This is a genomic window from Saccharopolyspora montiporae (assembly GCF_015209505.1).
In the GTDB taxonomy this organism is placed as follows: domain Bacteria; phylum Actinomycetota; class Actinomycetes; order Mycobacteriales; family Pseudonocardiaceae; genus Saccharopolyspora; species Saccharopolyspora montiporae.
This window is the reverse complement of sequence record NZ_JADEYC010000005.1, coordinates 112,619-169,440: the sequence shown is the minus strand read 5'-3', so window position 1 is coordinate 169,440 and position 56,822 is coordinate 112,619. Positions and strand designations below refer to the sequence as shown.

The window sequence follows — 56,822 nt, the reverse complement described above, 5'->3', positions numbered from 1 at the left end:
CCCCGTCGGCGAAGGCCGCCACCCACGCCGGAGCGCGCTGCGCGCCGAAGACCTGCCCCAGTTCCGCGTGCCGGCGCGGGCGCGGGGTGGACAGCACGTCGTCGAGCTGCGCTTCGAACGGTCCCGTCCCGTCGACCGGGGTGAGGAAGTCCGGGAACGCACCGGCCGGCGGCACCAGCGTGCTCAGCAGCCGCAGGTCGGCACGCGCGTGCGGGGCGGAGCCGAGGCGTTGCCGCGCCGCGCGCAGCCAGTGCTGGTGGCGGTTCAGCGGTGACCCCGACTGCAGGACGTGCAGGCTCAGCACCAGTTCCCACATCGGGTGCGGGTCGCGGTGCAGCCGGGTCCGCGCGAGGTCCTGCCCGGTGAAGTGGATGCGAAGTACCAACGTTCCCCCAGTGGTGCTCCGACGACCGCAGCGCGGCCGGTCCGGGATCACTATGCCACGGGCTAATGGATGATCGAACCACTTACCCATGTTTCACTCGAACAGCGCATCGGCTGCGCGGTGTTTTCCGATCCGCGCAAACACCTGGTCACCCCAGGTGCGGGTCCGGAAGATCCGAGTGGTCGCTCCCCGAGGACGGAGCGTCGGACACCGGACGCGGATCCGCTTCCGCAACGGCACTGGGGGACTCACCGTGCGCAGCACCAGTCGGCAGGCATCGCGCGCTCACCCGCCTCGACGCGGGACGGCACCGCCCGTCCGCAGCGGCCGAGCCGCAGAGCGCACCGGCCTGCTCGGGCATACCGGTTCTCGCGCACGTCCCGAGCTCGATCACTGCCCGGCACGCACCGGGCGCAGCAGCACGGCCCGGTGCCGCACCGGGTCCGTTCACCAGAGAGGACACGTCATGCGCAAGTTCACCACCGGACTGGCCCTGGCCGCCGGAATCGCACTGTCCACAGTGGCTCCGGGAGTCGCGGCCAGCGAACCGGCCCCACCTCCTCCGCCACCGAACTGCTCCAAGACGGAGCCGGACAAGGACAACTCGAAGTACGCCAAGCTGTTCAGGACGAACCACGTCAACGTCCGCAGCGGCCCGAGCACCACCTGCAAGGCGCTCGGCCAGGGCGTCACGTCGCAGAAGGTCGACCTGCACTGCACCGCCGGCACCTGGACCTACCTGCGGTTGTCCACCGGAGTCGAGGGATGGGTGAACAACGGCTATCTGAAGGACACGTCCGACGTCCACTGCTGATCGGGATACCTTGCGGCACGCGGCACCACGCCGTGTCGCGACCACCGGAGGCGCGGGACGACGGCGTCCGGATCAGCAACACCCGAGCGAGCAACCGAACGACAGGAGAACGCTCATGCGCAGGATGACCACCGGACTGGCCCTGGCCACCGGGATCGCGGTGTCCACAGTGGCTCCCGGTATCGCGACTGCGGTTCAGGAGGAACCCGCGAGAGCACCGGACGTCCGCTGCGATACCCGGAAGATGCCGGACAGGGACCACTCGAAGTACGCCAAGCTGTTCAAGGAGAACTCCACCTTGATCCTCGACGGGCCGAACTGCACGCCGGTCGGCCAGGGCCAGAAGTCGCACCGGGTCGACCTGCACTGCTACACGACCCAGTGGACCTACCTGCGCAACGCCGAGACGAACGTCGAGGGCTGGGTGCGCAACGACATGCTCGACGAGCTCCCGCACGAGGACGCGACCTGCCCCATCTGATCGCGTCCGGTCGAACCCCGGGTGGCGTCCGGGCCCCGCGGATCGGCTCGCACCCGGACCGAACGTCGCCCACCCAGTCCCGATCAACGCTGCGGGAACGAGACCACGGGCAACGCACGCAAACCCAAGCACAACCGAGGAGAACACCATGCGCAGGATGACCGCCGGACTGGCCTTGGCCGCCGGAATCGCACTGTCCACATTGGCCCCCGGAATCGCAGCGGGTGAGCAGCGGGTGCCGACTGCCGCACCGGCCGCCGGGTGCGAGACCGGGAAGATGCCGGACAAGGACCAGTCGAAGTACGCCAAGCTGTTCAAGAACGACTTCACCAACATCCGCAGCGGCCCGAACTGCGATGCGGTCGGCCAGGGCCAGAAGTCGCACCGGGTCGACCTGCACTGCTACACGACCCAGTGGACCTACCTGCGCGACGTCGAGACGAACGTCGAGGGGTGGGTGCGCAACGACATGCTCAAGAAGACCCCGGACGCGGTCTGCCCCACCTGATCACGTCCGGTCGACGGTCCCGCGGTGACGCCCTGCCGCGGGGCCGTCCCCCGGGAATCACCGGGCGCGGCCGATGTCCTCGAACCACAGTTCCGGCCGGGCCGCGACGAACTCGTGCATGATCCGCGCGCACTCGGCGTCGTCCAGCACCTGCACCTGCACGCCGTGCTCGGTGAGCCAGTCGTGCCCGCCGTGGAACGTGCGGGCCTCGCCGATCACCACGCGGCCGATGCCGAACTGGCGCACCAGACCGCTGCAGTACCAGCACGGCGACAACGTGGTGACCATGGTCGTGTCCGCATAGGAGCGCTGCCTACCCGCGGCGCGGAACGCGGCGGTCTCGGCGTGCGCGGAGGGATCACCGTCCTGCACCCGGCGGTTGTGCCCGCGGCCGAGCACCTCACCTGCCGGGCCGAGCAGCGCGGCACCGATCGGGACCCCGCCTTCAGCCAGCCCGGCCCGGGCTTCGGCGAGCGCCACATCGAGCCCCTCGCGAGCTCCGCTCATCGCCACCCTCCGGGCCGGTCACGCGCGCAGCAGCGCGCAGAACATGGCGTCCGTGCCGTGCCGGTGCGGCCACAGCTGCACCGACGGCCCCTCGCCGAGGTCCGGGACGTCCGGGAACCACGGCCGGGCATCGATCTCCTCGGCACCGGTGCGGCGCACGGCGTCGGCCACCACGCCCTCGGTCTCGGCCAGGTGCGGCGAGCACACCACGTAGGCGACGATCCCGCCCGGCCTGGTGAGCCGGATCGCCGACAGCAGCAGTTCGCGCTGCAGCTTGCTCAGCTCGCCGATGTCCGAGGGCTTGCGCCGCCAGCGGGCCTCGGGCCTGCGCCGCAGCGCGCCCAATCCGGTGCACGGCGCGTCGACCAGCACCCGGTCGTAGCCGGGTTCCAGTCCGGGCTCGCGGCCGTCGGCCACGTGCACCGCGACCGGCAGGCCTTCGGTGGCCCGGCGCACCAGGTCGGCGCGGTGCGCGGTCTGCTCGACCGCGTCCAGCGCACCGCCGTCCAGCGAGGCCAGCGCCCCGAGCAGCGCGGCCTTGCCGCCCGGGCCGGCACACAGGTCCAGCCACCGTGCGTCCGAGCCGCCGACCTCGGGCCGGGTCGCGGCCAGCGCCACGAGCTGGCTGCCCTCGTCTTGCACGGTCGCGAACCCCTCGCGGACCGGCTCCAGGTCGCCGGGGTCGCCGGCCCCGGCTTCCAGGCGCACGCCGTAGGGCGAGTACGGGGCCGGGTCGCCGCCGGTGATCGCGGCCAGTTCGTCCGCGCTGATCTCCCCGGGCCGGGCGGTCAGGTGCACGGCGGGCCGAGCGTCGTCGGCGGCCAGCGCGTCCGCCAGCTCCTGTTCGCCGCCCAGCGAGTCGGCGAACGCCTGGGCGATCCAGCGCGGGTGGGCGTGCCGCAGCGCCAGGTTGCCGATCGGGTCGGTGGCCGCATCCGGCGCGAGCTCATCGAGCCAGCCCTGCTCGTCCTTCTCGGTCACCTTGCGCAGCACGGCGTTGGCGAAACCGGAGAGCTTCGTGCCGTTCTCGAACCGAACGATATCCACTGTGGACGCGACTGCCGCGTGTGCCGGAATCCGGGTGCGCAGCAGCTGGTACACGCCGACCCGCAGCGCGTCGACCATGGCCGGTTCCATCTCGGCCACCGGGCGGCTGCTGCAGGCCGCGATGACCTCGTCCAGCAGCCCCTGCGCGCGGCACGTGCCGTAGGTCAGCTCGGTGGCCAGCGCCGCATCGCGCCCGGTGATGGCGCGCTGCTTGAGCAGCGGAGGCAAAGCCAGGTTGGCGTAGGCGTCGCGCTCGCGGACCGCCCGCAACGTCTCCACCGCGGCCATGCGGACCGGATCGATGTCCACCGGGCGAGCCGGGTCCGGCTTGCGCTTCGGGGGACGGGACTTCGGCGGGCGCGACGGGCGCCTGCGGTCGTTCACGTGAGCTGTTCTCCTCGCTCGATGCGGGTGCCGCGGGCCCAGTCCGCAGCCGCCATCCGCTTCTTCCCTGCCGCCTGCACCGCACCCAGCTCCACCGGAGCGGTGGCGGTGCCCACCAGCACGCGGCGCCGTTCCACCACGATCTCACCCGGTTCCGGCCGGACCTCGGCGGCCTCGGCCACCCGCACCGGCCCGAGCTTGAATCGCTCGCCGTCGAGCAGCGCCCACGCCCCCGGGTCGGGCGTGACCGACCGGATCAGGCGGTCCACCGCCTGCGCGGGCCGGGTGAAGTCGACCTTGGCGTCCTCGACGGTGACCTTCGGCGCATAGCTGACCCCGTCCGCGGGCTGCTCGCGTGCCTGGATCTCCCCGGTCTCCAACGAGTCCAGGGTCGCCACCAGCAGCTGCGCTCCGGAGACCGCGAGCCGGTCGAGGAGCTCGCCCGCGGTATCGGCGGGCCGCACCCGCTCGGTCGCGACCCCGTACACCGGTCCCGCGTCCATCTCCGGGACCAGCCGGAACGCGCTGACCCCGGTGAACTCGTCGCCGTGCCGCACCGCGGCCTGCACCGGGGCGGCTCCGCGCCACGCGGGCAGCAGCGAGAAGTGCAGGTTGAGCCACCCGTGCGGCGGGATCGCCAGCGCTTCCTCGCGCAACAGGGCGCCGTAGGCCACCACCGGGCAGCAGTCCGGGGCGAGATCGCGCAACCGCTGCAGGAATTCCGGATCCGCGGCGCGGGCCGGGGTGAGCACCTCGATCCCGTGCCGGTCGGCGAGCTCCCCGACCGGGGAGCGCACGAGCTTGCGGCCGCGGCCGGCCGGCGCGTCCGGGCGGGTGACCACGGCCACGACCTCGTGCCGGTCCGCGTCCAGCAGCGCCTGCAGCGCGGGCACCGCCGGTTCCGGGGTGCCGGCGAACACCACGCGCATCAGCGGCCCCCGCCGAACAGCGGGTGCGGGTTCTGCTTGACCACCGGCTCGCTGCCGGCGAACCAGTCGGCGCCGCGGATCTCGCGCATCGCGGCCTTGCGGGTCTGCTCGTCGAGCCGGTCCAGGAACAGCACGCCGTCCAGGTGGTCGGTCTCGTGCTGGATGCAGCGCGCCAGCAGGTCGGTGCCCTCGACCTCGACCGGCTCACCGTGCATGTTCCAGCCGCGCGCCACCACGTGCGCAGACCGCAGGCAGTCCCAGGACATGCCGGGGATGGACAGACAGCCCTCCGGTCCGAACTGGTCCTCGCCGCCGACGGCCGTCCAGGTCGGGTTGATCAGGTGCCCCGCGAAGCCGTCGCAGTGGTAGGTGAACACCCGCAGGCCCACCCCCAGCTGCGGTGCCGCCAGCCCGGCGCCCTGCTCGGCCTCCATCGAGTCCCACAGGTCGCGGACCAGGTTGCGCAGCTCCTTGTCGAAGTCGACGACCTCATCGGCCCGGCTGCGCAGCACCGGGTCGCCGAAGAGCCGGATCGGCTGGACTGTCACATGCGCTCCCTGCGTTGCGTCGAGGTCGGCGGGCACGACCCGCCGAGTCTAGTCGCCGTCTCCGGATCTCCGCGCAATGCCTCGGTGCACGTCAGGGCGCGGGCAGCACCACCGCCGCCGCGCCGCCGCCGCGGCGCTCCGGTTCGGCCGCCGCGAGCCACCGCCCGTCCGGGAGCCGTTCCAGCGCGGTGGCCGCGCCGATCTCCCCGCCGTCGGTGAACCGGTGCCCGAGCGCTGCCAGCTCGCGCGCCGGCCCGCTGTCCCGGAAGGCCGGTTCGGCCTCGGTCTCCGCGGTGTTGCGCTGCGACGCCCGCGGCGCGGCGATCGCGTCGACCAGCGGCATCCCGCGGTCCACGCGCCCGGTGAGCACCTGCAGCACGGTGGTGATGATGGTGGCCCCGCCGGGACTGCCCGCGGCCAGCACCGGTTCACCGTCGCGCAGCAGGATCACCGGGCTCATCGAACTGCGCGGCCGCTTGCCGGGACCGGGCAGGTTCGGATCGCCCTCGCCGGTGGCTTCGAAGTCGAAGTCGGTCAGCTCGTTGTTGAGCAGGAAACCCCGGCCGGGCACGACGATGCCGTTGCCGCCGGTCTGCTCGATGGTCAGCGTGTAGGACACGACGTCGCCGCTGCGGTCGGCCACCGTCAGGTGCGTGGTGTTCGGCCCCTCGTCCCCGGCCGGGCGCTGCGCGGTCCCGCCCGGGCAGCCGCCGGGATCGTGCGGTTCGCCGGGCGCCACCGGGGCGGGCAGCACCGCGTCGTCGCGGATCAGGCACTCCCGGGACGCCGCGAACCGGTCGTCGAGCAGCTGCTGCGTCGGCACGTCGGTGGACTCGGGATCGCCCACGTACCGGTCGCGGTCGGCGAAGGCGAGCTTGCTCGCCTCCAGGAAGCGGTGCAGGTACTGCGCGTCGTCCTGCACGGCCGGATCGGTGCGCTCCAGCACGTTGAGCGCCTCGCCGACCGCGATGCCGCCCGAGCTGGTCGGCGGCATGCCGTACACGTCCAGCCCGCGGTATCCGCTGCGCGTCGGCTCGGGCTCGGTGACCTCGTAGCCGCGCACGTCCTGCTCGGCCATCCGGCCCGGGCGCACCTCCCGGTCGGCCGCGGGATCCACCGGGGGCCGGTTGACCGCCGCGGCGACGTCCCGGCCGATGTCGCCGCGGTAGAACTCCGCGACGTCGTCACCGAGCTGCCGGTAGGTCTCGGCCAGGTCCGGATTGCGCAGCACCTGCCCGACCTCGGGCAGCCGGCCGCCGGGCAGGAACAGCTCGCGGGTGGCCGGGAAGTCGCGGAAGCGCTCCTCGTTGTCGGCGGTCTGCTCGCGGAACGTCTCGTCGACGGCGAACCCGTTCTCGGCGAGTTTGGTCGCCGGCCGCAGCACTTCGTCGAGCCCGGCGCTGCCCCAGTTGTCCAGGGCGCGCTGCCAGGTCGCCGGCGTGCCGGGGACGCCGGTGCCCAGGCCGCTGGTGATCGCCTCGTCCTCCGGGATCGGTGCGCCGTCCTGGAGGAAGAGGTCCTCGTCCACCGATCCCGGCGCCCGCTCCCTCCCGTCCACTGTGGATACCTTGCCGCTGTCCGCGTCGTAGTGCACGAAGTACCCGCCACCGCCGACACCCGCCGAGTACGGTTCGGTCACGCCCAGTGCCGCGGCCACCGCGACCGCGGCATCGGTAGCGTTGCCCCCGCGGCGCAGCACCTCCACACCGGCCCGCGTCGCGTCCGGATCGACGCTGCTCACCGCGCCGCCATAACCGACCGCCTCGGCCTGCTCCGGGGGTGCGGCCGATCCCGCGCCGGGCGGAGCGGCCTGCGCGACGGGCGCGACCAGGGCGCAGCACGCGACGGCGCTCAGTGCGGTTCGGACTGGTCTCGCGGGCATCGCACCCTCCCCGGCTCGGCGGTGCCGGACACTCTGCCAGATCCGCACCCCGATGTCCCGGCGCCGAACCGGGTTCCCGGAGGCCGGCACCCGCTCAGCCCTGCGGCGTCAGCGCCTCCCCGGTGTAGCGGCAGTTCGCCGCCCACAGCAGGAAGGAATCCATGTCGTTGCTGGCCGCGGCATCGATCTGCGCGCGCACCTCCTCCGGCCCGTACTCCGCGCCGAGGCTGAAGTCCTGCAGCCACGGGATGATCTGCACATCCGTCCCGCGCACGATGTCGGCGAACACCGCCAACGACCGCTGCACGATGTCGAACGGCTGCGCGTCCGGGTTGTCGACGTCGAACTCCCCCGGCGCCCAATGCGACGGATAGACCATCGGCGCGATGTAGTCCACGAACTGCGACATCTGGCGGATGTCCTGGGCGATCTCGGTGGGCCGGTCGACGGCGATGCCGAACACCGAAGCACCCAGCAGCGCGCCCCGCGAACGGACCTCGGGCTGGGTCTCGCGCAGGAATCCGGCCACGCTGGCCTCCGGAGTCGTCTGCAGGCCGGGCAGCCGCATCTCGCCGATGTCGCCGTCCGGCCGGCGCACGTAGTCGTAGAGGATGTCGTCGAAGCCCAGCTCGACCGCTTCGGCCGCGATGTCGATGTTGTACTGGCGCACCACCGGGTCCGCGAAGTTGGTGAACGCGAAGCTGCCGTACCCGCCGGTCGACCACGGCTGCCCGTCGCTGGTCTGCACCACGCGCTCGGGATGACCCGCACGCCACGATGATTCGCCCAGGATGGGGTCCTTGAACGCCACCAACCGGCCCACGACCCGCACCCCCATGCTGTGCAACTGGTCGATGCTCTGCTTGGCGTCGTAGTAGTTCTTGACCGCGCCGATCCGGTTGGCCAGCGGAACCCGGGAATCGTAGGGCACTTCGCCGCTCTCGTCCTTGATGTCGAGCTCCACCGTGTCGATGCGGCCCTGCCGCGCCATCTCCAGCACCGGCTCGCGCAGCGTATCGCTGGTCCAGGCCAGGCCGGTCATGTGCACCGCGCGCATCCCGGGATGCCGCACGTGCACCGTCATCATCTGCTCGGCGCGGTTTCCCGCCGCGTCGACGGCGGTGACGCGCACTTCCCGGTCCGGATTCTGCACCACCGAGGAGAACGAGCCGTCCGGCGCCGTCGGCACCGCGTTCCCGGCGACCTCGACGCGTTCGGCCCCCTGCGCGGTTCCCTCCACCGTCACCGGTTCGCCCGGGCGTTGCGGACGCAGCGAATCCGCCACCCGGAGCACCGGCGGCTCGCCGTCCACAGTGAACCGGTGCTCGGTGCTGGACGTGCCGAGCCACGACGGGCTCCGCGGCACCTGGACGCTGAGCTCGTGCTCGCCATCGGACAATTCGCCCGGACGTAACCCGATCGCCCCGTCCTGCTCGCGGGTCGGCACCGGACGGCCATCCAGCAGCACGACCGCCGAGGCGGAATCCGCCGTGTGCACGCGGATCTGCTGCACCGCTTCCCGCGTCACCGGCCCGTCGCCGCCCGCCCCGCTGACCCGAACGTCCGCAGTGGACAGCGAGCGCAGCAGCACGAACCCGACCAGCAGCACCAGGACCGTCGCCGCGCCCACCAGCACCGACCGCGGCACGGCCCGCAGCACGGCGCGCAGCTTCGCCGAGACACCGCGGTCCGCAGATGCATCCGACATCCTTCGCCTCCCCGACGTGGGCGAATTCCCGCGGCTGCGAACGGCTTCGGCAACCCGGACGACGCGTCAACCCTCGCAGGACCGCCACCCCCGGATCAACAGGTGATCGTTTCAGTGCGCCGCCGACACCTCGGTCCGGGTGAAACCCGATCACGCCCACCGCTTGGCGGAACCGCCCGAGCGCGCAGATCTCTACGGTGTGCCGGTATGTTCGCGCTCACGAACCGCCCCGGTGCCGTGCTCGCCGCGGCGGCCGCGCTCGGTCTGCTGGTGTCGGGATGCGCGGGAAGCGGTCCGGACGCCGCCACCGCGCCGCCCGCACCGCGGCCCGCTCCGCCACCTCCGGAACCGCCGCCGCCCGCACCGGAGGACGTGGGCGCCAACGAGCTCGGCGACGTCCCGGTGCTCATGTACCACCGGATCACCTCGGAGCCGTCCGGCGTTTACGAGCGCACGCCGGAGGACTTCCGCGCGGAGCTGCAGCGGTTGGCCGACGAGGATTACGTGCCGGTCACAGCCACCGAGTTCGCGACCGGGGACATCGACATCCCCGCGGGCAAGCACCCGGTGGTGCTCACCTTCGACGACGGCGCGACGAGCCAGTTCCAGGTGGACGGAGCCGGCAACCCGCTCCCGGGCACCGCGGTGCCGATCCTGCTCGACGTCGCCGAGCGCAACCCCGGTTTCGCACCGAAGGCGACCTTCTACGTCTTCGACCCGCCGTTCGAGGAACCCACCGGGCAGCGCAGCCTCACCTGGTTGCACGAGCACGGTTTCGAGATCGGCAACCACACCGTCGGCCACCCGAACCTCGGCCAGGTCCCGGCCGAGGAGGCCCAACAGGAGATCGCCGGGATGCACCGGATCATCCGCGAGGCGGTACCGCAGGCGCAGGTCCGCTCGCTGGCGCTGCCGCTGGGCGTGCACCCGGAGGACGAGCAGCTGGCCGCGGCCGGATCCGCCGACGGCGTCGACTACCGCTACGACAGCGTCATGCTGGTCGGATCGAACCCATCGTCCTCGCCACACGCGGCCGATTTCGACCCGCTGAACGTGCCGCGCATCCGATCGCAGGGACCGGAGGGCGAGGACGCCGACTACGGTTCGACCGCGTGGCTGGACTCGCTGGCCGCCGATCCGGGCGGCCGCTACACCTCGGACGGCGACCCGGACCGCATCTCGGCACCGCAGGACGCGCCGCCGGAATCCCCGGGCGCCGACGTCCACCGGTACTGACCGCTCACAGCATCTCCAGCGGATCCAGGCGCACCTGGAGTTCGCTGGCCTTGCGGGCCGCCCGCACCGCCTGCGCGTCGTGCAGCGCGCCGGCCAGCGCGCGGCCGTCGGTCCGCGGCACACGCACGATCAACCGCTCCCGCTCGGCGGCACCGTCCTCGTCGACCTCGCCGAGCGGGACCGGACCGAGGACTTCCGCGGACGGCGGGAGTTCGGCCAGGTCGAGCAGCGCCTCGATGGCGTCCGGAGCACCGTCCACCGCCGCGACCCGGCGCGCGGGCGGGAAGCCGAGTTCGGCGCGTTCGGCCAGTTCCAGCCCGGCGAACCACCCCGGATCCCAGCGCACCAGCGCCTGCACCGGCTGCAGGGTGGAATCGGCCATCACGATCACCCGTCCGCCCTGCTCGGCGGGACGCACCAGCGCGGCCGCGCCGAACCACAGGCGCAGCGCGGTTTCCGCCGCGCGCAGCTCCGGGCGGCCGAGCAGCGCCGCACCATCCATCAGCAGCGCCGCGCCGTACCCGCCCGCGGCGACCGGTTCGGCGCCCGGCGTGCACACCACCAGCGCCGGCCGGTCCGGCACGCTGGGCAGCACCGCTCCGGAACCCGAGGTCAGCACCGCGACATTGCTGAACGCCCGCCCCAGCTCCTCGGCAGTGCGCACCGCGCCGACCGCGACCGCGCGCAACCTGCGGGAACCGCAGGAGGAGCAGCGGAACGCGGCCTCGGCCGCACCGCACCACCGGCACGCGGCGGGTTTCGGCGCACCGCCTTCGGTACCGCCGGGCAGTGCCAGCGGTCCCGCACACCGCCGGCAGCGCGCCTTCTCCCGGCAATCCCCGCAGGCCAGTGCCGGGACGTATCCGCGCCGGGGCACCTGGACGAGCACCGGTTTCCCGGACTGCAGCGAGGTGCGCGCCGCCTCGAAACCGACCGACGGCAGCCGCGCGGCGCGGGCGGCCTCGTCCCGGGCCAGCTGCCAGTCCTCACCGATGGCGGTCACCCGCGGCGCGTGCCGGCGGAGCCGGTCGCGGTCGGCGGAGAGCTCGTGCGCCCACCCGGACTCCAGCAGCAGCGCCGCCTCCGCCGTCCGCGCGAACCCGCCCACGACCAACGCGGCGCCCGCGGCGTGCGCCCGATGCACCAGCACCTCGCGCGTGTGCGGGAACGGCACCTGCGGATAGCTGTGCAGCTCGTCCCCGTCATCCCACACCACCGCGAGCCCGAGGTCGTGCACCGGCGCGAACATCGCCGCGCGTGTTCCCACGACCACCCGCACCGCGCCGCGCAGCACCGCCAGCCATCGGCGGTAGCGCTGCTGCGGGGGCAGATCGGCGGACAGCGCCACGACCCCGTCCGTACCGAGCAGCTCGACGCAGGCGGCGTGCAGCCGGTCCACGTCGCGGTGGTCCGGCACCACCAGCAGCGCCCCGCGCCCCGCTGCGGCCGCGGTCGCAGCCGCCTCGGCCAACCGGGCCGGCCATTCCTCCCCCGGCAGCGCCTGCCACACGGCCCGCGCCCGGCGCCCGGCGCGCACCGCGTCCAGGAACGACGTGCCGTGCCGGTAGTGCTGCCACGCGGTGGGGTCCGGAACCTGCGGCGCCGGGCCGGGCTCGGTCGGTGCGTTCTTCTCCGCCGACGCGTGCCGCGGCGGCACGACCAGCCGGACCACGTCGGCGAGCATCCCCCCGTACTTGGCGGCGATCGCGCGGGACAGCTCCAGCAGCTGCGGGGTGAGCACCGGTTCGGCGGAGACCACGCGCTCCACCCAGGACAGCCTGCCGGTGAACTCGGAGCTCTGGACCCGCTCCAGCAGGTACCCGTCCACGAGCTTGCCGCGGAACCGCACCCGCAACCGGCAGCCGGGCCGGGCGTCACCGTCGAGCCGCTCCGGGATCAGGTAGTCGAACGGCCGGTCCAGGTGCACCGGCAGCGGGACGTCGACCAGCACTCGGGCCACGGGGAGCTCAACGGCCGCGGTCTGCTCCCGCGTCCCCGTGGTCGATGCCCGCTTGCCCACCATGACCCTTCTCTACCAGAACGGTGCAGCACCGCCCCGCTCACCAGGGGCGCGCGACCGCGAGTCGTGCCGGGTGTGCAACGATTCGCGGTGTTTCACGTCGTCTTCCACGAACCGGAGATCCCCGGCAACGCGGGCAACGCGATCCGCATGGCGGCCGGATCCGGTTGCGCACTGCACCTGGTCGAACCGCTGGGCTTCTCGGTGGGGGACGCGAAGTTGCGCCGAGCCGGGCTCGACTACCACGACCGCGCCGCCCTGCACGTGCACCCGGCGCTGGATCCGCTGCTGGACGAGCTGGCCCCGCACCGGATCGTCGCGTTCACCGCGCACGCGGAACGCACGCACGCCCAGCTCCGCTACGCACCCGGCGATGTGCTGCTGTTCGGCCGGGAATCGGTCGGCCTGCCCGCGGAGGTCCTGGACCGCGCCACCGACCGGGTGCGCATCCCGATGCTGCCGGGCATCCGGTCGATGAACCTCGCCAACTCAGCAGCAGTAGCCGTCTACGAAGCATGGCGCCAGAACGACTTCGGCCACGGCTAGCGCGTTCCCACGGGCTTGCCGAGCTGCGCGGCCCGGCAAGCCCCGGAGAACTCGCCCATCGCCGATCAGGCCCCGGCGGCCTGCTTGAGGGCTTCCGCCCGGTCGGTGCGCTCCCACGGCAGGTCGATGTCGGTGCGGCCGAAGTGCCCGTACGCCGCGGTCTGCGCGTAGATCGGGCGCAGCAGGTCCAGGTCGCGCACGATCGCGGCCGGACGCAGGTCGAACACCTCGTTGATCGCCGCCTGGATCTTGACCGGATCCACGTTCTCCGTGCCGAAGGTCTCCACGAACAACCCCACCGGAGCGGCCTTGCCGATCGCGTAGGCCACCTGCACCTCGATCCGCCCGGCCAGCCCCGCGGCGATCGCGTTCTTGGCCACCCAGCGCATCGCGTAGGCGGCCGAGCGGTCCACCTTCGACGGGTCCTTGCCGGAGAAGGCGCCGCCGCCGTGCCGGGCCATGCCGCCGTAGGTGTCCACGATGATCTTGCGGCCGGTCAGCCCGGCGTCGCCCATCGGACCGCCGACCACGAACCGGCCGGTCGGGTTGATGAGCAGGCGCGAACCCGTGCTGTCGATGCCCAGGTCATCCAGCTCGGGCTGGATCACATGCCGGGTGATGTCGCCGGTCAGCGTCGTGTCGAGGTCGATGTCCTCGGCGTGCTGGGTGGACAGCACCACGGTGTCCAGCCGCACGGGCTGGTCGTCGGCGTACTCGATGGTCACCTGGGTCTTGCCGTCCGGACGCAGGTACGGCAGCACGCCGTCCTTGCGGACCTTGGCCAGCCTGCGGGACAGCCGGTGGCCCAGCGCGATCGGCAGCGGCATGAGCTCCGGCGTGTCGTCGCAGGCGTAGCCGAACATGAGCCCCTGGTCACCGGCACCCTGCTGGGCGATCTCGTCGATGACGCCCTCGACGCGCGTCTCGTGCGCGGTGTCCACGCCCTGCGCGATGTCCGGCGACTGCGCGTCGATCGCGATGTTGACGCCGCAGGAGTTGCCGTCGAAGCCCTTGGCCGAGGAGTCGTAGCCGATGCCCAGGATCGTGTCCCGCACGATCGCCGGGATGTCGGCGTAGGACTCGGTGGTGACCTCCCCGGCCACGTGCACCTGCCCGGTGGTGACCAGGGTCTCCACCGCCACCCGCGAGCGGGGGTCCTGCGCGAGCATCGCGTCCAGCACCGAATCGCTGATCGCGTCGCAGATCTTGTCCGGGTGCCCCTCGGTGACCGACTCGCTGGTGAACAAGCGGCGTCCGCTGGGCAAGTCCGACTGGCTCACGGCTCTCCTCGGGACTCTCGGCGGGCGCGCTTCAGCGCCCGGACTGTCATGACCTGGTCAAACAGCCTACTTGCCGTTCAGCTGCCCACTCACAGCATCCCACAGGGTGGACGCGAGGACGGCCTTCGCCCCGTACGGAATGGGCTGTTCGGTGCCGTCGACGCCCAGCAGCCAGCCCGCGTTGTCCTCGACCTCGAACGCCTGGCCCTCGCCGACGGCGTTGACCACCAGCAGCTCGCAGCCCTTGCGCGCGAGCTTGGCGCGGCCGTGGTCGAGCACGGTGGTGTCCGCGTCGCCGGTCTCGGCGGCGAACCCGACCAGCAAGGCGGCGTCCAGCTTGCCGTCCGCGCGCGCTTCGACGAGTTCGGCGAGCACATCGGGATTGCGGGTGAGCGCGACCGGGTCCGGGTCGCGATCGGACTTCTTGATCTTGTGCTCGGTGTGCTCGACCGGACGGAAGTCGGCGACCGCAGCGGCCATCACCACCGCGTCGGCCCCGTCGGACTCGGCCAGCATCGCCGTGCGCAGCTCATCGGCCGTGCCGACCCGCACCACGCGCACCCCGGCCGGATCGACCAGGTCCACGGTGTGCGCCGTCACCAGCGTGACCTGCGCCCCGCGCTGCGCGGCGACCCGGGCCAGCGCGTAGCCCTGGCGCCCCGAGGAGCGGTTGCCGAGGTAGCGCACCGGGTCCAAGGGTTCGCGGGTGCCGCCTGCGGAGACGACCACGCGGCGGCCTTCGAGATCGCGCGGCAGAGCGCCGGGCGCCGCGAGCAGCAGCCGGGCGATATCGGTGATCTCGGCGGGATCCGGCAACCGCCCCTTGCCGGTGTCGGCTCCGGTGAGCCGCCCGCTGTCCGGTTCGGCGACCGTCACGCCGTGCCCGCGCAGCGTGGCGACGTTGTCCCGAGTCGCCGGGTGCTCCCACATCTCGGTGTGCATCGCGGGTGCCATGAGCACAGGGCAGCGCGCGGTGAGCAGCGTCGAGGTGAGCAGGTCATCGGCCTGACCGTGCGCGGCGCGCGCCATCAGGTCGGCGGTGGCCGGTGCGACCACCACCAGGTCGGCTTCCTGCCCGAGCCGGACGTGCGGAACCTGCTCGACGTCGGTGAACACCCCGGTGGTCACCGGTTGCCCGGACAGCGCCTCGAACGTCGCGGCCCCGACGAACCGCAGCGCGGACTCGGTGGGCACCACGCGCACGCTGTGGCCGGACTCGGTGAGCCTGCGCAGGACCTCGCACGCCTTGTAGGCGGCGATGCCGCCGCTGACACCGAGGACCACCCGCGGACGGTCCTCGGGCCGCTGCGGCGTCACTCGCCTTCGGTGTGTTCGAGCACGCCCGCGTGGATCTCACGCAGCGCGATCGACAGCGGCTTCTCCCGCGGACCGGGCTCGACCAGCGGACCGACGTACTCCAGCAGGCCCTCGCCGAGCTGCGCGTAGTAGTCGTTGATCTGGCGAGCGCGCTTGGCCGAGTAGATCACCAGCGCGTACTTCGAGCTGACCTGCTCCAGCAGGTCGTCGATCGGCGGGTAGGTGATGCCCTCGACGGTGTTGGTGGACGGGCTGCTGTTCAGGGCAGCCAGCGCGCTGGGGGTGCTCACGTGGGGGCTCCTGCTCCTGTGCGGTATCGACGACGCCGTGGGTCGCGGACGCCGTGGGTGGCGGGTGGCGCGGGATGTCGGTGGGCCGGTCTCCGGCGGCGCCCGGCGGGAACCGGGGGTGCCGCGAGGGCCGATCAGCCGGTTTCCCGGTCGCGTCCCGCAATCAATGCTATCAATTCCCTGGTCGCGGCCTGCACATCGGAGTTCACGACCGTCGTGTCGAACTCCGCGGCGGCGTCCAGTTCCTCGCGGGCGGTGTCCAGCCGCTGCCGCACCACCGCGGAAGCGTCGGTCCCGCGCCCGGTCAGCCGGGACACGAGCTCGTCCCAGGACGGCGGCACGAGCATGACCAGGTTCGCTTCCGGCATGGCGCGGCGGACCTGGCGGGCGCCCTGCAGTTCGATCTCCAGAACCGCGGGCTGCCCGGCCGCCAGGGCCCGCTCGACCGGCCCGCGCGGGGTGCCGTAGAGATTGCCCGCGTACCGCGCGTGTTCGAGCATCTCGCCCGCGGCGATCATCCGCTCGAACTCGGCGACGCTCACGAAGTGGTAGTGCTCGCCGTCGATCTCCCCGGCCCGCGGGGCGCGAGTGGTGGCGGACACGCTGAAGTACACCTCGGGCGCCTGCCTGCGGACCTCCGCGAGCACGCTGGACTTGCCGACACCGGACGGACCGGAAACGACGGTGAGCCGAGGCTCGCCCGCAGGGGCCAACCTCGGCTCCTCGCCGGCTTGCGCGTCGATCACTCGCCGCTGAACTCGGACAGCAGCGCCTTGCGCTGCCGCTCACCGAGACCGCGCAGCCTGCGGCTGTTGGCGATCTCCAACCGCTCCATGATCTGCTGAGCACGCACCTTGCCAACGCCGGGAAGGGCTTCGAGCAGGGCGGAGACCTTCATCTTGCCCAAGACCTCGTCGTTGTCGGCGGTGTCCAGGACCTCCGCCAGCGTGGTTCCACCGCGCTTGAGGCGCTCCTTGAGCTCAGCTCGGGCGCGACGGGCGGCAGCCGCCTTTTCCAGAGCTGCTGCCCGCTGCTCCTCGGTCAGCTGGGGAAGGGCCACCATGTCCTCCGTGATGTGGGGTTTCTCTTGATCGGTGCGGCGACGGTACCTACTTCCCGCCACCCGGCCCGAAGGGGGTCCAGTGTATGAGCGGTCGGTACTAGCACCGTCACCAGGCCCTTCGTTCTCACCCGTACAAGGCGTGCACGAGCGCGGGGCCGCTGCAAGTACTACCAACAATGCCGCTGAAGTGCACTAATCTCGGCCAAAACTCTTCAAATGTGTCCGATTTCCGGGCGGTTGAGCCACACCGGGTGCGTCATCGCAGGTGAACCCAGGTGAAATACCCCTCATCGAACGCGTGAGCTAGAACTCGTCGAAGTGGCACGATTTTCGCTGGTCGGAAGCTTGCCTCCGCATCACGGACGCAATCGGCCCCGATGTCACCGGAACGGCCCAGTGGCACCCGATCATGCGCCCCGGAGCAGCTATCGACCGCGGGCCGCCGACGCCGGCCGCCCCGTGGTGTTGCGCTGCACGAGACGCTCCGGCACACCCACGGTGTCGGACCGAGGGCGCAGGACCGGATTCGCCCAGCCGCCGGTGGGCATCTTTGGCGATCGGAACCGGCAGGTCGCCATCGCTTGATAACTTCTCCGGCCCGCGATCCGTGATCACGCCGAACAGGACGAGGCCCGGTGCTTTCCGACGACATGCTGCCCGGCTACGGCGAACCCCGACCGGAACCACCGCAAGCACCACCGGACACCCGAGGACGAGGACGGCGCATCGCGCACATCAGCTCGCAGATCCTCATCCGGTTCCTGCTGGCCGCTCTGTTCTACACAGCAACAGGCGTGACCGGGACCTCGGCCGTCGACGGGGCGCCAACGGAACGCGGAACAGCCCTAGCCGACGAATGCGACTACGTCGGTCCGCTCAGCCTGTCCGGATTGGGCTGGTGGTGGTCCTGCGACGCCACCATCACCTGGCCCGACGGCAGCACCCAGCAGCAACCGTTCAAGTTCTCCCAACTGACCCCGGAGAACCACACGACACCTCAGCCGGTCGTCCGCCGCGAACTGGACAACAGCGGCAGCAACATCGTCGTCGACGAACCCGTCCCATACGCCGCACTCGGCTGGGCACTGTTCATCCCGCTGATCGGCTTCACGTTCGTCGGTATCCGCCTTCCCTTCATCGCACCCGGATACCCCAACCGCGAACAGTGCCGCCGAGCACGCCTGCAGGTCTGGCCACCCGCCGTACTAGCCGCCGGATGGTGGCTCGTCATCGCAGGCGGACTCGGCCACGGGCACCTCACCGCCCTGACCTACCTCCCGATGACCGCCATCGTGCTCGGCCACGGCGTCCTCGCCGCCGGAGCCTGGCTCGCACTCCTCCGCCGACGCGACGGCTACCCAGACCGCGAACCCCGCGTCACCGCCCGAAACCACACACGCCGAGCCAACGCACTCCTCATCCTCGGCACACTCGGACTCCTCGCCGCACTCTCCACCGACGAAACAGCACGAGGAACCCTCGCACTCACCGCATTCCCCCTCATCGCCCTCGGATTCGGCCTCCGCGGACACCTCGTCAGCACCCGTATCCGACGACTGAACCAGGCGTGACCGCGTACGTGCGATACGAGCGGCTGTCGACCGCGGGCCACCACCGCCGCTGACCGCCCCGTGGTGTTGCCCTGCACGAGACGCTCCAGCTGGCCCGCGGGGCGCGGGAATCGACGGTCCGGCCGACGGCCACCTCGCGCTCGCCGGCAGGTGCACCGCAGCTGATCCCGCACATGTGCCCGACGTCTCGTCGGTCTTCCTTCGCGATCCGAGCCGGCAGTTCGCCGTCGCTTGATAACTTCTCCCGACTCGCAACCCGTGATCACGCTGAACAGGAAGAGATCTGGTGCGTTCGGACGACATGCTGCCCGGCTACGGCGAACCCCGACCGGAACCGCAACAGCAAGCACCACCGGACACCCGGGGACGCGGATGGCGCATCACGCACATCACCTCGCAGATCGTGATCCGGATATTGATCGTGGCCGTGTTCCACACCGTCATGGGCGCGACCGGAACCGAGACCGTCGAGGGAACACTGACAAAACGCGGGACGGCACTGGCCGACCACTGCGAACGCGTCGGTCCGCTCAGCCTCGATTCCGGATTCGGCTGGTGGTGGTCTTGCGACGCAACGGTGACCTGGCCCGACGGCAGCACCCAAGAACAGCCGTTCAAGTTCTCCGAGCTCACCCCGGAGAACTACACGACACCAGAACCGGTTGTGCTGCGCGAAAAGGACAACCGCGGTGACAACATCGTCCTCGACGAAACCGCCGAATACGCCGAACTCGGCTGGGCCCTGCTCATCCCGCTGATCTTCCTCTTCATCGTCGGCGTCCAGGTCCCCGGTCTCCCCCGGGGATATCCCGACCGCGAACAGCGCCGGCGCGAACGACTCCACGTCTGGCCACCCGCCGTCCTCGCCGCAGGATGGTGGCTGGTCATCGCAGGCGGCCTCGGCCACGGGCACCTCACCACCCTGACCTTCTTGCCCATGATCGCCATCGTCATCGGCCACGGCGTCCTCGCCGCCGGCGCCTCCATGGCAGTCACCCGACGGCAGAACCAGTACCCCGACCGCGAAGTCCCCACATCAGTCGGCAACCGCGCCCGCCGAGCCAACGCACTCCTCATCCTCGGCACACTCGGACTCCTCGCCGCACTCTCCACCGACGAAACAGCACGAGGAACCCTCGCACTCACCGCATTCCCCCTCATCGCCCTCGGATTCGGCCTCCGCGGACACCTCGTCAGCACCCGTATCCGACGACTGAACCAGGCGTGACCGCGTACGTGCGGCACGCCTCCCGACGATCCTTCGCATTCCGAACCGGTACCGCCGGGCCCCTTGATAACTTCTCTCAGCCCGCCATCCGTGATCATGCCGACTTGGACGAGACCTAGTGGACCGCGACGACCTGCTCCCCGGCTACGGCGAACCCCGACCGGAACCACCGCAAGCACCACCGGACACCCGAGGACGCGGACGGCGCATCGCGCACATCAGCTCGCAGATCCTCATCCGGTTCCTGGTACTCGCCCTCTTCTACACAGTCACGGGCGCAACCGGAAGCTTGATGAGCGACGGGGCTCCGACGGAACGCGGGACAGCCCTAGCCGACGAATGCGACTACGTCGGCCCGCTCAGCATCTCCGGGTTGGGTTGGTGGTGGTCCTGCGACGCCACCATCACCTGGCCCGACGGCAGCACCCAGCAGCAACCGTTCCAGTTCTCCTTCCTGACCCCGGAGAACTACACCACCCCCCAACCGGTCGTCCGCCACGAACTGGACAACCGTGGCAGCAACATCGTCGTCGACGAACCCACCCCATACGCCGCACTCGGCTGGGCACTGTTCATCCCACTGATCGGCATGGTCCTCACCGGCATCCAGGTCCCCGGCCTCCCCCGCGGATACCCAGGCCGTGAACAGCGCCGCCGAGAACGGCTCCACGTCTGGCCACCCGCCGTCCTCGCCGCAGGATGGTGGCTGGTCATCGCAGGCGGCCTCGGCCACGGCCACCTCACCACCCTGACCTACCTCCCGATCACCACCATCGTTATCGGCCACGGCGTCCTCGCCATCGGCGCCTCCATGGCAGTCACCCGACGGCAGAACCAGTACCCCGACCGCGAAGTCCCCACATCAGTCGGCAACCGCGCCCGCCGAGCCAACGCACTCCTCATCCTCGGCACACTCGGACTCCTCGCCGCACTCTCCACCGACGAAACAGCACGAGGAACCCTCGCACTCACCGCATTCCCCCTCATCGCCCTCGGATTCGGCCTCCGCGGACACCTCGTCAGCACCCGCATCCGGCGACTTACCGAACGATCCGAAGAAGGAGAGGTACGCGATGGATGACCGGTCACCGGAGGAGTTCCTCACCGATCTGCAGGAACGCGCCGACGAGATGACCCGGCAATCCCAGCAACTGCAGGATCAGCTGGGCTCCATGGCCGAAACCGCCAGCGACGGCGGCATCTCAGTCACCGTAGGCGCCAACGGTGCGCTGCAGGACCTGCAGATCGACCAGCGTGCCATGCAGCGCGGGCCGACTGAGCTGCGCACGACCATCCTGCGGCTCGCCGGTGAAGCACAGGCGAACGTGGCGCACCAGGTCGTGCAGGCAGTGGAGCCGTTCACCGGTTCCACCGGGATGGAATTCCTGCGCACTCAACTCCCGGCCGAACCGCAAGCACCCGACCAGGACCCTGCCGACGACCCGGGCACCGACGACGAACCACCGCAGAGTTTCTTGCGCTGATACGGGAAGGAACCCATGTTCAACGTCAGTCCCGACCGGCTGGACACGCATTCGGAATGGCTCGACGGTCTCGCCGAGGACATCGCCGCTGCGGGCACGAAAGGCGACTCCGTGTCGTTCGGCGTCGATACCTTCGGGCTGGTGGGGCAGTTGTTCGCCGACGATGCCCGTCAAACCTCGACGCAAGCTGTCGCCGAACTCCAGAAGTTCGCCGAGCTGACGCGCGACCTTGCGCAACGAGTAAAGGATACCGCCGCGGATTACCGGGACACCGACAGCGGGAACGCCGATGCTCTAGGGCAGGCACAGCCATGACCGAGTGGTTCGTCGACGTAGACGAAGAAGCCGTCGAAGACGGCACAGTCACCGCAGGTTCGGGGCTAATAGATTCTACCAGGGCAACCGGAGCCGCCTTCTTCACAGCTGACTGGGGCGACTTGGCCGCTAGCGGTGGTGTAGCTGCACTCGACCTACTGGCCGCCGCGATCGACCCGATCGGGGCGGCCCTCTCTGCTGGTGTTGGTTGGCTGATGGAGCACTTCGCCCCGCTGCGCGAGGCACTCGACTTCGTCGCCGGGGATCCGGTCGCCATCAAAGCGGGCGCCGACACCTGGCAGCAGGTCAAGGCAGAACTGGAAGGTCTCGCCGCGGAGATTCCCGGGAAGGTGCAGGATCAGACCGGCGAGTGGTCCGGCAAAGCCGGTGACGCCTACCGGCAGCGTGCGGCCGAGTTCGCCGAGGGCGTCGAGGCGATGTCGATCAGCGCGGGCACCGCGTCGGACGCCATCGCGACCGCGGGCACCATGGTCGCCACCTGCCGCGGGCTAATCCGCGACATCATCGCCGCGATCGTCGCCGAACTCATCAAAGGTGCGATCGCCGCCCTGGCCGGCTCCGTCGTCAGCTTCGGCGCGACGGTGGCGGGCTACCTGGGTTACGCGGCCGGCCGCATCGGGATGACGCTGAGCAAGATCGCCACCAAGATCAGCGATCTGCTCGCCAAGCTCGGCAAGGCCGGTACGTTCCTGGCCAGGGTGCTCGACGACATGGCCGAAGTGGGTACGAAGCTCGGCGCGAAGCTCACCACGACCGGCGCGGCGACCTTCCCGACGTCCCCGGCACTCGGCGGCGCGGCCAGCACGGTCGGCCAGTCCGCGGCCACGACCTCCGATGCGCTCGGTTCGGCGTCCGGCGCGGTCGGTCGAGGCAGTGACGCCCTGGGCAACGCCAGCGTCCGCACCGCCGACGCGGCGGAAGGCCTCGGCAAGGGAGCCGAGCAGCTGGGAGCTCGCGGGGTCGAACGGATGGCCGGTGCCGACGGGGTCGGCCAGACCGCAGCGCACAACGCGCAGAGGGGCATGGACTCGGTCCCGAAGTGGAAGGAAGGCGACAACGTCAACAACGCCGCCGCCCGGGAAACCGCCGAACGTGCCTCCAACGTCCAGCAGACGGAGAGCCAGTTCGCCCGCGGTGCCCTCGGTGAGCAGCAGTACCACGAGCAGAACTACGACGAGGACAGCGACGGGACCTACTACGACGGCTCGCACCGCCTGTCCGGGACGTTGCCGTCCGCCGACGAGCACTTCCCACGGTGACGTCCGGCGGTTCGGGTCGACCGCACAGCAAACACGTGCGCCCCACCTCCCAGATGGGAAGTGGGGCGCACGGCGGGAAAACGCCTCACACGGCGAGCTGCGCGGCGAACTCGTCGCGGACCCGGCGGGCCGCGCTGCGCAGACCTGCGACGTCCGGGCCGCTGCCCAGCACATCGCGGGCGGTGACCGGTAGCACCTGCGGCAACGCCGAACCGAACACCGTGCGCAGGCTCTGCACCGTGCCGCCCTGCGCACCCAGGCCCGGCGCCAGGATCGGGCCGTTGAGCCGGGAGAAGTCCAGCTCGCCGGAACGGATCGTGGCACCGGCGACCACGCCGACGTGCCCCATCGGCTCGACGCCCGCGTTCGTCTCCCCCGCGGCGTCCACGATGGACTGCGCGACGGTGCGGCCCTCCGACTGCGCCGCCCGCTGCAGCCCGACGCCTTCCGGGTTGGACGTGCGGGACAGCACGAACACCCCGCGCCCGGTCTGCTCGGCGATGCCCAGCGCCGGCGCCAGCGAACCGTAGCCCAGGTAGGGCGAAACGGTCACCGCGTCCGCTGCCAGCGGGGCGTTCTCGTCCAGGTAGGCGTTCGCGTAGGCGGTCATGGTCGAACCGATGTCCCCGCGCTTGACGTCCAGCAGCACCAGCGCACCGGCGGCGCGCGCCTCGGCCACCACCTTCTCCAGCACGGCGACCCCGGCCGAACCGTAGCCCTCGAAGAACGCCGACTGCGGCTTGAGCACCGCGACCTCACCGGCCAGCGCTTCCACCGCGGTCATCGCGAACCGCTCCACCGAACCCGGGCTCTCGTCCAGGTTCCAGGCCTGCAGCAGCGACGGGTGCGGATCGATGCCGACGCACAGCGCACCGCGCGCCCGCACCGCATCCGCCAGCCGCTTGCCGAAACCGGAGCGGACCGCGCCGGTCATCAGCGATCACCGTCCTGGTGCAGCGCGGCCTGCAGCGACTGCAGCGGCCGCACACCGATGTTGCCGCGGATCCCGGCCTCGATGCCCTGCACCGCCGCGGCCGCGCCCTGCACCGTGGTGATGCACGGGATGTCCCGGGACACCGCAGCGGTGCGGATCTCGTAGCCGTCCACCCGCGGTCCCGGGTTGCCGTACGGGGTGTTGATCACCATGTCGATCTCGCCGGCCTTGATGAGGCCGACGACATCGCGCTCCCCGGCGATGCCCTCGTTGTGCTTGTGCACCAGCGTGTTCGGAATCCCGTTGCGGCGCAGCACTTCTCCGGTCCCCTCGGTCGCCAGGATCTCGAACCCGAGGTCGGCCAGCCGCTTGACCGGGAACACCAGCGAGCGCTTGTCCTTGTTGGCCACCGAGACGAAGACCCGGCCCGCGGTCGGCAGCGAACCGTAGGCACCGCTCTGCGACTTGGCGAAGGCCTGGCCGAACGAGGTGTCGATGCCCATGACCTCGCCGGTGGACTTCATCTCCGGCCCGAGCAGCGAGTCCACCCCGGCGCCTTCCCGGGTGCGGAACCGGTGGAACGGCAGCACCGCTTCCTTGACCGCGACCGGCGCGTCGATCGGCAGGTCCGCCCCGTCGCCGACCGCGGGCAGGATGCCCTCGGCGCGCAGGTCCGCGATCTTGGCGCCCAGCATGATCCGCGCCGCGGACTTGGCCAGCGGAGCGGCGGCGGCCTTGGACACGAACGGAACCGTGCGCGACGCCCGCGGATTGGCCTCCAGCACGTAGAGCACATCGTCCTTGAGCGCGTACTGCACGTTGAGCAGCCCGCGCACCCCGACACCGCGCGCGATCGCCTCGGTGGACCGGCGCACCTGCTCGATGTCCTGCCTGCCCAGCGTGATCGGCGGCAGCGCGCAGGCCGAGTCGCCGGAGTGGATGCCGGCTTCCTCGATGTGCTCCATCACGCCGCCGAGGTAGACGTCGGTGCCGTCGCACAGCGCGTCCACATCGATCTCGATCGCGTCGTCCAGGAAGTTGTCCACCAGCACCGGGTGCTCCGGGCTGACCTCGGTGGCGCGGGCGATGTAGTTCTCCAGCGACGCCTCGTCGTAGACGATCTCCATCCCGCGTCCACCGAGCACGTAGGACGGGCGCACCAGCACCGGGTACCCGATCTCGTCGGCGATGCGCTTGGCGCCCTCGAAACTGGTGGCGGTGCCGTACTTCGGCGCGGGCAGGCCCGCCCCGGCCAGCACGTCGCCGAACGCACCGCGGTCCTCGGCGAGGTTGATCGCCTCCGGCGGGGTGCCCACCACCGGCACGCCGGCATCGGCCAGCCGCTGCGCCAGCCCAAGCGGGGTCTGCCCGCCGAGCTGCACGATCACGCCCGCCACCGTGCCGGAGCGCTGCTCGGAGTGCACGACCTCCAGCACATCCTCGAAGGTCAGCGGCTCGAAGTACAGCCGGTCCGAGGTGTCGTAGTCGGTGGAGACCGTCTCCGGGTTGCAGTTGACCATCACGGTCTCGTAGCCGCGGCCGGAGTTGTCCGGTGCACCCCGCAGCGCCATGGCCGCGTGCACGCAGGAGTAGTCGAACTCGATGCCCTGGCCGATCCGGTTCGGACCGGAGCCGAGGATGATCACCTTCGGCCGGTCGTGCTGCTCGGCGACCTCGGACTCGGCCGCCGGATCGGACTCGTAGGCCGAGTAGTGGTACGGGGTCCGGGCGGCGAACTCGGCCGCGCAGGTGTCCACGGTCTTGTAGACCGGGCGCACATCGAGCCGGTGGCGCAACGTGCGGACACCGTCCTCACCGGCCAGTTCCGGACGCAGCGCGGCGATCTGCCGGTCGGAGAGCCCGGCCCGCTTGGCGCGGCGCAGCAGACCGGTGTCCAGCACCGGCGCGTCGACGAGTTCGCCGCGCAGCTCCACCCACGCCGCGACCTGGTCGACGAACCACGGGTCGATACCGGACGCCTCGTGCACCTGCCGCACATCGGCTCCCAGGCGCAGCGCCCGCTCCACCGTGTAGAGCCTGCCGTCGTGCGCGGTGCGCAGTTCATCCAATGTGGACGCCAGCGTGGCGCCGCCCGGGTCGGGCCGCGTCCAGAACCCGACGGATTTGGTCTCCATCGAGCGCAGCGCCTTGCCCATCGCCTCGGAGAAGCTGCGGCCCACGGCCATCGCCTCGCCGACGCTCTTCATCGTCGTGGTCAGCTCCGGATCGGCGCCCGGGAACTTCTCGAACGCGAACCGGGGCACCTTGACCACCACGTAGTCCAGCGTCGGCTCGAAGCTGGCCGGGGTCTCCCGGGTGATGTCGTTGGTGATCTCGTCCAGGCTGTAGCCCACGGCCAGCTTCGCGGCGATCTTGGCGATCGGGAAACCGGTGGCCTTCGACGCCAGCGCCGAGGACCGCGACACCCGCGGGTTCATCTCGATGACGACCATCCGGCCGGTCTCCGGGTGCACCGCGAACTGGATGTTGCAACCGCCGGTGTCCACGCCGACCTCGCGCAGCACGTCGATGCCCACATCGCGCATGTGCTGGTACTCGCGGTCGGTGAGCGTCATGGACGGCGCCACCGTGGCCGAATCGCCGGTGTGCACGCCCATCGGATCGATGTTCTCGATCGAGCAGATGACCACCACGTTGTCCGCGTGGTCGCGCATCAGCTCCAGCTCGTACTCCTTCCAGCCGAGCACGCTCTCCTCGATGAGCACCTCGTGCACCGGGCTCTCGGTCAACCCCAGCGAGGCCATGCGCTCCAGGTCCTCCTGGGTGTGCGCCATGCCCGAACCGAGTCCGCCCATGGTGAAGCTGGGCCGGATGACCACCGGCAGGCTGTGCTTGGCCACGAAGTCGCGGACCTCGTCCATCGACTTGCACACCGTGCTCTCCGGGACCTCGCCGCCGATCGAGCGCACGATGTCCTTGAACCGCTGCCGGTCCTCGCCGCGCTGGATGGCGTCGATGTCCGCACCGATGAGCTCGACCCCGTAGCGCTCCAGAACACCGCGGTCGTGCAGGGCGACGGCGGTGTTCAGCGCGGTCTGCCCGCCGAGGGTGGCCAGCAGCGCGTCCGGGCGCTCGGCCGCGATCACCTTCTCCACGAACTCCGGGGTGATCGGTTCGATGTAGGTGGCATCGGCGAACTCCGGGTCGGTCATGATCGTCGCCGGGTTCGAGTTCACCAGCGAGACCCGCAGGCCCTCCTCGCGCAGCACCCGGCACGCCTGGGTGCCGGAGTAGTCGAACTCGCAAGCCTGGCCGATCACGATCGGCCCGGACCCGATGACCAGCACGTGCTCGATATCGGTCCTCTTCGGCATCAGCGCAGTACCGCCTCTCCGCAATTCACAGTGGTGGTGACGTGTGACGGCAACTCCCGCCCCGAGGTTTCCGCTGGTCGCTGCACGTGACGTTCCCCTGAGGGTCCGTCGTGCTCGACTCGGCTCGGCACAACGCCGTTCATGACGCACCCGATCCCGACATGAGGTCCACGAAACAATCGAACAGCGGCGCCGCGTCGTGCGGGCCGGCGGCCGCCTCCGGGTGGTACTGGACGCTGAACGCGGGCCGGTCGAGCAGCTGCAGCCCTTCCACCGCCCCGTCGTTGGCGCAGTGGTGGCTGACCACCGCGCGGCCGAAGTCGGTGTCGAACCGCTCCCCCGGTTCGCCCTCCACCGCGAAACCGTGGTTCTGCGCGGTGATGGCGACCTTGCCGGACTGGGCGTCGATCACCGGCACGTTGATGCCGCGGTGGCCGTAGCGGAGCTTGTAGGTGCCGCGGCCCAGCGCGCGGCCCAGGACCTGGTTGCCGAAGCAGATGCCGAACAGCGGCAGCCCGCGGTCCAGGACCTGCTTGGTCAGCTCGATCTGCGCACCGGTGGTGGCCGGATCGCCCGGCCCGTTGGACAGGAACACCCCGTCCGGCGCGAGGTCCAGCAGCTGGTCGAACGAGGTCTGCAGCGGCAGCACGTGCACCTCGATGCCGCGCGCGGCCATCATCCGCGGGGTGTTCGACTTGATGCCCAGGTCCAGCGCGGCGACGGTGAACCGCCGCTCGCCGATCGCCGGGACCACGTAGGTGCCGTCGGTGGTCACGTCCCCGGCCAGCGAGGCCCCGACCATCTCGGCGCTGCCGGTGACCTGCGCCAGCATCCGCTCGTCGGAGCCGAGCTCGGCTCCGGAGAAGATCCCGCCGCGCATGGCGCCGGATTCGCGGACGTGCCGCGTCAGCGTGCGGGTGTCGATCCCGGAGATGCCGACGATGCCCTGCTCGCGCAGCTCCTGGTCCAGCGAGCGCGCGGAGCGCCAGTTCGACGGCATGCGGGCGGGGTCGCGCACCGCGTACCCGGCGACCCAGATGCGGCTGGACTCGTCGTCCTCGTCGTTCCAGCCGGTGTTGCCGATCTGCGGCGCGGTCTGCACCACGATCTGGCGGTGGTACGAGGGGTCGGTCAGCGTTTCCTGGTACCCCGTCATGCCGGTGGTGAACACCACCTCGCCCAGGGTGCTGCCGGTCTCGCCGTACGCCTCCCCGCGGAAGATCCGGCCGTCTTCGAGCACCAGGGCGGCCGGGTTGTGCGCGGTCATGTCTCCTCCTGCCGCGAGTGACCTCGCGGATTCGTGTCCTTCGGTGTTCGCCGTGGCGCCGCCCGGGCGGCCGGTACGCGCGGTCACGACGACTCCGCCCCGCTGCGCCGACCTTCCGCGTCCGGGACCAGGTCGCCGATCGCCTCCGCCCAGCGGGCCTGCTCGGGCGCGTCGTCGGCGCGGAAGCCGGTGTCGAGCAACTGGTCGCCGAGTCGCCAGCGGACCACGAGCAGCCCGACGCCGGGCACCACCTTGTTCGCGAGCTTGTGGTCCACCCGGGCACCGGTGAACGACTCCGCCGGGATCCACACCGGGCTCGCCCCGCTGCGCTGCACCAGCAGCCCCTCGCGGTGCAGCAGCACCGAGGCGGTCGCGCGGTGCCCGATATCGCCGACGACGATGCGGTCCTGCCAATCGCCGGCCTTGGTGGTGCCCATGTACATGCCGGTGAGCTCGGCGAGCACCGGCTCGTCGGCGAACCGGGGCGGCGGGGTCGGGAACTCGGCCAGTTCAGCGGCCTGCCTGCGGCGGCGGTTGCTCCACCCGCGGCGCATCCCGAACACGACCAGTCCGGCCAGCGCCACCAGCACCAGCACCCAGATCAAGCGTTCCATCACTGCCTCACCTCGCCCTCGTGCGCGGTGATTCGACCGCGCAGCAGCGTCGCGACCACCCGTCCCGGCAGCTGCATCCCGTCGAACGGCGAATTCCGCCCGATGCTGGCCAGATCCGCGGACCGCACGGTCTGCTCCGCGTCCGGATCGACCAGCACGATGTTGGCCGGCTCGCCCTCGGCGATCGGACGACCCTGGTCGGCCAGCCCGGCGATCTCGGCGGGCCGTTCGCTGAGCACCCGGGCCACGCCGCGCCAGTCCAGCAGGCCGGTGCGCACCATCGTCGCCACGACGATGCCCAGCGCCGTCTGCAGCCCCAGCATGCCCGGCCGGGCCGCCGCCCATTCGCAGTCCTTGTCCTGGTCGGCGTGCGGGGCGTGGTCGGTGGCCACGCAGTCGACGGTCCCGTCGGCCAGCGCCCGGCGCAGGGCCTCGACGTCGGCGTCCGCGCGCAGCGGCGGGTTGACCTTGTTGACCGGGTCGAAGCCGTCCAGCCGGTCGTCGGTGAGCAGCAGGTGGTGCGGGGTGACCTCGGCCGAGACCCGGCCGCCGGCTTCCTTGGCCTTCCACCAGCGCAGGATGTCGGCCGAGCCGGCCGTCGAGACGTGGCAGACGTGCAGCCGCCCGCCGGTGTGCCCGGACAGCAGGCAGTCCCGCGCGATGATCGACTCCTCGGCCGGTGCCGGCCAGCCGGTCAGCCCGAGCCGGGCCGCAGCGGGGCCTTCGTGCGCCTGGGCGTCCACCGTCAGCCGCGGCTCCTCCGCGTGCTGGGCGACGAGACCGCCGAGCGCGCTGGTGTACTCCAGGGCGCGGCGCATGATCAGCGGGTCGTGCACGCACTTCCCGTCATCGGAGAACACCCGCACCTGCGCGGCGGATCCGGCCATCGCACCCAGCTCGGCGAGCTTCTCCCCGGCCAGGCCGACCGTCACCGCGCCGACCGGGTGCACATCCACCAGCCCGACCTCGCGGCCGCGACGCGCGACGTGCTCGACGACCACCGCGTTGTCGGCGACCGGATCGGTGTTGGCCATGGCGAACACCGCGGTGTACCCGCCGAGCGCGGCCGCGGCCGATCCGGTGCCGATGCTCTCGGCGTCCTCCCGGCCCGGCTCGCGCAGATGGGTGTGCAGGTCGACGAAGCCCGGCAGCGCCACGGCACCACCGCCGTCGACGACCTCGTCCGCGTCGGCGGGATCGAACCGGCCCGCCGGACCTGTGCCCGCGATGGTCTCGCCCTCGACGAGCACGTCCACCGGCTCGCCCGCACCGTAGGGGCGCACCTGGCGCAGCAGCACCCGGCTCATGCCGCGATCTCCTCTCCGGCCAACAGGTGGTAGAGCACCGCCATCCGCACGTGCACGCCGTTCTCGACCTGCTGGGTGATGGCCGCTCGCGGGGAATCCGCCACCGCGGGCGCGATCTCCATGCCGCGCAGCATCGGGCCCGGGTGCAGCACGACCGCGTGCTCGGGCAGCCGGGCCAGGCGCCGCTCGGTCAGGCCGTAGGCGATCGAGTACTCGCGCGCCGACGGGAAGAACCCGCCGTGCATCCGCTCCGCTTGCACGCGCAGCATCATCACGGCGTCGAGCCCGGGCAGCTCCGGATCGAGCTCGTGCCGCACCTCGACCCCCCAGTGCTGCACGCCCGCGGGCACCAGCGTCGGCGGCGCGACCAGCACGACCTCCGCTCCCAGCGTACGCAGCAGGTGCACGTTCGAGCGGGCGACCCGGCTGTGCAGGAGGTCACCCACGATCCCGACCCGGATCCCGGACAACCCGCCGAGCCGCTCGCGCAGGGTCGCCGCGTCCAGCAGCGCCTGCGTCGGGTGCTCGTGCGTGCCGTCGCCGGCGTTGACGACCTGGGTGCCGGTGTCGGCGAGCCAGCCGCGGAGCCGGTGCGGCGCCCCGGAGGCCGGATGGCGCACGATCACGCAGTCCGCCCCGGCCGCGGACAGGGTCAGCGCGGTGTCCCGCAGCGATTCGCCCTTGCCCGCCGAAGATCCGCTGGCCGAGACGTTGATCACGTCGGCGCTCATCCACTTGCCGGCGACCTCGAAGGAAACCCGGGTGCGGGTGGAGTTCTCGTAGAACATCGTCACGACCGTGCGCCCGCGCAGCGTGGGCAGCTTGCGCACCTCGCGCCCCAGCAGCGTCTGCTTGAGGCTGTCCGCGGTGTCCAGCACGGCGGTCGCGGCATCCGCGTCGAGGTCCTCGGTGGACAGCAGGTGACGCATCACTCGTCCACCCCCTCGGCCCGGCGCAGCAGCACGGCATCGCCGGCGCCGTCGGTCTCGGCAAGCCGCACCGCCACGTCCTCCGAGCGGGAGGTGGGGATGTTCTTGCCCACGTAGTCGGCGCGGATCGGCAGTTCGCGGTGGCCGCGGTCGACGAGCACCGCCAGCTGGACGGCCCGCGGCCTGCCCTCATCGCGCAGCGCGTCCAGCGCCGCCCGCACGGTCCGGCCGGAGAACAGCACGTCGTCCACCAGCACGACCAGCGCGCCGTCCACGCCCCCGACGGGCACGCTGGTCGGCTCCAGCGGCCGGTTGGGGCGGCTGCGGAGATCGTCGCGGAACAACGTGATGTCCAGCGCGCCGATGGGAACCGTCACACCGCTGAACTCGGCGATCCGGGCCGCCAAACGGCGGGCGAGCGGAGCTCCGCGGGTGGGGACGCCGAGCAGCACGACCCGGTTGTCCTCGGTGTCCAGGGCCGTTTTCTCGATGATCTGGTGGGCGATTCGGGCGATCGTGCGCGAAACGTCACCGGCCGAGAGCAGTTCTCGCTGCCCGGCCGGATCCGCCGCGCCCGCCTGCTGGCGTGACGCCACGGGGCGACCTCCTTCCCCGCCTCGCTGGACGGGTCCTTAAAGGATGGTGTGTGAGCTGCCCCGCAGTGACGACGCGGGAGGCGTCTGCCGACCACCGGGCTGACCTGTACGCTATCAGCGCGGGCGGGTCAATCGTCCGGGTGGTGTGGTGGTACTCGCCCCCATCCCGACCAAGACCAACTTGACCTGGTGAAGCTCGCCAGCCAACATTACTCTCCGTATCGATCTGAGCGTGACACCCCGGGCGCCGTTGTCGGCTGACGGGGCGAATGAAACGGAGAAACGCCACATGGGCGACTACGCCAAGGCGCTGGGCAGCAAGCTTCGCGCCATCCGCCAGCAGCAGGGTCTTTCGCTGCACGGCGTCGAGCAGAAGTCAGGCGGGCGGTGGAAGGCCGTGGTCGTCGGGTCCTACGAACGCGGCGACCGCGCGGTGACCGTGCAGAAGCTGGCCGAACTCGCCGACTTCTACGGCGTGCCGGTCGCGGAACTGCTCCCGGAGGGCCGCGTGCCGTCCGGCGCCGAGCCCGCCACCAAGGTCGTGATCAACCTCGAACGGCTGCAGCAGCTGCCCGCCGAGAAGGTCGGCCCGCTGGCCCGCTACGCGGCCACCATCCAGAGCCAGCGCGGTGACTACAACGGCAAGGTGCTGTCCATCCGGACCGAGGACCTGCGATCCCTGGCCATCATCTACGACATGACTCCGGGTGAGCTCACCGAGCAGCTCATCGACTGGGGCGTGCTTCCCCCGGAGGCCCGCCCCGCCCGCGAGGAGTGAGCGGCAGCGGGTCCGTCCGCTCCGCCCGGGGCGGACGGATCGCCCGCGACCGCGCCGACGAGCGGAGCTCTGCCGACCGCGCAGACCCGTTCAACGCGCAGACCGGACCGCGGATCCGCGGTCACCGGGCCGCACGACACGAGGAGCCGGTCCCCGCGAACGGGGACCGGCTCCTCGTGTCCGGTGCACCGGCACCGGCATCGTGCGCTCCGGCGGGTCACCGGCCGGAACGCGTCACTGGCCCTGTCCGTCGCCGGCGACCGGCTCGGTGCGCACGCTCTTGCGCAACCGGGACCGGATCCCCGCGATGCGGCCCAGCACGCCGTTGACGAACCGCGGCGAGTCGTCCGTGGACAGCGCCTTGACCAGCTCGACGGACTGGTCGATGGCCACCGCCGAGGGAACGTCGTCGCTGAACAGCAGCTCGTACAGGCCCAGGCGCAGCACCGAGCGGTCCACCGGGGGCATCCGGGACAGCGTCCAGCCCTCGGCGTGCTCGGTCAGCACCTCGTCGATGCGCTGCTGGTTGGCGGAGATCCCCTCCACCAGGGTCACCGCGTACTCGCCGATCGGCGCGACCTCCGGGGACCCGACGCGCTCGGACAGCAACGTCACCGCGTCCACGCCGCGCAGGTCGGCTTCGTAGAGGATGTCGACGGCCCGCTTGCGGGCATTGCTGCGAGAACCCACCTCACACCCTCTTTCCGGCTGCCGGGCGGACCCGGGGCGCCGTTCGCGCGTCCGCGGACCCGCTCATTTGGTGCGGCTCAGGTAGCGGCCGTCCCGCGGGTCGACCTTCACCTTGTCGCCGACGTTCAGGAACAGCGGGACGTGGACCTCCGCACCGGTTTCCAGCGTGGCCGGCTTCGTGCCGCCGGTGGAGCGGTCGCCCTGCACGCCCGGATCGGTGTGCGAGATGACCAGCTCGACGGAGGCGGGCAGCTCCACGTACAGCGGGTCCTCCTCGTGGCGGGCCACGACCACCGCGCTGTTCTCCAGCATGTAGTTCGCGGCGTCACCCACCACGTCCGCGGACACGCCGACCTGGTCGTAGGTGTCCGGGTCCATGAAGTAGTACTCGCTGCCGTCGGTGTAGAGGTAGGTCATCTCCCGACGGTCGACGTTCGCGGTCTCCACCTTCAGTCCGGCGTTGAACGTCTTGTCCACCACTTTGCCGGAGAGCACGTTCTTCAGGGTGGTGCGCACGAAGGCGGCGCCCTTGCCCGGCTTGACGTGCTGGAAGTTCACGACGGACCAGAGCTGGCCGTCGAGGTTGAGCACCATTCCGTTCTTCAGGTCGTTCGTGGTCGCCACGTGGGGGTCTCTCCTGTGGTGATGGCTGTAGGCAATTCCGCCGGCTCGCGCCCCGGAGGGGACCGGCGCGTCAGTCAGACTGCGACGAGCTCTTTCGTCGTCGAGGTGAGGAGCTCTGCGGTGCTCTGCCGCACCACCAGCGTGTCCTCGATGCGGACCCCGCCCTGCCCCGGCAGGTAGACGCCGGGCTCGACGGTGACCGCCATCCCGGACCGGATTCTACCGTCCCCGCGCGGGGACAGCGCCGGTGCCTCGTGGATCTGCAGCCCGACTCCGTGCCCCAGACCGTGCGGGAACTGCTCGCCGTAACCCGCACCGGCGATCACCGCGCGCGCCACCGCGTCCACCTCGCGCACGTCGGCATCGGCCCGCACCGCGGCACTGCCCGCCGCCTGCGCGGTGTGCACCAGCTCGTAGATCTCCCGCTGCCAGTCCGCGGGCTCGCCGACCACGACCGTGCGCGTCATGTCCGAGTGGTACCCGTCCACCAGCGCACCGAAGTCCATCTTCACCAAGTCGCCGCGCACCAGCACCGCATCGGTGGGCCGGTGGTGCGGGATCGCGGAATTCGCCCCCGCGGCGACGATCGTGTCGAACGACGGGCCGACCGCGCCATGGTCGAGCATCCGCGCCTCCAGGTCGCGGGCGATCTGCAGCTCGCTGCGCCCCGGCCGGATCCCGCCCTGCCCGATCAGATCCGCCAGCGCGAGGTCGGCGGCCGCGCAGGCCGTGCGCAGCGCGTCGATCTCGGTCTCGTCCTTGACCAGGCGCAGCTCCTCCACCAGGCCCGGTGCTCGCAGCAGCTGCACCGCGTCCCCCGCGGCCGCCGCCATCCCGTCCAATCCGTCGACGGTGACATGCCCGCTCTCGAAACCCGTCCTGCGGTACTGCCCGGCCCGTTCGCCCGCGCGCTGCGCCAGCGCCAGATCGCTGATCCGCTCGATGACGTGCTCCAGGTCCGGGACCTGCGTCGCCGCCTGGGCCGTGTACCGCCCGTCGGTGCACAGCACCGTGCGCGGCTCCGCCCCCGGCTCGTCGGCGGTGTGCACCAGCAGCGCCGCGTTGGAACCGGTGAACCCCGTCAAGTAGCGGATGTTGAGCAGATCGGTCACCAGCACCGCGTCCAGTTCCCGCTCGTGCAATCGGGACCGGAGGTGCTGGCGGCGCTGCGCGTGCGATTCGGGCATGGTCCGGAGCCTAACGCCGCGCGCGCACGCGCAGCGGGCCCGCGCGGAGCTCGGCGGGAAGCCGCCAGGGCCTTGCTGCGCACCGGCGGCGGTGCCTGCCCCGCGGCCGCCCTGTTCAGCTGTGCGGCCGCTCGGCGAGGTAGAGCAGGTAGCTGGTCTCGGTGGAGCCGAGCACGACCGGGATGTCCAGCTCGGTGCAGTCGCCGAACACCGCGCGCAGCGCCTCGCGCAGCTGCGGGGCCGGGCTGGCCGACCACACCGCCAGCACCCCGCCGGCGGCGAGCCGGTCCCGGCACCGGGTGAGGAAGCCGCTCCGGTAGATCTCCGCGTTGTCCTCATACACCAGGTAGCCGGGCCCGTTGTCCACGTCGAGCAGCACCACGTCGAACGGTGCGCCCACCTGCAGGACATCGGCCACATCACCGACCCGCAGCCGCACCCGGGCATCGCCGAGCGCCGCCGCGCCGTCCGGGAGAAGGCCCTGCCGGTGCCAGTCCACCAGGGCCGGTTCGATCTCGGCGACGACGGCCTCGCCCACCCGCGGATCGGCCAGCACCTCGTGCAGGGTGAAACCCAGCCCCAGCCCGCCGACCAGCACGCGCAGCCCGTCCCCGGACACCTGTCGCAGGGTCGCGGTGGCCAGGGCGCGCTCGGTGGCGGTGTGCGCGGTGTCCATGACGAACACGCCGTTGACCCGGAGTTCGAGCGCGTCGTCCCGGCGCAGCAGGACGAGTTCACCGCGTTCCGAGAGCGCCCGGGCGATCCGTTCGGCCATCGCGCCGACCCGGTCAGTCCTGCTCGGCCAGCCAGCGCAGCGCCAGCGAGTAGCCGCGCACGCCCAGCCCGGCGATCACGGCCGTGGAGATGTCCGAGAGGTAGCTGGTATGCCGGAACCGCTCCCGCTTGTGCACGTTGGAGATGTGCAGCTCGATCAGCGCCGAGTGCAGCTGCGCGGCGGCATCGCGGACCGCGACCGAGTAGTGCGTCCACGCGCCCGCGTTGAGCACCACCGGCCACCGCTCGTCGGCCGCCTCGTGCAGCCAGCCGACCATCTCGCCCTCGTGGTCGGTCTGCCGCACCTCCACCTCGGCGCCGAGCTCGCGCCCGGTCTGCTCGCACAGCTCGACCAGGTCCGCGTAGGTGGCGCTGCCGTACACGCCCGGCTCGCGCTTGCCGAGCCGGCCCAGGTTCGGCCCGTTGAGCACCAGGACCTTCACAGCAGCACCCCCGAGCCGCCCTGCTTGCCTTCCCCGCCGGTCACCGCCGAGTAGGCGGCCGCGATCAGCGCGGGGTCGGGTCCCTCCAGCCGACCGGGCCTGGCCGGCCCGTCGAGCACCACGAACCGCAGCACGCCGGACCGGCTCTTCTTGTCCACCCGCATGCCTTCCAGCAGCTGGCCGAGCGCGTCCGGGTCGTAGTCCACCGGCAGCCCCAACAGGTCCAGCACGCGGCGGTGCCGGTCGGCGGTCTCGTCGTCGAGGCGCCCGGCCAGCCGGGACAGCTCCGCGGCGAACACCAGCCCGATGCTCACCGCGGCCCCGTGCCGCCAGCGGTAGCGCTCGCGCCGCTCGATCGCGTGGCCGAGCGTGTGCCCGTAGTTGAGCACCTCGCGCAGGTCGGACTCGCGCAGGTCCTGGGAGACCACATCGGCCTTGACCTGGACCGCGCGCCGCACCAGCTCGCCGAGCACGTCCCCGCTCGGGTCGACGGCGCCCTCCGGGTCGCGCTCGATGATGTCCAAGATCTCGGGGTCGGCGATGAAGCCGGTCTTGACGACCTCGGCCATGCCGGCCACCAGCTCGTTGCGCGGCAGTCCCTCCAGCGTGGCCAGGTCGGCCAGCACCAGGCTCGGCTCGTGGAACAGGCCGACCAGGTTCTTGCCCGCGTCGGTGTTGATGCCGGTCTTGCCGCCGATCGCGGCATCGACCATGCCCAGCAAGGTGGTCGGCACGTGCACGACCCGCACCCCGCGCATCCAGGTGCCGGCCACGAAACCGGCGATGTCGGTGACCGCGCCACCGCCGAACGAGACGACGACGCCGGAGCGGTCCATGCCGATCTTGCCCAGGACCTCCCAGCAGAAGCCCGCCACTGCGAGGCTCTTGCCCTCCTCGGCGTCCGGCAGCTCCACGCGGTGCGCGTCGAGTCCGGCTTCGGTCAGCTCCTCGCGCACCGCCTCCACCGTCGCGGTGATCGACGGCTGGTGCATCAGCGCCACCGAGGAGGCGTCCTGCAAGAAGTCGACGAGCTCGCCCAGCAGGCCGCGACCCACGACCACCTCGTAGGGCTGCTGGCTGTCGACCCCGATCCGCGCCGGTCCGGTCATCATCGTCCTTTCCGAGTTCCGCGCCGAGACGGCGCCGCGTTCAGTTCCCGCCGGTCGACCGCGGGGCTCCCGCGGCCAGCTGCTGCACGACCTGGTCGGCGATGTCGTCCGGTTCGACCCCGTCGGTGGCGATCTCCACGACCGCCACCCCGCGGTAGACCGGCAGCCGCTCGTCCAGCAGCGCCTTGAACGTCGCCCGCGGGTTCACGCCGGCCAGCAGCGGACGGGCCGTGGACAGCCCGACCCGCTTGGCACCCTCGCCCAGCCCGACCGACAGGAAGACGACCGGGTGCCCGGCCAGGCGCTGCCGGGTCCGCTCGGACAGCACCGCGCCGCCGCCCAGCGCCAGCACCCCGGCGTGCTCGTCGAGGGCGGTGGCGATCACCCGCTCCTCCAGCTCGCGGAAGGCCGATTCGCCGTCCTCGGTGAAGATCTCGGCGATGGTCTTGCCCGCGGTGCCGGCGATGTCCTCGTCGGTGTCCCGGAACGGCACGCCGAGGCGCTCGGCCAGCAATCGGCCGATGGTGCTCTTGCCCGCACCCGGCGGTCCGACGAGGACGGCTCGCGGGGCCATCACTCGCCCCGCCGTTCGGCCCGCTCGCGCAACGCGGAGCGGTAGCCCTCGACGTTGCGCGCCGTTTCCGGCAGCGAGTCACCGCCGAACTTCTCCAACACCGCCTCGGCGAGCACCAGCGCCACCATGGTCTCGGCGACGACGGCGGCGCGGGGCACAGCGGTGATGTCCGAACGCTGGTGCATCGCCTGCGCCGGTTCGCCCGTGTGCATGTCCACAGTGGCCAGTGCGCGCGGGAGACTGGAAATGGGCTTCTTGGCGGCGCGCACGATCAGCGGTTCGCCGTTGGTGATGCCGCCTTCCAAACCGCCTGCGCGGTTGCTCGACCGGCTGACCCACTTCTCCCCGGTCGCCGGGTGGATCTCGTCGTGCGCGGCGCTGCCGCGGCGGCGGGCGTTGGCGAAGCCCTCGCCGATCTCCACGCCCTTGATCGCCTGGATGCTCATCAGCGCACCGGACAGCCGGGCGTCGAGCTTGCGGTCCCAGTGCACGTGCGAACCGATGCCCGGCGGCAGGCCGTAGGCGATGACCTCGACCACCCCGCCGAGCGTGTCGCCGTCCTTCTTCGCCGCGTCCACCTCGGCCATCATCCGCTCGGTGGCCGCATCGCCGAACGCGCGCACCGGGTTGTGGTCGATCGCGCCCAGATCATCCGGCCCGGGCAGCACGTCGTGCTCGGCATCGGCGCCGCCCAGCGACACGACGTGGCTGATGACCTCCACCTCGAGCAGCTGACGCAGGAAGTGCCGGGCCACCGTGCCCACGGCCACTCGGGACGCCGTCTCCCGGGCACTGGCGCGTTCGAGGACCGGCCGCGCCTCATCGAAGCCGTACTTCTGCATCCCGGCCAGATCGGCGTGCCCGGGGCGGGGCCGGGTGAGCGGCTCGTTGCGGGCCAACCCGCCCAGCACCTGCTCGTCCACCGGATCGGCTGCCATCACCTGTTCCCACTTGGGCCACTCGGTGTTGCCGATGCGCACCGCGATCGGACCGCCCTGGGTGACGCCGTGCCGGACGCCGCCGATGAGCTCCAGCTCGTCGGCCTCGAAGTTCATCCGCGGGCTGCGGCCGAAACCGAGCTTGCGCCGCTCCAGCTGGGCGGCGATATCGGTGGTGGTCACCCCGACTCCGGCCACCATGCCTTCCAGCACCGCCACCAGGGCGGGGCCGTGCGATTCTCCAGCGGTCATCCAGCGCAGCACGTCCACAGATCCTGCCACGCTCGCGCGGGAGCCGGCCCGGCCGGGGTGTCCGGCCGCGCACCGCACGATCACCACGCCAGCACCACCGGGAACGCCGTCACCAGCCACGCCGGGACCAGCATCGCCGGGGCGTGCGGCACGGCGATGCGCGCCCGGGCCGCGGGCAGCGTCGCCACCGCGGCCGCCGCCATCACCACCGGGACCAGCGGCACCGAGACCGCACCGACCACCGCGCCCAGGCTCCCGGCGAGCTTGACGTCACCCGCGCCCAGCGCAGCCGGGCGCAGCAACCGGACCGCCAGGTACGCACCGGCGAACAGCGCGCCGCCCGCGACCGCGGCGGGCAGCAGGCCGGGCCGGTGCGCGGCGGCCGCGGCCAGCAGCACCGCGACCACCGGGTAGGCGGGCAGGGTGAGCACGTCCGGCAGCCGCGCGGCCTTCAGGTCGCAGACCGCCAGCAGCACCCCGGCCCACCCGAGCAGCAGCGGTACCGGCAGCCACCACGGCGGGGTCCCGGCCAGCGCACCAGCGGCGGCCAGTGCCCAAGCGGCGGCCACGCCCAGTTCGCAGCACCCCGCAGCGGGCACCGCTCCCCGCGGGCACGCGTGCAACAGCCGGGCACCGAGGTGACCGGCGACCAGCCCGGCCAGCGGGAACAGCGCGAAGATCAGCACCCGGGAAGCGTCCGGGAGGCGGCGTCCGCGCGCACCGACCGCGGCACCGGGCGGCGCGTGTCGTCCACCCGCATCACCCGACCGGCGGCAGCGATCAGGCGTCCCCGCGCGGTCGGGCGTCCCGGCGGTCAGGCCTCCAGGGCGAACAGCGGGTCCCCGGCGACCACCGGGGAGCCCTCGCGCAGATCACCGAGCGCCTCCGGCGCGACGTCGAGCACCACCACCGGGCACACCGCCGAGAAGCCCTGCTGCTCCACGGACCCCGGGTCCCAGGACACGACCGGTTGCCCCGCGACCACCGCGTCCCCTTCGGACACGTGCAGCGCGAAACCCTCGCCGCGCAGCTTCACCGTGTCGATCCCCAGGTGCACGAGGATCCCGGTGCCCTCCGGGGTGCTGATCACGAAGGCGTGCGGGTGCAGCGTGGACACCGTCCCGGCCACCGGGGCCAGCGCGTCCTGCCGGCCACCGCGCGGGGTGACCGCGGCCCCCGGCCCCACCATCGCCTGGGAGAACACCGGGTCCGGCACCTCGGACAGCGCGACCACCAGCCCGTCGACCGGGCTGCCGACCTCGCGGCTCACAGCAGGTCCTCGATATCGCCCGCCAGCGTGTCGGCCTCCGGGCCCACCACCACCTGCACCACCGTGCCCTGCTGCAGGACCCCGTGCGCGCCCGCCGCTTCCAGCGCCGCGACGTCGACCAAGCCCGCGTCGTCCACCTCGCAGCGCAGCCGCGTGATGCACGGCTCCAGGTCCACCACGTTGTCGCCGCCGCCGAGCGCGGCCAGGATCGCCGCGGCCTTGTCCTGAGCCACCCGTGCTCCCTTTCGTCCGGCGCCGCCGCTCACGACGATCTTGCGCCATCGGCTGTCGGTGCGGCGATGAAGCGCCTAGTGTCAGGGCACTTGATCAGACCGCGGCGCATCGTGCGCGTCCGACCGGTTCCGGTTCGGACAGTACCAATCCGCGCGCGGCGCGTGACCGGCCAACACCGCCGGAATCCGGGCGCCGGGCGGGAATCGGCGCACACCGCGCGGCGGCGGCCGTCGTCTTCCGACCGGAGGTGCCCATGAGCGCCGGAGCCACCGGAGGCGGTTCGGACCGCGCCGGATTCGCCCTGCTGCAGCGGTTGGGCCGCAGCCTGATGCTGCCGATCGCGATCCTGCCCGCGGCCGCCCTGCTGTCCCGCCTCGGGCACGACGACCTGCTCGGCGGGGAAGGGCTCGGCGCGGTCCTGCCATGGCTGCTGCCGGTCGCCGAGGTCATCGGCGCCGCGGGCAGCGCACTGTTCGACAACCTCCCGCTGCTGTTCGCGATCGGCGTCTCGATCGGGTTCGCCAAGCGGGCGGACGGCTCCACCGCGTTGTCCGGGGCGGTGGGGTACCTGGTGCTGTCCGGTGTGCTGTGGCAGATGACCGGCCAGGAGTCCGGCGCCACCTACAACGAGGGGCCGTACGGGGTGCTCGGCGGCATCATCGCGGGCATCACCGCCGCCTGGCTGTGGCAGCGCTACCACCGGATCAAACTGCCCGCCTACCTGGCGTTCTTCGGCGGTCGCCGGTTCGTCCCGATCGTGACCGCGTTCGCCATGCTGCTCGCCGGTGTGCTGCTGGGCCTGCTGTTCCCGCTGTTCGACACCGGGCTGACCGCGTTCAGCGACGCGGTGACCGGCAACGCCGTCGCCGGCGCCGGGGTGTACGGCGTGATCAACCGGCTGCTGCTGCCGTTCGGGCTGCACCACATCCCGAACAACGTCGTGTGGTTCCTGTTCGGCGACTACGAAGGCGAAAAGGGCGACATCGCGCGGTTCTTCGCCGGTGACCCCACAGCGGGCACGTTCATGACCGGGTTCTTCCCCATCTTCATGTTCGCGCTGCCCGCCGCGGCCCTGGCGATCTGGCGCAGCGCGAAGCCCGAGCACCGCAAGACCGTCGGCGGTGTGATGCTCTCCGTGGCGCTGACCGCGTTCCTCACCGGCGTCACCGAACCGCTGGAGTTCTCGTTCATCTTCGTGGCCTGGCCGCTGCTGCTCATCCACGCGGTGCTGACCGGGACGTCGATGGCGCTGGTCAACGCGCTGGACATCCACAGCGGGTTCGGCTTCTCGGCCGGGGCGATCGACTACGTGCTCAACTTCGGCATCTCGCAGAACGCGCTGTGGCTGATCCCGATCGGGCTCGGCTACGCGGTGCTCTACTACGTGCTGTTCCGGTTCGTGATCACCCGGTGGAACCTGCGCACCCCGGGCCGCGAGGACGAGGACGCGACCGAGCGGGACTGAGGCCGCTACAGCGGCAGCGGGATCTCACCCCCGGTCGCCTCGGCGAGCGCGTCGCGCATCGCCCCGCGCGGCGCGGACAGCCCGGTGAACTGCTCGACCTGCCCGAACGCCTGGTGCAGCAGCATGTCCAACCCGGTCGCCACCCGGCCGCCCGCAGCGGTGACCGCCGCCGCCAGCGGAGTCGGCCAGGGGTGGTAGATCACGTCCAGCACGCAGGCCGCCCCGGCCAACTCCCGCGCCCGGGAATCGGCCCCGCCCGCGGGCAACGTGGACACCACCACGTCCGCCCCGGCGGCGGCCGCGGCCAGGTCCAGCTCGTCCAACCGCTCGGTCCGGCAGGCCAGCCCCACCCGGTGCGCGGCGGCTTCGGAGTCGGCGGCCCGCGTGGGCTCGCGCACCGCCAGCACCACCTCGTGCAGCCCCAATTCGGCGAACGCGACCAGCGCCGCGGCCGCCGTACCGCCGGCACCGAGCACGAGCGCCCGCTTCCCGGACTCGAACCCGCCCGCAACGCGCAGCGCGTCGCGCACGCCGTCCACATCGGTGCAGTCGGCGCGCCAACCGCCGCCGGAGCGGTGGGTGAGCGTGTTGGCCGCGCCCACGGACCGCGCCCGGTCGGTGACCTCGTCGGCCACCGACAGCGCCGCCCGCTTGCCCGGCATGGTCACCGACAGCCCGGCCCACTCCGGCCCGAGGCCACCGACGAACTCCACCAGCCGCTGCTCGTCGGCCCGCACCCGCTCGTAGGTCCAGTCGTGCAGGCCCAGCGCCGCGTAGGCGCTGCCGTGCAGCACCGGCGACAGGGAGTGCTCGACGGGCGAACCGAGCACCGCGGCCCGCCGTCCCTCAGAACGCGCCACGTTCCTGCGCCTCCCGGCGGTACTGGTCGTGCTGCTGCTCGTCCTCGGCGAAGCAGGAGGTCCCGTCCGGGTAGCACTTGACGAAGTACTGCCAGGCGCCCGGTTCCGGCTTCTCCGCCGCGGTGATGGCCTCCTTGCTCGCCGCGGAGATCGGCGTCGGCGGCAGCCCGTAGTTCTCGTAGGTGTTGTACGGGCCGGGCCGGTTGCGGTCCTCCGGTTCGGTCAGCAGCGAGGGCTTGTCCAGCGGGTAGTTGATCGTGGAGTCCATGCCCAGGTGCATCGCCGGCGGTTCGAGCCGGTTGTGGATCACTCGGGAGATCTTCGGGAAGTCCTTCTCGATGCCTTCGCTCTGCACCAGCGAGGCGATGACCAGCAGTTCGTACGGGCTCTTGCCGGTCTCGGCCGCCGCCTGCGGCAGCCCGGCGACCTCCATCTGCGCCGCCGACTTCCCGAGGACGCTGCGCAGCACGTTCTCCGCGCTCTCCCCCGGTTTCACGTCGTAGACGCCCGGCATGATCAGCCCTTCCAGCCGCCGCTTCGGTTCGGCCTGCTGCGCGCCCCGCACGGCCCAGTCCGGCACGCCCAACGACGCCAGGTCGGCGTTCTCGGCGACCGCGTGCATCTCCTCCGGGGTGGTGCACTGCTGGGCGTCCCCGGCGCAGGTCGCCTCGGCGAGCATCGCCAGAACGCCGGGCGTGTGTCCGCCGTCCGGGGCCAGCTGGTCCTCCATCCGCATCCCGCCGCGAATGTCGACCCGGCCGGTCTGCGCGTCCGGGGACAGGATCCGCTGCACCGCCTCGTCCCCGGACATCTGCCCGCGCATCAGGTAGAAGCCGGGCTGGATGCTGTTCACCCGGTTGTCCTGCTCGGCGGCGGAGACGAACGCGCTCGAACTGGCCACCACATCCTGCTCGGCCATGGTGCTGGCGATCGCGCTGACCGTATCGCCGGATTCCACCTCGATCACGACCTCACCGGTTCCCGCGCCGGAGTAGTCGTCGTAGGAACCGATCTGCATGATCGTCCGGGCCCCGTAGAGCACACCGCCGGTGACCAGCACCAGCACGAACAATCCGGCCAGCGCGGTGACCACCCGGCGGCGCCTGCGACGGCGGAAGCGCTCGGGGTCCGACGCCCGTCTGGGCGGCTGATCCGACTCGTCGGCGAACAGTCCGAGATCGTCGCTCACGACAGGTCCTCTCGTGTCTCGCGCCCCCGAGTGTCCAGAAATGCCTGCAGGATCTCCACCGCCGCTGCCTGGTCGACGACGGAGCGCTGCTTCTTGCCGCGCACACCGCGCTGGGACAGCATGCGGCTGGCGGTGACGGTGGTCAGCCGCTCGTCGGAGAACCGCACCGGAACCGGCGCGATCCGCTCGGCGAGCGCCTCCCCGTAGGTCCGGGCCTTGTCCGCCGCGGCACCGTGCCGGTTCTGCAGCGTCTTCGGCAGCCCGACGACCACCTCGACCACCTCGTGCTCGGCGACCAGGCCCGCCAGCTGGGTCAGGTCGCCGCCCCCGGATTCGTCCCGGGCCAGGGTGACCAGCGGGCTGGCCATCATCGGCGACGGATCGCTGAGCGCCACGCCCACCCGCACGTCGCCGACGTCGACGCCCAGCCGCCTGCCCGGTCCGGGCCGCTGCTGCGCGGGGTCACTCAACTGCCGACCACCTGCGCAACTTCGCCGCGCAGCGCGCCGATCGCCGCGGTGATCCCCGCCGGGTCGGTGCCCCCGCCCTGCGCCATGTCCGGTTTACCCCCGCCGCGGCCGCCGACCTCGGCGGCGAACGACGGGACCAGCTTGCCCGCGGCCAGACCGGCGTCCCGGCCCGCCTCGTTCACGCTGACCACGAAGTTGACCTTGCCCTCGCTCGCGGAGAACAGCGCCACCGCGCCCGGGCGGGAGCCGAGCCTGCCGCGGACCTCCCCGGCCAGCGCGCGGAGCCCGTTGCCGTCCACACCGTCGGCGACCTGCTCGGCGACCAGCGTCACCCCGCGCACGTCGGTGCCCTTGTCCGCCAGTTGGCCCGCGGAGGCGAGCACCCGCTCGATGCGCAGCTGGTCCAGTTCCTTCTCCGCGTCGCGCAGCCGGGAGACCACGCCCTCGATGCGCTCGGGCAGCTCCTCGGCCGGGACCTTGAACTGCTCGGCGAGCCGGGTCACCAGCAGGTGCTCCTTGCTGATGTGCCGCATCGCGTCCATGCCGACCAGGGCCTCGACCCGGTGCACCCCGGACCCCACCGAGGAGTCCGCGACCAGCTTGACCACGCCGAGGTTGCCGATGCGCGGGACGTGCGTACCGCCGCACAGCTCCCGCGAGTAGTCGCCCATGTCCACGACCCGGACCTGGTCGCCGTACTTTTCGCCGAACAGCGCGACGGCGCCGAGCTCCATGGCGCGGTCCATGGTGGTGGTGTAGGACTGCACCTCCACGTCGCTCTGCAGGTAATCGTTGACCTCTTCCTCGACACCTGCCAGCACGCCCTGCGAGACGGCGGCGGGCGCGGTGAAGTCGAAGCGCATCCGGCCCGGCGAGTTCAGCGAACCGGCCTGCGCGGCCCGGTTCCCGTAAGCGTTGCGCACGGCCGCGTGCACGAGGTGGGTGGCCGAGTGCGAGCGGGCGATGGCGTGCCTGCGCTGCTGGTCGACGGCCGCGTCCAGCTTGGTGTCCACGCCGAGGTCACCGGCCAGCACCCGGCCGCGGTGCACGAACAGCCCCGGCACCGCGCGCTGCACGTCGTCGATCTCCACCTCGACGCCCGGGCCGACGAGCCGACCGGTGTCGGCGATCTGCCCGCCGCCCTCGGCGTAGAACGGCGTCCGGTCGAGCACCAGCTCGATCTCGGTGCCCGCCGAAGCCGCGGGCACGCTCTGCCCGTCGACGAGCAGCCCGAGCACCCGGCTCTGCGCCTGCAGATCGGTGTAGCCGATGAACTCCGTGGTGCCGTGCTCGTCGAGCAGCGTGCGGTAGGTGGACAGGTCACCGTGCCCGCTCTTGCGCGCCTTGGCGTCCTCCTTGGCCCGGCGGCGCTGCTCGGCCATCAGGTCCCGGAAGCCCTGCTCGTCCACGGACAGCCCCTGCTCGGCGGCCATCTCCAGGGTCAGGTCGATCGGGAAGCCGTAGGTGTCGTGCAGCTGGAACGCCTTGTCCCCGCCCAGCTGCGCCCCGCCGGACTTCCTGGTCTCCCGGACCGCGGTGTCGAAGATCTTGGAGCCGGCGGTCAACGTGGACAGGAACGCGTCCTCCTCGTTGCGCAGCACCGACTCGATGCGGTCGAACTCGGTGACCAGCTCCGGGTAGGTCGGGGCCATCGCGTCGCGCACGACCGCGCCGAACTCGCCGAGCACCGGCTCCTGCACGCCCAGCAGCCGGGTGGAGCGCACGATCCGGCGCAGCAACCTGCGCAGCACGTAACCGCGGGCCTCGTTGCCGGGCGTCACGCCGTCGCCGACGAGCATCACCCCGGAGCGCGCATGATCGGCGATCACCCGGAACCGCACGTCGTCGGTGTGGTCGGCGCCGTAGGCACGGCCGGACAGCTCCTCGGCCTTGGCGATCACCGGGCGCACCAGATCCGTCTCGTAGACGTTGTCCACGCCCTGCAACAGGCAGGCCACCCGCTCGACGCCCATTCCGGTGTCGATGTTCTTGGTGGGCAGCTCACCGATCGGCGGGAAGCCCTCCTTGGGCGCCTGCTCACCCCTGATGTCCTGCATGAACACCAGGTTCCAGATCTCGATGTAGCGGCTCTCGTCGACCACCGGGCCACCCTCGCGGCCGTACTCGGGGCCGCGGTCGTAGTAGATCTCCGAGCAGGGACCGCCCGGTCCCGGCACGCCCATGTCCCAGTAGTTGTCCTGCGCATCACGCGTCTGGATGCGCTCGGCCGGGATCCCGGTGACCTGCTTCCACAGCTCGGCGGCTTCGCGGTCGTGCTCGAAGACGGTGACCCAGATGCGCTCCGGGTCGAAGCCGTAACCGCCGTCGGCCTGCGAGCCGGTGATCAGCTCCCAGGCGTTGGCGATGGCGCCTTCCTTGAAGTAGTCGCCGAACGAGAAGTTCCCGGCCATCTGGAAGAACGTGTTGTGCCGGGTGGTCTTGCCGACCTCGTCGATGTCCCCGGTGCGCACGCACTTCTGGATGCTGGTGGCCCGCGGGTAGGGCGCGGGGGCGTCGCCCAGGAAGTAAGGCTTGAACTGGACCATCCCCGCGTTGACGAACAGCAGGGTCGGGTCGTCCAGGATCAGCGAGGCACTGGGCACGACGGTGTGGCCGCGGCGGCGGAAGTGCTCGGTGAACCGGTTGTTGATCTCGTGGGTCTGCACGGTGGTTCCTCGGAAAACGCGGTGGGGGCTGGTGGCCGGTGGATCTCGGCGGGATGCGGCGGGCGGCCCGCTCAGCGTCCCGCCCGGCGAGCTCGGCGGGCCTCTCCGGCGTCGTCGGGTACCTCCGCCCGGCGCGGCCGCGCGGCGTCGTCATCGCGAGCGACGACGTCCTGCAGCTCCCCTTCCCGCTCCTGCATGCCCGCGCGAACCTCGGCGCCGAACGAGCCGACGGCGGTCGCCAGCTCGCGCATGGCTCCGCCGACCTGCTCGGCCATGCCCGCGGGGGTGGCCTTGCGGGTGGTCTCGTTGATCTTGCGGGTCAACGCGACTCCGGCTGCGACTCCGGTGCCGAACCAGAACAGGCGCCTCACTTGCGCCCCCCTTTGCGCGTGCGGAAGTGCTTGCCGGCGGGCTCCTGCTTCCGCTTCCGACGGGACCGGAGCGCCTTGTTGACCCCGTAAGAGAAGGCCGCAGTCTTCACCAGCGGACCACCCAGTGTAGCGGTGAACAGCGAGGACAACGCCGAGGCGTTACCGCTGATCGTCTTCGCGTTGGCGGTGATGCCGTCGACGCGCTCCAGCTGGGTGTTCACGTGCGTGATCGTCGAATTCGCACCGGTGAACAGCGGGTCGGTGTTCTCGTGGGCCTTGCGGATCGCGGTCGTCGCCTCGTCGAGGGTGCGGCCGAGTTTGATCAGCGGGATCGCCAGCAGCACGACCAGCAGCACGAATGCACCTGCGGCGATCAGCGCGGCGATCTGCGTAGGCGTCACGTGCCCTCCCGGTTCAGGTGTTTGCCGCCACCGGATCGGCCCCTCGGCCGCCGGTGTCTGTGATCGCGGGTCAGGTTACCGGTGCGGTGCGCCGGTCCCGCAGCCGCCTCACCCGGGCCGCCGTGAGCCTTTCGGGTTGCGCCGCGGGGAGACCGCATGCGAGCACGTGCCCCCGGCAGCTCACCCGCCGCGCACGATGCCGCGCAGCTTGGCCACCCGGTCGTGCAGCGGACGTTCGGCCCCGCGGCCGGTCGGGTGGTAGTAGTCACGCCCGGCCAGCTCCTCCGGCGGGTACTGCTGGGCCAGCACGCCCTCCGGGCGGTCGTGCGGGTACCGGTAGCCCTTGGCATGGCCGAGCTGCTGCGCACCGGCGTAGTGCCCGTCGCGCAGGTGCGCCGGCACCGGGCCCGCCCGGCCGGCGCGCACATCCCCGATGGCCGCGTCGATGGCGGTGATCACCGCGTTGGACTTGGGTGCGGTGGCCAGGTGCACGGTCGCCTGCGCCAGCGCCAGCCGCCCCTCGGGCATGCCGATGAACTGGACGGCCTGCGATGCGGCCACCGCGGCCTGCAGCGCGGTGGGATCGGCCATGCCGATGTCCTCGCTGGCGTGCACCACGAGCCGGCGCGCGATGAACCGCGGGTCCTCCCCCGCCTCGACCATCCGGGCCAGGTAGTGCAACGCCGCGTCCACATCGGAACCGCGGATCGATTTGATGAACGCGCTGGCCACGTCGTAGTGCTGGTCGCCGTCCCGGTCGTAGAGCACGGCCGCGCGGTCCACGGTCGCCTCGACCGTGGCCAGGTCGACGACCGCGGCACCGGTGGCTCCCGCCGATTCCGCGGCGGCCTCCAGCGCGGTGAGCACCCGGCGGGCGTCGCCACCGGCCAGCGCGACCAGGTGGTCCTCGGCGTCGGGTTCCAACCGCACCGCCCCGTTCAACCCGTGCTCGGATTCCACCGCGCGGACCAGCAGCTCGCGGATGTCGTCCTCACCGAGGCTGCGCAGCTGCAGCACCAGCGAGCGGGACAGCAACGGGGAGACCACGGAGAAGTGCGGGTTCTCCGTGGTGGCGGCCACGAGCAGCACCGTGCCGTCCTCCACCGCGCCGAGCAGGGCGTCCTGCTGGGTCTTGGAGAAGCGGTGCACCTCGTCGATGAACAGCACCGTGGCCTCGGCGGAGTGGCCGAGCCTGCGCCGGGCCTCCTCGATGACCCCGCGCACCTCCTTGACGCCGGAGGACAGCGCGGACAGGGCCACGAACCGCCGCCCGGTGGCCTGCGAGACGAGGTTGGCCAACGTGGTCTTGCCCGTACCGGGCGGCCCGTAGAGCAGCAGCGAGGAGCGCGAACCGCCTTCCACCAGCCGCCGCAGCGGGGCGCCGGGCGCGAGCAGGTCGTCCTGACCGACGACCTCCTCCAGCGAGCGCGGCCGCATCCGCACCGCCAGCGGCGCGTTGTCGGCCAGGCGCTCACCCGCCTTGTCCTCGGTGGCGGCACCGAACAGCCCGTCGTCGAACAGCCCTTCGCTCACCCCACCGACGCTACCCGGCGGCCCCGACCGGGCCGGACGCCGTCACGTCCGGCCCGGTGCGGTCGTCACCTGCTGCCCGCGGGCATGGCGACCTCGACGTTGCAGTCGCTGCGCCGCTGCTGCGCGGCCCAGTCCTCGACGGCCTGGTGGCACGCCTGGTCCAGGTGGCGGACCTCGGTCATGTCCACGTGCACGTCCTTGCCGGCCGGCACGTTCTCCAGGTGGTCCAGCAGCCGCGGCAGCCGCAGGAACGTGGCGTTGCCGCCGAGCTCGACGCGGACGCGCTCGTCCTCGTGCTCGGACGCCACGGACAGCCGCGACATCTCGATCGCGGTCTTGACCACGGCCACCGCGAGACCGGTGAGCGTCCCGATGAGCAGGTCCGTGGCCACGATCATCGTCGTGGTCAGGATCAGCACGAACGCCTCGCCGCGGTTGCTCTTGATCAGCTCGACCGCGTTGCGCAGTTCGAGCAGCTTCCAGCCGGCTTGGATGAGCAGCGCACCCAGCACCGCCTCGGGAAGGAACCCGAGCACCCCCGGCAGTGCGATGACGAACAGCAGCAGCCAGACGCCGTGCAGCACGCGGGAGGCCTTGGTGCGCGCCCCGGCCTGCACGTTCGCCGAACTGCGCACGATCACCGCGGTCATCGGTAGCGCGCCGAGCATGCCGCACACCGAGTTGCCCGCGCCCTGGGCGACGAGTTCCTTGTTGTACTGCGTCTTGGGACGGTCGTGCATGCGGTCCACGGCCGCGGCGCTGAACAGGCTCTCCGCGGAGGCGATCAGCGCGAAGGTCAGGATCGAACCCAGCACCGCGGGCGCGAAGAAGTCGCCCCACGCACCGGCGGACGGCGGGTTGATCGCCGCCAGCAGCGAACCGACCTCGACCTTGCTGACCGGGGCCGCGGTGAACGCGGCGACCGCGCTCGCCGCGGTGACGGCGACCAGGGCGCCGGGAACCACGCGCCACTTCGCGGGTGCCTTCTTCCAGGCGCCCATGAGCGCCAGCGTGAGCGCGGCGAGGGCGAGCCCGCTCAGGCCCGCTGCGCTGGTGAAGGTCTGCACCAGCAGATCGGGGATCCCGGAGAACTTCTCCCCGGTGGTGTCCGGCTGCGGCAGGCCGCCGACCGGGTAGATCTGGCCGAGGATCAGCACGAGGCCGATACCGGCGAGCATGCCCTGCACGACGGAGGGCGAGATCGCCCGGAACCAGGTGCCGAGCCTGCTGAGGCCCAGCAGGATCTGCAGCAGACCCGCACCGAGCACGATGATGCCGAGGGTGGCCAGGCCGTGCTGGTCCACCGCATCGGCGACCACCACGGTCAGGCCAGCGGCGGGACCGCTGACCTGCATCGTCGATCCGGGCAGCAGGCCGACGACGATGCCGCCGACGATGCCGGTCACGATGCCGAGTTCGGCGGGCACGCCGGAGGCGACGGCCACACCGACGCACAGCGGCAGAGCCACCAGGAACACCACGAGGGAAGCGGCGAAGTCGACACCGAGGGTGCCCTTCGGCGGTCGGAAGAACTCGGTGAACCGGCTGGACGCCGGCTTCTCCGAGTCGAGTTGAGTCGTCACTGTGCACTCCAGGCGGTCCGGAAGAGGGAGACGGGTATCGCACCGGCGCCTTCCCGGCGCCGGTGTGTCTCCCTCGTGGGCGGGTTACAGCGGCAGGAACTCCGCACGGGGATCGCTCGGCGTTTGCTCGACGCGCCCCGTGTCGATCTCGTAGAACCACCCGTGCAGACGCAGGTCTCCGCTCTGGATGCGGTCCTGGATGAACGGGTACTCGCGCAGCGCGTCGAGCTGGTCGCACACGTGCTGCTTGCTCTCGGTGCGGACCGCGGGGTCGGCGACCTGCTGCACACCGGTGCGCTGGTCGGTGCCCAGCCACGTGCACAGCGCGGGCAGCTCGCCGAGCCCGCGCCCGGCGATGGACAGCGCGGTCACCGCGCCGCAGTGCGAATGCCCGCAGACGACGATCTCCGGCACCTTCAGCTGCAGCACCGCGTATTCGATGGTGCCCATTTCGGCGGTGGCGGAATTCGGGTCGTACTTCGGCACCACATTGCCCGCGGTGCGCAGTTCGAAGAGTTCACCGGGCCCGGCTCCGGTGATCCGGGAAGGGATCACGCGCGAGTCCGAGCACCCGATGAACAGGACGTCGGGTTTCTGACCTGCGGCGAGCTGCTCGCGGTCGTCCTGCGCGAAGACGTCATGGTGCTGTCGTGCATTTTGCACGATGCTGTCGAAGCTCATTTTCTTTTTCACTCCAGGGAGAAATGCCTGCCGGTTCCTCGAAACAGGAAACCCTCAGTGCCGGAAGACCTGGAGTGAAGGAGGTGAATGCGTCCACCGCACCACCGGGTGCACCGGCTTGTTCGCGCCCGGGCACCGGGGCCCGGTCTGCGGTGCCGCAGCCGACCGCAAGCCCAGCAACTCGTGCGGGAGCGGGGCGCGGGGGTGCGGCGGCCGATACCGCTTGCGGCGGGCCGTGATCGTGCCGCGAATCTTGGTGCTGTCGCGGTGTTCTATCTCGTTCTCAACGGGGGCGGAGCGCTTCGTGCTGGTACCGCTCACGGTGGTCTGCACGACCGGGGCGAGGCAGACGAGCACCATCGCGAACAACAGGAACAACCCTGACGCCGCGACCCGACTGAGCCTGCCCTGCACGGAACCCCCTGGAATTGAGCAGCCGTTCCCTCCGACATACCAACGGTAGCGGGGAAAAGTAGCGAGACGTTGAACTGAAGGTATCCGATGCACGCACGGCTCGCGCAAGTCGCGGATCAGGTGACCCTCGACGACGAATAAACATCTGTTCATTGATGCACCGTACGCCGCGGAATTCACCCGAAAGCGGGTGCGCCGTCCCGGCATGCGAGAGACGACGGAGGGCCGGAAAGGCCGGAATGCGCCGGAAAAATGTGATCGACATTACCAGCACTCGGAAGATGCGAAGGAACCTCGAAAACGGGAAACATCCCGGAAACACGACCCGCGCATCGCGCGCCATCAACAATGCGCTACTGGGACGCCGAACGCTTCCTCTACCGGAGGATGATCGCACCACCTCGTCGCTGCGCCACCGACACGCTGCGCTTTCCACCCGGGCCGCACGAGCACTCGGCCATCGGGTGGCCCGGCCCCGGACGGCCGCGGCCGGGCCGATGCCGTCCGGGAGGGACCGGACAGCGTCGGTCCCGCACCGCCCGCACCTGGGCGACGAAAGCTACCCGGGGAACGGGCTCACTGCTCCTCGTCGCCGCGGAAAGCGGGGTAGCGCATCAGGTGCAGCGCGCCCGCGCCGAACCGCTCGACGAAGGCGTCCACCAACCGGTCCGCGTACTCCGCCAGCTGCGGCATGTCCGCCGCTGCGGCGTCGTCCCGCAGCCGCCGCCAGCGGTCCACCAGCGCCGTGCTGCGCCGCGGGGACGGCATGTGCAGGTCGATGGGCCGGTCGGTCTCGCCGGTCCGCGGGAGGAACCACCACGTGGACACCCACACCCACAGCAGCTGGGCGTCGAACAGGCGCGGCAGCAGGACCTCGTCGTCGTCGAGTTCCGGCCACACCTGGGCGATCTCCGAGCGCCAGGTGGACAGCATGCTCTCGGCGAGGTTGTCCGGGAGCGCGTAGGCGCACCACGAGGACGGGAACGGGTACTGCAGGTAGGCCGCGTCCAGCGCCACATCGCGCACGCAGCCCCACTCGAAGTCCAGGAACCGCACCCCGCTGCCGGTCACCAGGCTGTTGTCCGGGCAGATGTCCGAGGGGCTGAACGCCCGGCAGCGGCTGGAGCGCAACAGCTCCGCGGCGCTGCCGAGCTTGCCGGCCACCGCGTCCGGCGTCGGCACGCCCAGCGTCTGCTCCAGCAGGCCCGGCAGTTCGGACAGCGACCGCACGATGTCGTCGGCGACCGGGTCGGTCCACGAGTTGGTGCCCAGCCTGCGCATGAGCGCGTCGAAATCGGCCTCGCAGCCTGCTGTGGTGCTGTGCAGCCTGCCGAGCGCCCGCGCCCACGCCAGCAGAGCGCGCTCGGCCGCCCGCGGGTCGTCGGCGAACAGCACGTCGGCCAGCGTGGAACCGCGGCCGAGGTCCTCCAGCACCAGCAACCGCGCACCAGCGTCGTGCGCGATGAGCTCCGGGCCGACCCGGGCCTCGGGGGACAGCGCGGTCGTGAGCTGGCAGCTGGCCGCCTCGTGCGCGAAGGGGTCCGACCTGGCTTCTTCCGGGCAGGCCCCGTAGTGCTTGACCACCAGCGTGCGCGGCAGTTCGAACGGCGATTCGGCAACGCGCACCCGCATCACGACGGAGCGGTCGCTGCCTCCGAGATCTTCGGCATCAGCCAGCCGGACCGCGGCACCCGTGCGCTTGCTCAGCACGGACTCCGCGGTCGCGACGGTATCGGTCGCCCCCGTGCTCGCGGGAACGCGAACTTCCGGGGGGCCGGTGGTGATCTCCACGCTCATCGTCTCCTGACACTACCCCCACAACCTGAGCCCGTTCGGGCATGACCGGTCAAGTGGCGCACGGCGGGTGAGCACCCTGCCCGCTGCGTGCACCCCCCGGTGCGACGCGGCCCGGCACCCGCTCCCGCGGCGACTCGCGCACCACCACCCGGCACAGTGACGGATCACGGCGACGAGGACGTTGCACCCGGGAATCGATCGCGCAACCGACGCGGAAACCGGGTGCACCGCCGGCTCACCGCGCGGGCTGCTCCCCGCCGGACCGCTCGCCCGCGCCCGCACCGCCGGCCGGTTTCGCGTCCACCCCGGCCTCCTTGCGCTGCGCCGCGGTGATCGGCGCCGGCGCACCGGTCAGCGGGTCGAAACCGCCGCCACTCTTCGGGAACGCGATGACATCGCGCAGCGAGTCGACCCCGGCCAGCAGCATGCAGATCCGGTCCCACCCGAAAGCGATGCCGCCATGCGGCGGAGCACCGTACTTGAGCGCCTCCAGCAGGAAGCCGAACTTCTCCTGCGCCGATTCGTCCGAGATGCCCAGGATCTCGAAGATGCGCTGCTGCATGTCCGCGCGGTGCACGCGGATGGAGCCGCCGCCGATCTCGTTGCCGTTGCACACGATGTCGTAGGCCGCGGCCAGCGCGTGCTCCGGATCCCGGTCGAAGGACTGCGTCCAGTCGTCGTTCGGTGCGGTGAACGGGTGGTGCACCGCGGTCCACCGGCCGGTGCCGACGGCGACGTCCTCGGTCTCGGCGACCGGTTCGAACATCGGCGCGTCCACGACCCACACGAACGACCAAGCGTTCTCGTCGATCAGCCCGCCGCTCTCGGCGATCTCCTGGCGCACCGCGCCGAGCAGGCCGCGGGAGGCCGCGCGCTGCCCGGCGGCGAAGAACACGCAGTCGCCCGGCTCGGCGCCCGCGGCCGCGGCCAGCCCTTCACGTTCCGCGTCGGAGAGGTTCTTGGCCACTGGCCCGGACAGCGAGCCGTCGCCACCCACGAGCACGTAGGCCAACCCCTTGGCGCCGCGCTGCTTGGCCCAGTCCTGCCACGCGTCGAGCCTGCGCCGCGGCTGGTCCGCCCCGCCGGGCATGACCACCGCCCCCACGTAGGGCGCCTGGAACACGCGGAACGGGGTGTCGGCGAAGTACTCGGTGAGTTCGGTCAGCTCCAGGCCGTAGCGCAGGTCCGGCTTGTCGGTGCCGTACTTGGCCATGGCCTCGGCGTAGGTGATCCGCGGGATGGGGCGCGGGATCTCGTGGTCGGCCAGCTCCCGCCACAGCCGGGCCAGGATCTCCTCGCCCAGGTCGATGACGTCGTCGGAGTCGACGAAGCTCATCTCGATGTCCAACTGGGTGAACTCGGGCTGGCGGTCGGCGCGGAAGTCCTCGTCGCGGTAGCAGCGCGCGATCTGGAAGTAGCGCTCCATCCCACCGACCATGAGCAGCTGCTTGAACAGCTGCGGCGACTGCGGCAGCGCGTACCAGCTGCCCGGCTGCAGGCGGGCCGGGATCAGGAAGTCGCGGGCCCCCTCGGGTGTGGACCGCGTCATGGTCGGGGTCTCGATCTCGACGAAGTCCCTGCCGTGCAGCACATCGCGGGCGGCACGGTTGGCGGCGCTGCGCATCCGCATCGCCTCGGCCGCCTGCGGGCGGCGCAGGTCGAGGTAGCGGTACTTGAGCCGGACTTCCTCGCCGACCTCCACGTTCTCGTCCAACTGGAACGGCAGCGGCGCCGATTCGGACAGCACCTCCAGATCGGTGGCGGTCACCTCGATCTGGCCGGTGCCGATCTCGGGGTTCTCGTTGCCCGCGGGCCGCTGCACGACCTCACCGGTGATCCGGAGGCAGAACTCCGCGCGCAGGCGATGCGCCCGCTCGGCCATCTCTCCCTCGCGGAAGACCACTTGGGCCACGCCGGAGGCATCGCGCAGATCGATGAAGATCACCCCGCCGTGATCGCGGCGCCGCGCCACCCATCCGGCGAGGGTGACGGTCCGGCCTGCCTGGCCGGCTCGCAGCGATCCGGCCTCGTGCGTGCGCATCACGGGTACTGAACTCCTCTTGTCGCTCTCCGGCGCCGGGCGTCGTCGTGCCGCCTGCCGACGCCGGGCTGTCCTGTCGGGTGTGCCGGGACACCCCGCGCGCGTGAGCGCGGGTTCCTGCAGCACGAACGCGATGCACCAGGCTAGCCGGTGCCCACCGGTCCGCAGCGGGCAGTCCCCGCATGCGCGGGGTCGGTTGGGCCCGGGTTCCCGCGACGCGGAACGGGGCCCTCGGAAGTTGCGGAACGGCGTCCCGGGGGAGTTGCGGAACGGCGCCCCGGGGAAGTTTCGAAAAGTGCTCGGTAACGACCCGGTGAGCGGAGCATCAAGAACAGGTTGATCTCCCGCTCAACGACGTCTTATTCCTCCTTTAGCAGTAGGTTTGTGCCGGAACTCGGTCGTTGCACCGGATTGCGTCCCTGATTAGCGTGAGTTCGGAATTCGGCGGATACGAGGAGTAACGATGACCGGCCCGAAAACCGACTCCCGCCCGTCGCCCGCCCGCAACGGCGCGGACCAGCGGCAGAGCGGTGTGCTGTCCGCGGAGCTCGCCGAGCTGCTGCGCACCGGCCCGTTCGAAGTGGCGCTGCGTACCGCGATCCGCTCCAGCCGGCTGAGCCTGGAGCGCATCCAGCACCGGCTGCGCACCCGCGGAACTCCGGTGAGCATCACC

Annotated in this window: 56 protein-coding genes (2 of these 56 running past the window's edge); 14 read left to right on the top strand and 42 right to left on the bottom strand. The window is 71.5% G+C overall.

All coding sequences use genetic code 11. From position 1 onward, the window contains the following. Window positions 1–385 carry the start of a winged helix-turn-helix domain-containing protein gene (locus tag IQ251_RS03185; protein WP_193926888.1) on the bottom strand. The gene continues 650 nt to the left of window position 1, outside the view, so the window shows 385 of its 1,035 coding nt (coding positions 1–385); the start codon lies at window positions 383–385; the stop codon falls past the left edge of the window. Between the two features lie 466 nt (window positions 386–851). On the opposite strand from IQ251_RS03185, the gene IQ251_RS03180 reads away from it, so the two are divergent. From IQ251_RS03180 to IQ251_RS03170, 3 genes are all read left to right on the top strand, one after another. Beyond that, window positions 852–1,199, top strand: coding sequence for an SH3 domain-containing protein (locus tag IQ251_RS03180; RefSeq protein WP_193926887.1), 348 nt, complete (start codon window positions 852–854; stop codon window positions 1,197–1,199). 115 nt (window positions 1,200–1,314) lie between these two features. Then, window positions 1,315–1,680 (top strand): hypothetical protein, encoded by a 366-nt coding sequence (locus IQ251_RS03175; protein WP_193926886.1) that lies wholly within the window; start codon window positions 1,315–1,317, stop codon window positions 1,678–1,680. A gap of 148 nt (window positions 1,681–1,828) precedes the next feature. Then, a complete protein-coding gene (locus IQ251_RS03170; protein WP_193926885.1) occupies window positions 1,829–2,188 on the top strand; it encodes an SH3 domain-containing protein in 360 nt (119 codons plus the stop codon). Window positions 2,189–2,245: 57 nt separating this feature from the next. Here the strand turns inward: IQ251_RS03170 and IQ251_RS03165 are convergent, their stop codons facing one another. From IQ251_RS03165 to IQ251_RS03140, 6 genes are all read right to left on the bottom strand, one after another. Continuing rightward, on the bottom strand, window positions 2,246–2,695 hold the full coding sequence (locus tag IQ251_RS03165) for a nucleoside deaminase (RefSeq protein WP_193926884.1): 450 nt from the start codon (window positions 2,693–2,695) through the stop codon (window positions 2,246–2,248). 18 nt (window positions 2,696–2,713) lie between these two features. After that, a complete protein-coding gene (locus IQ251_RS03160; protein WP_193926883.1) occupies window positions 2,714–4,126 on the bottom strand; it encodes an RsmB/NOP family class I SAM-dependent RNA methyltransferase in 1,413 nt (470 codons plus the stop codon). After that, the gene (fmt, locus tag IQ251_RS03155; protein WP_193926882.1) at window positions 4,123–5,055 is read right to left on the bottom strand and encodes a methionyl-tRNA formyltransferase; all 933 of its coding nucleotides are present in this window, start codon (window positions 5,053–5,055) and stop codon (window positions 4,123–4,125) included. The genes IQ251_RS03160 and fmt overlap by 4 nt, the downstream gene beginning before the upstream one ends. After that, complete coding sequence (gene def / locus IQ251_RS03150) at window positions 5,055–5,603, bottom strand: peptide deformylase (RefSeq protein WP_193926881.1); 549 nt, start codon at window positions 5,601–5,603, stop codon at window positions 5,055–5,057. Before def ends, fmt begins: the two co-directional genes overlap by 1 nt. A gap of 91 nt (window positions 5,604–5,694) precedes the next feature. Then, on the bottom strand, window positions 5,695–7,485 hold the full coding sequence (gene ggt, locus IQ251_RS03145; RefSeq protein ID WP_193926880.1) for a gamma-glutamyltransferase: 1,791 nt from the start codon (window positions 7,483–7,485) through the stop codon (window positions 5,695–5,697). Window positions 7,486–7,579: 94 nt separating this feature from the next. Then, window positions 7,580–9,193: a putative glycoside hydrolase gene (locus tag IQ251_RS03140; protein WP_193926879.1), complete on the bottom strand. Its 1,614-nt coding sequence runs from the start codon at window positions 9,191–9,193 to the stop codon at window positions 7,580–7,582. Between the two features lie 207 nt (window positions 9,194–9,400). Here IQ251_RS03140 and IQ251_RS03135 point away from each other — a divergent pair, with 207 nt between their 5' ends. Then, a complete protein-coding gene (locus IQ251_RS03135) occupies window positions 9,401–10,429 on the top strand; it encodes a polysaccharide deacetylase family protein (protein ID WP_193926878.1) in 1,029 nt (342 codons plus the stop codon). 4 nt (window positions 10,430–10,433) lie between these two features. On the opposite strand, the gene IQ251_RS03130 is transcribed toward IQ251_RS03135, so the two are convergent. Next, entirely contained in the window at window positions 10,434–12,452 is a 2,019-nt protein-coding gene (locus IQ251_RS03130) for a primosomal protein N' (RefSeq protein ID WP_193926877.1), read from the bottom strand. 87 nt (window positions 12,453–12,539) lie between these two features. On the opposite strand from IQ251_RS03130, the gene IQ251_RS03125 reads away from it, so the two are divergent. Beyond that, window positions 12,540–12,995, top strand: coding sequence for a tRNA (cytidine(34)-2'-O)-methyltransferase (locus tag IQ251_RS03125; protein WP_193926876.1), 456 nt, complete (start codon window positions 12,540–12,542; stop codon window positions 12,993–12,995). 65 nt (window positions 12,996–13,060) lie between these two features. Here the strand turns inward: IQ251_RS03125 and metK are convergent, their stop codons facing one another. The 5 genes from metK to mihF all read right to left on the bottom strand — a co-directional run bounded on the left by metK (window position 13,061) and on the right by mihF (window position 16,942). Next, complete coding sequence (gene metK, locus IQ251_RS03120) at window positions 13,061–14,260, bottom strand: methionine adenosyltransferase (RefSeq protein WP_193926969.1); 1,200 nt, start codon at window positions 14,258–14,260, stop codon at window positions 13,061–13,063. A gap of 81 nt (window positions 14,261–14,341) precedes the next feature. After that, on the bottom strand, window positions 14,342–15,592 hold the full coding sequence (gene coaBC, locus IQ251_RS03115) for a bifunctional phosphopantothenoylcysteine decarboxylase/phosphopantothenate--cysteine ligase CoaBC (RefSeq protein WP_193926875.1): 1,251 nt from the start codon (window positions 15,590–15,592) through the stop codon (window positions 14,342–14,344). Continuing rightward, window positions 15,589–15,882: a DNA-directed RNA polymerase subunit omega gene (gene rpoZ / locus IQ251_RS03110; protein ID WP_010310991.1), complete on the bottom strand. Its 294-nt coding sequence runs from the start codon at window positions 15,880–15,882 to the stop codon at window positions 15,589–15,591. The genes coaBC and rpoZ overlap by 4 nt, the downstream gene beginning before the upstream one ends. A gap of 134 nt (window positions 15,883–16,016) precedes the next feature. Next, window positions 16,017–16,595 carry a guanylate kinase gene (gene gmk / locus IQ251_RS03105; RefSeq protein WP_228046021.1) on the bottom strand — a complete coding sequence of 193 codons (579 nt, stop codon included), beginning with the start codon at window positions 16,593–16,595 and terminating at the stop codon, window positions 16,017–16,019. 29 nt (window positions 16,596–16,624) lie between these two features. Further along, complete coding sequence (mihF, locus tag IQ251_RS03100; RefSeq protein ID WP_179724937.1) at window positions 16,625–16,942, bottom strand: integration host factor, actinobacterial type; 318 nt, start codon at window positions 16,940–16,942, stop codon at window positions 16,625–16,627. A gap of 638 nt (window positions 16,943–17,580) precedes the next feature. Between mihF and IQ251_RS03095 the strand changes: the two genes are divergently transcribed. The 6 genes from IQ251_RS03095 to IQ251_RS03070 all read left to right on the top strand — a co-directional run bounded on the left by IQ251_RS03095 (window position 17,581) and on the right by IQ251_RS03070 (window position 22,823). Then, window positions 17,581–18,516 carry a DUF6346 domain-containing protein gene (locus IQ251_RS03095; protein ID WP_193926873.1) on the top strand — a complete coding sequence of 312 codons (936 nt, stop codon included), beginning with the start codon at window positions 17,581–17,583 and terminating at the stop codon, window positions 18,514–18,516. Window positions 18,517–18,817: 301 nt separating this feature from the next. Beyond that, window positions 18,818–19,744 carry a DUF6346 domain-containing protein gene (locus tag IQ251_RS03090; protein WP_228046059.1) on the top strand — a complete coding sequence of 309 codons (927 nt, stop codon included), beginning with the start codon at window positions 18,818–18,820 and terminating at the stop codon, window positions 19,742–19,744. Between the two features lie 118 nt (window positions 19,745–19,862). Continuing rightward, window positions 19,863–20,825, top strand: coding sequence for a DUF6346 domain-containing protein (locus IQ251_RS03085; protein WP_193926871.1), 963 nt, complete (start codon window positions 19,863–19,865; stop codon window positions 20,823–20,825). Next, on the top strand, window positions 20,818–21,228 hold the full coding sequence (locus tag IQ251_RS03080) for a YbaB/EbfC family nucleoid-associated protein (RefSeq protein ID WP_193926870.1): 411 nt from the start codon (window positions 20,818–20,820) through the stop codon (window positions 21,226–21,228). Before IQ251_RS03085 ends, IQ251_RS03080 begins: the two co-directional genes overlap by 8 nt. A 15-nt stretch (window positions 21,229–21,243) precedes the next feature. Next, the gene (locus tag IQ251_RS03075; protein WP_193926869.1) at window positions 21,244–21,543 is read left to right on the top strand and encodes a type VII secretion target; all 300 of its coding nucleotides are present in this window, start codon (window positions 21,244–21,246) and stop codon (window positions 21,541–21,543) included. 215 nt (window positions 21,544–21,758) lie between these two features. Further along, a complete protein-coding gene (locus IQ251_RS03070) occupies window positions 21,759–22,823 on the top strand; it encodes a WXG100 family type VII secretion target (protein WP_193926868.1) in 1,065 nt (354 codons plus the stop codon). Between the two features lie 85 nt (window positions 22,824–22,908). Here the strand turns inward: IQ251_RS03070 and pyrF are convergent, their stop codons facing one another. From pyrF to pyrR, 7 genes are all read right to left on the bottom strand, one after another. After that, window positions 22,909–23,757: an orotidine-5'-phosphate decarboxylase gene (gene pyrF, locus IQ251_RS03065; protein WP_193926867.1), complete on the bottom strand. Its 849-nt coding sequence runs from the start codon at window positions 23,755–23,757 to the stop codon at window positions 22,909–22,911. Next, window positions 23,757–27,092: a carbamoyl-phosphate synthase large subunit gene (gene carB / locus IQ251_RS03060; protein WP_193926866.1), complete on the bottom strand. Its 3,336-nt coding sequence runs from the start codon at window positions 27,090–27,092 to the stop codon at window positions 23,757–23,759. The genes pyrF and carB overlap by 1 nt, the downstream gene beginning before the upstream one ends. 139 nt (window positions 27,093–27,231) lie before the next feature. Continuing rightward, on the bottom strand, window positions 27,232–28,359 hold the full coding sequence (gene carA / locus IQ251_RS03055) for a glutamine-hydrolyzing carbamoyl-phosphate synthase small subunit (protein WP_193926865.1): 1,128 nt from the start codon (window positions 28,357–28,359) through the stop codon (window positions 27,232–27,234). A gap of 83 nt (window positions 28,360–28,442) precedes the next feature. Beyond that, window positions 28,443–28,973 carry a PH-like domain-containing protein gene (locus IQ251_RS03050; protein ID WP_193926864.1) on the bottom strand — a complete coding sequence of 177 codons (531 nt, stop codon included), beginning with the start codon at window positions 28,971–28,973 and terminating at the stop codon, window positions 28,443–28,445. Continuing rightward, on the bottom strand, window positions 28,973–30,280 hold the full coding sequence (locus IQ251_RS03045; RefSeq protein WP_193926863.1) for a dihydroorotase: 1,308 nt from the start codon (window positions 30,278–30,280) through the stop codon (window positions 28,973–28,975). The genes IQ251_RS03050 and IQ251_RS03045 overlap by 1 nt, the downstream gene beginning before the upstream one ends. Beyond that, a complete protein-coding gene (locus IQ251_RS03040; protein WP_193926862.1) occupies window positions 30,277–31,209 on the bottom strand; it encodes an aspartate carbamoyltransferase catalytic subunit in 933 nt (310 codons plus the stop codon). Before IQ251_RS03040 ends, IQ251_RS03045 begins: the two co-directional genes overlap by 4 nt. Further along, window positions 31,209–31,805 carry a bifunctional pyr operon transcriptional regulator/uracil phosphoribosyltransferase PyrR gene (gene pyrR / locus IQ251_RS03035; RefSeq protein WP_193926861.1) on the bottom strand — a complete coding sequence of 199 codons (597 nt, stop codon included), beginning with the start codon at window positions 31,803–31,805 and terminating at the stop codon, window positions 31,209–31,211. The genes IQ251_RS03040 and pyrR overlap by 1 nt, the downstream gene beginning before the upstream one ends. 289 nt (window positions 31,806–32,094) lie before the next feature. Here pyrR and bldD point away from each other — a divergent pair, with 289 nt between their 5' ends. Then, window positions 32,095–32,583 (top strand): transcriptional regulator BldD, encoded by a 489-nt coding sequence (bldD, locus tag IQ251_RS03030; RefSeq protein ID WP_010311046.1) that lies wholly within the window; start codon window positions 32,095–32,097, stop codon window positions 32,581–32,583. A 234-nt stretch (window positions 32,584–32,817) separates the two neighbouring features. Here the strand turns inward: bldD and nusB are convergent, their stop codons facing one another. The 11 genes from nusB to IQ251_RS02975 all read right to left on the bottom strand — a co-directional run bounded on the left by nusB (window position 32,818) and on the right by IQ251_RS02975 (window position 40,677). Beyond that, window positions 32,818–33,273, bottom strand: coding sequence for a transcription antitermination factor NusB (gene nusB / locus IQ251_RS03025; RefSeq protein WP_193926860.1), 456 nt, complete (start codon window positions 33,271–33,273; stop codon window positions 32,818–32,820). Between the two features lie 63 nt (window positions 33,274–33,336). Further along, a complete protein-coding gene (gene efp / locus IQ251_RS03020) occupies window positions 33,337–33,897 on the bottom strand; it encodes an elongation factor P (protein WP_193926859.1) in 561 nt (186 codons plus the stop codon). 74 nt (window positions 33,898–33,971) lie between these two features. Continuing rightward, the gene (locus IQ251_RS03015) at window positions 33,972–35,084 is read right to left on the bottom strand and encodes a M24 family metallopeptidase (RefSeq protein WP_193926858.1); all 1,113 of its coding nucleotides are present in this window, start codon (window positions 35,082–35,084) and stop codon (window positions 33,972–33,974) included. A 115-nt stretch (window positions 35,085–35,199) separates the two neighbouring features. Then, window positions 35,200–35,859: a spermidine synthase gene (locus tag IQ251_RS03010; RefSeq protein ID WP_193926857.1), complete on the bottom strand. Its 660-nt coding sequence runs from the start codon at window positions 35,857–35,859 to the stop codon at window positions 35,200–35,202. A gap of 13 nt (window positions 35,860–35,872) precedes the next feature. Beyond that, window positions 35,873–36,301, bottom strand: coding sequence for a type II 3-dehydroquinate dehydratase (aroQ, locus tag IQ251_RS03005; RefSeq protein WP_193926856.1), 429 nt, complete (start codon window positions 36,299–36,301; stop codon window positions 35,873–35,875). Next, window positions 36,298–37,410 carry a 3-dehydroquinate synthase gene (gene aroB, locus IQ251_RS03000; RefSeq protein WP_193926968.1) on the bottom strand — a complete coding sequence of 371 codons (1,113 nt, stop codon included), beginning with the start codon at window positions 37,408–37,410 and terminating at the stop codon, window positions 36,298–36,300. The genes aroQ and aroB overlap by 4 nt, the downstream gene beginning before the upstream one ends. A gap of 40 nt (window positions 37,411–37,450) precedes the next feature. Continuing rightward, window positions 37,451–37,984 (bottom strand): shikimate kinase, encoded by a 534-nt coding sequence (locus IQ251_RS02995; RefSeq protein WP_193926855.1) that lies wholly within the window; start codon window positions 37,982–37,984, stop codon window positions 37,451–37,453. Next, entirely contained in the window at window positions 37,984–39,186 is a 1,203-nt protein-coding gene (gene aroC, locus IQ251_RS02990) for a chorismate synthase (protein ID WP_193926967.1), read from the bottom strand. The genes IQ251_RS02995 and aroC overlap by 1 nt, the downstream gene beginning before the upstream one ends. Before the next feature lie 68 nt (window positions 39,187–39,254). Further along, window positions 39,255–39,860: a prepilin peptidase gene (locus IQ251_RS20070; protein ID WP_370591168.1), complete on the bottom strand. Its 606-nt coding sequence runs from the start codon at window positions 39,858–39,860 to the stop codon at window positions 39,255–39,257. Between the two features lie 128 nt (window positions 39,861–39,988). Next, complete coding sequence (locus IQ251_RS02980) at window positions 39,989–40,444, bottom strand: PTS sugar transporter subunit IIA (protein ID WP_193926854.1); 456 nt, start codon at window positions 40,442–40,444, stop codon at window positions 39,989–39,991. Continuing rightward, a complete protein-coding gene (locus tag IQ251_RS02975; protein WP_193926853.1) occupies window positions 40,441–40,677 on the bottom strand; it encodes a PTS sugar transporter subunit IIB in 237 nt (78 codons plus the stop codon). Before IQ251_RS02975 ends, IQ251_RS02980 begins: the two co-directional genes overlap by 4 nt. A gap of 254 nt (window positions 40,678–40,931) precedes the next feature. On the opposite strand from IQ251_RS02975, the gene IQ251_RS02970 reads away from it, so the two are divergent. Further along, the gene (locus IQ251_RS02970; RefSeq protein WP_193926852.1) at window positions 40,932–42,143 is read left to right on the top strand and encodes a PTS transporter subunit EIIC; all 1,212 of its coding nucleotides are present in this window, start codon (window positions 40,932–40,934) and stop codon (window positions 42,141–42,143) included. Window positions 42,144–42,148: 5 nt separating this feature from the next. Here IQ251_RS02970 and IQ251_RS02965 read toward each other — a convergent pair whose 3' ends face one another. From IQ251_RS02965 to aspS, 11 genes are all read right to left on the bottom strand, one after another. Beyond that, window positions 42,149–43,003 carry a shikimate dehydrogenase gene (locus IQ251_RS02965; protein WP_193926851.1) on the bottom strand — a complete coding sequence of 285 codons (855 nt, stop codon included), beginning with the start codon at window positions 43,001–43,003 and terminating at the stop codon, window positions 42,149–42,151. Then, the gene (mltG, locus tag IQ251_RS02960; RefSeq protein ID WP_193926850.1) at window positions 42,990–44,192 is read right to left on the bottom strand and encodes an endolytic transglycosylase MltG; all 1,203 of its coding nucleotides are present in this window, start codon (window positions 44,190–44,192) and stop codon (window positions 42,990–42,992) included. Before mltG ends, IQ251_RS02965 begins: the two co-directional genes overlap by 14 nt. Further along, window positions 44,189–44,662 carry a Holliday junction resolvase RuvX gene (gene ruvX / locus IQ251_RS02955; protein WP_193926849.1) on the bottom strand — a complete coding sequence of 158 codons (474 nt, stop codon included), beginning with the start codon at window positions 44,660–44,662 and terminating at the stop codon, window positions 44,189–44,191. Before ruvX ends, mltG begins: the two co-directional genes overlap by 4 nt. Further along, window positions 44,659–47,328, bottom strand: coding sequence for an alanine--tRNA ligase (alaS, locus tag IQ251_RS02950; RefSeq protein WP_193926848.1), 2,670 nt, complete (start codon window positions 47,326–47,328; stop codon window positions 44,659–44,661). The genes ruvX and alaS overlap by 4 nt, the downstream gene beginning before the upstream one ends. A 71-nt stretch (window positions 47,329–47,399) precedes the next feature. Next, window positions 47,400–47,699, bottom strand: coding sequence for a hypothetical protein (locus IQ251_RS02945; protein WP_193926847.1), 300 nt, complete (start codon window positions 47,697–47,699; stop codon window positions 47,400–47,402). Further along, complete coding sequence (locus tag IQ251_RS02940; protein ID WP_193926846.1) at window positions 47,696–48,100, bottom strand: DUF948 domain-containing protein; 405 nt, start codon at window positions 48,098–48,100, stop codon at window positions 47,696–47,698. The genes IQ251_RS02945 and IQ251_RS02940 overlap by 4 nt, the downstream gene beginning before the upstream one ends. Window positions 48,101–48,280: 180 nt before the next feature. After that, window positions 48,281–49,633, bottom strand: coding sequence for a replication-associated recombination protein A (locus IQ251_RS02935; protein WP_193926845.1), 1,353 nt, complete (start codon window positions 49,631–49,633; stop codon window positions 48,281–48,283). A 65-nt stretch (window positions 49,634–49,698) separates the two neighbouring features. Continuing rightward, complete coding sequence (locus IQ251_RS02930) at window positions 49,699–51,216, bottom strand: SulP family inorganic anion transporter (RefSeq protein ID WP_193926844.1); 1,518 nt, start codon at window positions 51,214–51,216, stop codon at window positions 49,699–49,701. Window positions 51,217–51,300: 84 nt separating this feature from the next. Further along, the gene (locus tag IQ251_RS02925; RefSeq protein ID WP_193926843.1) at window positions 51,301–51,897 is read right to left on the bottom strand and encodes a carbonic anhydrase; all 597 of its coding nucleotides are present in this window, start codon (window positions 51,895–51,897) and stop codon (window positions 51,301–51,303) included. A gap of 990 nt (window positions 51,898–52,887) precedes the next feature. After that, window positions 52,888–54,108 (bottom strand): phosphotransferase family protein, encoded by a 1,221-nt coding sequence (locus tag IQ251_RS02920; protein WP_193926842.1) that lies wholly within the window; start codon window positions 54,106–54,108, stop codon window positions 52,888–52,890. Between the two features lie 235 nt (window positions 54,109–54,343). Further along, the gene (aspS, locus tag IQ251_RS02915; protein WP_193926841.1) at window positions 54,344–56,152 is read right to left on the bottom strand and encodes an aspartate--tRNA ligase; all 1,809 of its coding nucleotides are present in this window, start codon (window positions 56,150–56,152) and stop codon (window positions 54,344–54,346) included. Between the two features lie 460 nt (window positions 56,153–56,612). On the opposite strand from aspS, the gene IQ251_RS02910 reads away from it, so the two are divergent. Then, a protein-coding gene (locus tag IQ251_RS02910) for a hypothetical protein (protein ID WP_193926840.1) crosses the window boundary here: on the top strand, window positions 56,613–56,822 show its 5' portion. It continues 807 nt past the right edge of the window; 210 of the gene's 1,017 nt are visible here — the first part of the coding sequence; it begins with the start codon at window positions 56,613–56,615; the stop codon falls past the right edge of the window.

What these genes read in the sequence shown, in the direction of transcription:
- IQ251_RS03180 (WP_193926887.1), top strand. Translation starts at nt 852, where the DNA reads ATGCGCAAGTTCACCACCGGACTGGCCCTGGCCGCCGGAATCGCACTG.
- IQ251_RS03175 (WP_193926886.1), top strand. Translation starts at nt 1,315, where the DNA reads ATGCGCAGGATGACCACCGGACTGGCCCTGGCCACCGGGATCGCGGTG.
- IQ251_RS03170 (WP_193926885.1), top strand. Translation starts at nt 1,829, where the DNA reads ATGCGCAGGATGACCGCCGGACTGGCCTTGGCCGCCGGAATCGCACTG.
- IQ251_RS03165 (WP_193926884.1), bottom strand. Translation starts at nt 2,695, where the DNA reads ATGAGCGGAGCTCGCGAGGGGCTCGATGTGGCGCTCGCCGAAGCCCGG.
- fmt (WP_193926882.1), bottom strand. Translation starts at nt 5,055, where the DNA reads ATGCGCGTGGTGTTCGCCGGCACCCCGGAACCGGCGGTGCCCGCGCTG.
- ggt (WP_193926880.1), bottom strand. Translation starts at nt 7,485, where the DNA reads ATGCCCGCGAGACCAGTCCGAACCGCACTGAGCGCCGTCGCGTGCTGC.
- IQ251_RS03140 (WP_193926879.1), bottom strand. Translation starts at nt 9,193, where the DNA reads ATGTCGGATGCATCTGCGGACCGCGGTGTCTCGGCGAAGCTGCGCGCC.
- IQ251_RS03135 (WP_193926878.1), top strand. Translation starts at nt 9,401, where the DNA reads ATGTTCGCGCTCACGAACCGCCCCGGTGCCGTGCTCGCCGCGGCGGCC.
- IQ251_RS03130 (WP_193926877.1), bottom strand. Translation starts at nt 12,452, where the DNA reads ATGGTGGGCAAGCGGGCATCGACCACGGGGACGCGGGAGCAGACCGCG.
- IQ251_RS03090 (WP_228046059.1), top strand. Translation starts at nt 18,818, where the DNA reads ATGCTGCCCGGCTACGGCGAACCCCGACCGGAACCGCAACAGCAAGCA.
- IQ251_RS03080 (WP_193926870.1), top strand. Translation starts at nt 20,818, where the DNA reads ATGGATGACCGGTCACCGGAGGAGTTCCTCACCGATCTGCAGGAACGC.
- IQ251_RS03075 (WP_193926869.1), top strand. Translation starts at nt 21,244, where the DNA reads ATGTTCAACGTCAGTCCCGACCGGCTGGACACGCATTCGGAATGGCTC.
- IQ251_RS03070 (WP_193926868.1), top strand. Translation starts at nt 21,759, where the DNA reads ATGGAGCACTTCGCCCCGCTGCGCGAGGCACTCGACTTCGTCGCCGGG.
- pyrF (WP_193926867.1), bottom strand. Translation starts at nt 23,757, where the DNA reads ATGACCGGCGCGGTCCGCTCCGGTTTCGGCAAGCGGCTGGCGGATGCG.
- carB (WP_193926866.1), bottom strand. Translation starts at nt 27,092, where the DNA reads ATGCCGAAGAGGACCGATATCGAGCACGTGCTGGTCATCGGGTCCGGG.
- carA (WP_193926865.1), bottom strand. Translation starts at nt 28,359, where the DNA reads ATGACCGCGCACAACCCGGCCGCCCTGGTGCTCGAAGACGGCCGGATC.
- IQ251_RS03050 (WP_193926864.1), bottom strand. Translation starts at nt 28,973, where the DNA reads ATGGAACGCTTGATCTGGGTGCTGGTGCTGGTGGCGCTGGCCGGACTG.
- IQ251_RS03045 (WP_193926863.1), bottom strand. Translation starts at nt 30,280, where the DNA reads ATGAGCCGGGTGCTGCTGCGCCAGGTGCGCCCCTACGGTGCGGGCGAG.
- IQ251_RS03040 (WP_193926862.1), bottom strand. Translation starts at nt 31,209, where the DNA reads ATGCGTCACCTGCTGTCCACCGAGGACCTCGACGCGGATGCCGCGACC.
- bldD (WP_010311046.1), top strand. Translation starts at nt 32,095, where the DNA reads ATGGGCGACTACGCCAAGGCGCTGGGCAGCAAGCTTCGCGCCATCCGC.
- IQ251_RS03015 (WP_193926858.1), bottom strand. Translation starts at nt 35,084, where the DNA reads ATGCCCGAATCGCACGCGCAGCGCCGCCAGCACCTCCGGTCCCGATTG.
- IQ251_RS03010 (WP_193926857.1), bottom strand. Translation starts at nt 35,859, where the DNA reads ATGGCCGAACGGATCGCCCGGGCGCTCTCGGAACGCGGTGAACTCGTC.
- aroB (WP_193926968.1), bottom strand. Translation starts at nt 37,410, where the DNA reads ATGACCGGACCGGCGCGGATCGGGGTCGACAGCCAGCAGCCCTACGAG.
- IQ251_RS02995 (WP_193926855.1), bottom strand. Translation starts at nt 37,984, where the DNA reads ATGGCCCCGCGAGCCGTCCTCGTCGGACCGCCGGGTGCGGGCAAGAGC.
- IQ251_RS02970 (WP_193926852.1), top strand. Translation starts at nt 40,932, where the DNA reads ATGAGCGCCGGAGCCACCGGAGGCGGTTCGGACCGCGCCGGATTCGCC.
- IQ251_RS02925 (WP_193926843.1), bottom strand. Translation starts at nt 51,897, where the DNA reads ATGAGCTTCGACAGCATCGTGCAAAATGCACGACAGCACCATGACGTC.
- IQ251_RS02920 (WP_193926842.1), bottom strand. Translation starts at nt 54,108, where the DNA reads ATGAGCGTGGAGATCACCACCGGCCCCCCGGAAGTTCGCGTTCCCGCG.